Origin of the sequence: Streptomyces albipurpureus, assembly GCF_023701525.1 — a bacterium.
Taxonomy (GTDB): Bacteria; Actinomycetota; Actinomycetes; order Streptomycetales; family Streptomycetaceae; genus Streptomyces; species Streptomyces albipurpureus.
On sequence record NZ_JAMQAW010000007.1, the window covers coordinates 374,524 to 427,054 of the forward strand.

General features: G+C 67.6%; 40 protein-coding genes. 12 read left to right on the top strand and 28 right to left on the bottom strand.

Features of this window, described 5'->3' with window-relative positions:
• Window positions 1–236: hypothetical protein (locus NBG84_RS08775; protein ID WP_250918725.1), on the top strand; the 236-nt coding region annotated here is incomplete at its 5' end.
• Between the two features lie 405 nt (window positions 237–641).
• Here the strand turns inward: NBG84_RS08775 and NBG84_RS08780 are convergent.
• From NBG84_RS08780 to NBG84_RS08805, 6 genes are all read right to left on the bottom strand, one after another.
• Window positions 642–1,457 (bottom strand): S1 family peptidase, encoded by an 816-nt coding sequence (locus tag NBG84_RS08780; protein ID WP_250918726.1) that lies wholly within the window; start codon window positions 1,455–1,457, stop codon window positions 642–644.
• A gap of 194 nt (window positions 1,458–1,651) precedes the next feature.
• Complete coding sequence (locus NBG84_RS08785) at window positions 1,652–3,208, bottom strand: RNA polymerase sigma factor (protein ID WP_250918727.1); 1,557 nt, start codon at window positions 3,206–3,208, stop codon at window positions 1,652–1,654.
• A gap of 423 nt (window positions 3,209–3,631) precedes the next feature.
• Complete coding sequence (locus NBG84_RS08790; protein WP_250918728.1) at window positions 3,632–4,519, bottom strand: FadR/GntR family transcriptional regulator; 888 nt, start codon at window positions 4,517–4,519, stop codon at window positions 3,632–3,634.
• Between the two features lie 159 nt (window positions 4,520–4,678).
• Window positions 4,679–7,003, bottom strand: coding sequence for an ATP-binding cassette domain-containing protein (locus NBG84_RS08795; protein WP_250918729.1), 2,325 nt, complete (start codon window positions 7,001–7,003; stop codon window positions 4,679–4,681).
• Between the two features lie 631 nt (window positions 7,004–7,634).
• On the bottom strand, window positions 7,635–8,399 hold the full coding sequence (locus NBG84_RS08800; RefSeq protein WP_250918730.1) for an NUDIX hydrolase: 765 nt from the start codon (window positions 8,397–8,399) through the stop codon (window positions 7,635–7,637).
• A gap of 184 nt (window positions 8,400–8,583) precedes the next feature.
• Window positions 8,584–10,134, bottom strand: coding sequence for a DUF4192 domain-containing protein (locus tag NBG84_RS08805; RefSeq protein WP_250918731.1), 1,551 nt, complete (start codon window positions 10,132–10,134; stop codon window positions 8,584–8,586).
• 111 nt (window positions 10,135–10,245) lie between these two features.
• On the opposite strand from NBG84_RS08805, the gene NBG84_RS08810 reads away from it, so the two are divergent.
• Both NBG84_RS08810 and NBG84_RS08815 read left to right on the top strand, forming a co-directional pair.
• Complete coding sequence (locus NBG84_RS08810; protein WP_425608591.1) at window positions 10,246–12,462, top strand: RecQ family ATP-dependent DNA helicase; 2,217 nt, start codon at window positions 10,246–10,248, stop codon at window positions 12,460–12,462.
• Window positions 12,463–12,693: 231 nt separating this feature from the next.
• Window positions 12,694–13,323, top strand: a complete 630-nt coding sequence (locus NBG84_RS08815) for a hypothetical protein (RefSeq protein WP_250918732.1) — start codon at window positions 12,694–12,696, stop codon at window positions 13,321–13,323.
• 408 nt (window positions 13,324–13,731) lie between these two features.
• Here NBG84_RS08815 and NBG84_RS08820 read toward each other — a convergent pair whose 3' ends face one another.
• The 6 genes from NBG84_RS08820 to NBG84_RS08845 form a co-directional block, all read right to left on the bottom strand.
• Complete coding sequence (locus tag NBG84_RS08820; RefSeq protein ID WP_250918733.1) at window positions 13,732–14,334, bottom strand: hypothetical protein; 603 nt, start codon at window positions 14,332–14,334, stop codon at window positions 13,732–13,734.
• Between the two features lie 82 nt (window positions 14,335–14,416).
• Window positions 14,417–15,118 (bottom strand): ribonuclease HII, encoded by a 702-nt coding sequence (locus NBG84_RS08825; protein ID WP_250918734.1) that lies wholly within the window; start codon window positions 15,116–15,118, stop codon window positions 14,417–14,419.
• 593 nt (window positions 15,119–15,711) lie between these two features.
• Window positions 15,712–17,367 (bottom strand): DUF4153 domain-containing protein, encoded by a 1,656-nt coding sequence (locus tag NBG84_RS08830; protein ID WP_250918735.1) that lies wholly within the window; start codon window positions 17,365–17,367, stop codon window positions 15,712–15,714.
• Between the two features lie 337 nt (window positions 17,368–17,704).
• Window positions 17,705–18,613, bottom strand: a complete 909-nt coding sequence (locus tag NBG84_RS08835; RefSeq protein WP_250918736.1) for an ADP-ribosylglycohydrolase family protein — start codon at window positions 18,611–18,613, stop codon at window positions 17,705–17,707.
• 12 nt (window positions 18,614–18,625) lie between these two features.
• Entirely contained in the window at window positions 18,626–19,285 is a 660-nt protein-coding gene (locus tag NBG84_RS08840; protein ID WP_250918737.1) for a histidine phosphatase family protein, read from the bottom strand.
• 263 nt (window positions 19,286–19,548) lie between these two features.
• Window positions 19,549–20,154, bottom strand: coding sequence for a DUF4937 domain-containing protein (locus NBG84_RS08845; RefSeq protein WP_250918738.1), 606 nt, complete (start codon window positions 20,152–20,154; stop codon window positions 19,549–19,551).
• Window positions 20,155–20,353: 199 nt separating this feature from the next.
• Between NBG84_RS08845 and NBG84_RS08850 the strand changes: the two genes are divergently transcribed.
• Window positions 20,354–20,905: a TerD family protein gene (locus NBG84_RS08850; RefSeq protein ID WP_285366531.1), complete on the top strand. Its 552-nt coding sequence runs from the start codon at window positions 20,354–20,356 to the stop codon at window positions 20,903–20,905.
• A gap of 221 nt (window positions 20,906–21,126) precedes the next feature.
• Here NBG84_RS08850 and NBG84_RS08855 read toward each other — a convergent pair whose 3' ends face one another.
• Window positions 21,127–24,009, bottom strand: coding sequence for a vitamin B12-dependent ribonucleotide reductase (locus NBG84_RS08855; protein ID WP_250918740.1), 2,883 nt, complete (start codon window positions 24,007–24,009; stop codon window positions 21,127–21,129).
• Window positions 24,010–24,187: 178 nt separating this feature from the next.
• Complete coding sequence (gene nrdR, locus NBG84_RS08860) at window positions 24,188–24,700, bottom strand: transcriptional regulator NrdR (protein WP_250918741.1); 513 nt, start codon at window positions 24,698–24,700, stop codon at window positions 24,188–24,190.
• A gap of 665 nt (window positions 24,701–25,365) precedes the next feature.
• Between nrdR and lexA the strand changes: the two genes are divergently transcribed.
• Complete coding sequence (lexA, locus tag NBG84_RS08865; protein ID WP_250918742.1) at window positions 25,366–26,163, top strand: transcriptional repressor LexA; 798 nt, start codon at window positions 25,366–25,368, stop codon at window positions 26,161–26,163.
• A gap of 140 nt (window positions 26,164–26,303) precedes the next feature.
• On the opposite strand, the gene NBG84_RS08870 is transcribed toward lexA, so the two are convergent.
• From NBG84_RS08870 to NBG84_RS08880, 3 genes are all read right to left on the bottom strand, one after another.
• On the bottom strand, window positions 26,304–28,280 hold the full coding sequence (locus tag NBG84_RS08870) for an ATP-dependent DNA helicase (protein WP_250918743.1): 1,977 nt from the start codon (window positions 28,278–28,280) through the stop codon (window positions 26,304–26,306).
• 209 nt (window positions 28,281–28,489) lie between these two features.
• Complete coding sequence (locus NBG84_RS08875; protein ID WP_250918744.1) at window positions 28,490–29,221, bottom strand: GNAT family N-acetyltransferase; 732 nt, start codon at window positions 29,219–29,221, stop codon at window positions 28,490–28,492.
• A 184-nt stretch (window positions 29,222–29,405) separates the two neighbouring features.
• Window positions 29,406–31,106 (bottom strand): IucA/IucC family protein, encoded by a 1,701-nt coding sequence (locus NBG84_RS08880; protein WP_425608592.1) that lies wholly within the window; start codon window positions 31,104–31,106, stop codon window positions 29,406–29,408.
• 1,117 nt (window positions 31,107–32,223) lie between these two features.
• On the opposite strand from NBG84_RS08880, the gene NBG84_RS08885 reads away from it, so the two are divergent.
• Window positions 32,224–33,399: a trypsin-like serine peptidase gene (locus tag NBG84_RS08885; protein WP_250918745.1), complete on the top strand. Its 1,176-nt coding sequence runs from the start codon at window positions 32,224–32,226 to the stop codon at window positions 33,397–33,399.
• A gap of 103 nt (window positions 33,400–33,502) precedes the next feature.
• Here the strand turns inward: NBG84_RS08885 and hflX are convergent, their stop codons facing one another.
• From hflX to miaA, 6 genes are all read right to left on the bottom strand, one after another.
• Window positions 33,503–35,008, bottom strand: coding sequence for a GTPase HflX (gene hflX / locus NBG84_RS08890; RefSeq protein ID WP_250918746.1), 1,506 nt, complete (start codon window positions 35,006–35,008; stop codon window positions 33,503–33,505).
• A gap of 313 nt (window positions 35,009–35,321) precedes the next feature.
• Window positions 35,322–36,824, bottom strand: coding sequence for a M1 family metallopeptidase (locus NBG84_RS08895; RefSeq protein ID WP_250918747.1), 1,503 nt, complete (start codon window positions 36,822–36,824; stop codon window positions 35,322–35,324).
• Window positions 36,825–36,890: 66 nt separating this feature from the next.
• Window positions 36,891–39,071, bottom strand: coding sequence for a RelA/SpoT family protein (locus NBG84_RS08900; protein WP_250918748.1), 2,181 nt, complete (start codon window positions 39,069–39,071; stop codon window positions 36,891–36,893).
• Between the two features lie 143 nt (window positions 39,072–39,214).
• Window positions 39,215–40,120, bottom strand: coding sequence for a diaminopimelate epimerase (gene dapF / locus NBG84_RS08905; RefSeq protein WP_250918749.1), 906 nt, complete (start codon window positions 40,118–40,120; stop codon window positions 39,215–39,217).
• 118 nt (window positions 40,121–40,238) lie between these two features.
• Window positions 40,239–40,679 (bottom strand): hypothetical protein, encoded by a 441-nt coding sequence (locus tag NBG84_RS08910; RefSeq protein ID WP_250918750.1) that lies wholly within the window; start codon window positions 40,677–40,679, stop codon window positions 40,239–40,241.
• 106 nt (window positions 40,680–40,785) lie between these two features.
• Window positions 40,786–41,724, bottom strand: coding sequence for a tRNA (adenosine(37)-N6)-dimethylallyltransferase MiaA (gene miaA / locus NBG84_RS08915; protein ID WP_250918751.1), 939 nt, complete (start codon window positions 41,722–41,724; stop codon window positions 40,786–40,788).
• A 184-nt stretch (window positions 41,725–41,908) separates the two neighbouring features.
• Here miaA and NBG84_RS08920 point away from each other — a divergent pair, with 184 nt between their 5' ends.
• The gene (locus tag NBG84_RS08920; RefSeq protein WP_250918752.1) at window positions 41,909–42,199 is read left to right on the top strand and encodes a hypothetical protein; all 291 of its coding nucleotides are present in this window, start codon (window positions 41,909–41,911) and stop codon (window positions 42,197–42,199) included.
• Between the two features lie 22 nt (window positions 42,200–42,221).
• A complete protein-coding gene (locus tag NBG84_RS08925; protein WP_250918753.1) occupies window positions 42,222–42,470 on the top strand; it encodes an antitoxin in 249 nt (82 codons plus the stop codon).
• A gap of 212 nt (window positions 42,471–42,682) precedes the next feature.
• Here NBG84_RS08925 and NBG84_RS08930 read toward each other — a convergent pair whose 3' ends face one another.
• Window positions 42,683–43,390, bottom strand: coding sequence for a class III extradiol dioxygenase subunit B-like domain-containing protein (locus NBG84_RS08930; protein WP_250918754.1), 708 nt, complete (start codon window positions 43,388–43,390; stop codon window positions 42,683–42,685).
• Between the two features lie 125 nt (window positions 43,391–43,515).
• Entirely contained in the window at window positions 43,516–45,036 is a 1,521-nt protein-coding gene (gene miaB, locus NBG84_RS08935) for a tRNA (N6-isopentenyl adenosine(37)-C2)-methylthiotransferase MiaB (protein ID WP_250918755.1), read from the bottom strand.
• A 273-nt stretch (window positions 45,037–45,309) separates the two neighbouring features.
• Between miaB and NBG84_RS08940 the strand changes: the two genes are divergently transcribed.
• Window positions 45,310–46,044: an SDR family oxidoreductase gene (locus NBG84_RS08940; protein WP_250918756.1), complete on the top strand. Its 735-nt coding sequence runs from the start codon at window positions 45,310–45,312 to the stop codon at window positions 46,042–46,044.
• Window positions 46,045–46,290: 246 nt separating this feature from the next.
• On the opposite strand, the gene NBG84_RS08945 is transcribed toward NBG84_RS08940, so the two are convergent.
• Window positions 46,291–47,301 (bottom strand): LysR family transcriptional regulator, encoded by a 1,011-nt coding sequence (locus NBG84_RS08945; protein WP_250918757.1) that lies wholly within the window; start codon window positions 47,299–47,301, stop codon window positions 46,291–46,293.
• Window positions 47,302–47,451: 150 nt separating this feature from the next.
• Here NBG84_RS08945 and NBG84_RS08950 point away from each other — a divergent pair, with 150 nt between their 5' ends.
• A complete protein-coding gene (locus NBG84_RS08950) occupies window positions 47,452–48,447 on the top strand; it encodes a TAXI family TRAP transporter solute-binding subunit (protein WP_250918758.1) in 996 nt (331 codons plus the stop codon).
• Here NBG84_RS08950 and NBG84_RS08955 read toward each other — a convergent pair.
• Both NBG84_RS08955 and NBG84_RS08960 read right to left on the bottom strand, forming a co-directional pair.
• Window positions 48,444–49,844, bottom strand: a complete 1,401-nt coding sequence (locus NBG84_RS08955; RefSeq protein WP_250918759.1) for a sensor histidine kinase — start codon at window positions 49,842–49,844, stop codon at window positions 48,444–48,446. The two genes, NBG84_RS08950 and NBG84_RS08955, sit on opposite strands and share 4 nt — an antisense overlap.
• Before the next feature lie 14 nt (window positions 49,845–49,858).
• Entirely contained in the window at window positions 49,859–50,560 is a 702-nt protein-coding gene (locus NBG84_RS08960) for a response regulator transcription factor (protein WP_250918760.1), read from the bottom strand.
• 328 nt (window positions 50,561–50,888) lie between these two features.
• Between NBG84_RS08960 and NBG84_RS08965 the strand changes: the two genes are divergently transcribed.
• Window positions 50,889–51,638: an amino acid ABC transporter ATP-binding protein gene (locus NBG84_RS08965; protein WP_425608597.1), complete on the top strand. Its 750-nt coding sequence runs from the start codon at window positions 50,889–50,891 to the stop codon at window positions 51,636–51,638.
• Between the two features lie 56 nt (window positions 51,639–51,694).
• Window positions 51,695–52,519, top strand: a complete 825-nt coding sequence (locus tag NBG84_RS08970; RefSeq protein WP_250918761.1) for a glutamate ABC transporter substrate-binding protein — start codon at window positions 51,695–51,697, stop codon at window positions 52,517–52,519.
• Window positions 52,520–52,531 lie beyond the last annotated feature (12 nt).

Here is a 52,531-nt window from a genome sequence, read left to right on the forward strand (position 1 = left end):
TCATCTCAGGGGTGACCGCCCGCTCTCGTACGGTCACCGCGCTCCGGGTTCATCCAGCCACCACGCGTACCCCCGGCCCCAGGGCGCTACCGCCCCTGCACAGCTGTGCTTCCGACGGCGGAGCCGAGGGCCACCAGACCCCGCAGGAACACCCCGATACCCGCCCCGACACCCTCGTAGCCGACGAGCTGGCACGGAGGGCTCGCTGGCGGGGTCGTATCCGGTGCCAAGGCTGATCTTCAGCCAGCGCGGTCGGAGCGCGGCGTAGGGGCCGTCTGAGGCCGTTCAGGGGCCGCGACGCACCCGGCGAGCGGGCCGGAGTCCCGGGCTTCCACACTCCGGCGCCCGCCTCATGCGAGGCTCCTTCGATGCGCGCCGGTAGCCCTTGCGCCGATCGCCCGGCCAGATGCCCGCGATGACCGGAGGGCCGGCATCGGACCGCCAGGCTCTTCCCCCACGATTCGCCCGAGCGCACCGACCCCGCGGTGGCGGGATCGTCGGGTACGGGGCCGCTCGGGGGCAGCCTGCCGCCAGGGGCACCCCTGCCACGGGAGATCCAGGCGAGGGAGTTCCGGGCGAGGGAATCTGGTGCGCCGACACGCTCCGACCGCGATCACCTCGGCTGCCCGGGTAGTCGGGCGCTAGGGCACCACCACCGCGGAGACCCGGGTGTAGACCCCCGGACTGTCCGCCCGACCGCAGCCGCTGCCCCAGGAAACCAGTCCGATGAGCCTCCCCTCGGCCACCAGCGGACCTCCGCTGTCCCCCTGGCATGCGTCGTGTCCGCCCCGGAGATCTCCGGCACAGACCATCGTCTCCGCGGTGTAGCGACCACCCAGGCCACCGGGATAGGCCCTTTCGCATGTCTCGTCCGGGAGGACGGTCACCTGGGCGGCACGCAGCGATGTGGCGTAGCTACCGTCACCCTCCGTGTCCCCCCAGCCATAGACAGCAGCACTCACCCCAGGCTCGTACGCAGGATCACCAACCCCTGCCACCTCGATCACATGGGACGCGGGCAGAGCCTCGGCAAGGGTGAGTACAGCAAGATCAGAATTGCTGGTGAACGAGTCATAGTCCGGCGAGATCCAACTCTCCGTAACCGGAATCTCCCGACCGTCCCTACTCGTCAGCTCTGTCCGCCCGACGATGACCCGGAGATCGGCCATCTCATTGGCTCCGTCACCGAACGCCGTCCGGCTCAGACAGTGGGCTGCGGTCATCACCTTCGTGGGTTCGACGACCACCCCGCCGCAGAACTGGCCCGCGCGGGTTCCCCCGAATCGGTCACGACTGGAGAGCGCCACCACCCAGGGGTTGTCAGCAACCCGTACCGGGAACCCACCCACGACGACACTGTCAGCGATGGCCGGCACAGGTGACGCCAGCGGGGCCACCGCCCCGGTGGTCATCAGAGCCAGCGCCCCGGTCAGGGCTCGTACGAGGGGACGGCGCATTGGGTCTCCTGACTTTGCGTGAATGGGAGTCAACCCAGAGTCATTCAACACGGTGGCCCACGCACACGCGGTACCTCGTTCACGGCGCTCCGACGCAACGGAAGCGGGCTGCCGCCCCAACGACGAAGGGCCCGATTCCCTGGTGGGAATCGGGCCCTTCGTACGACCGGGTTCGCTGGCGACCCTTCGAAGGCCTAGTCGAGGTAGTCGCGCAGAACCTGCGAACGCGACGGGTGACGCAGCTTCGACATCGTCTTGGACTCGATCTGACGGATCCGCTCACGCGTCACTCCGTAGACCTTGCCGATCTCGTCGAGGGTCTTCGGCTGACCGTCGGTGAGACCGAAACGCATCGAGACAACACCCGCCTCCCGCTCGGAGAGGGTGTCGAGCACCGAGTGGAGCTGCTCCTGGAGAAGCGTGAAGCTGACGGCATCAGCAGGTACGACCGCCTCGGAGTCCTCGATGAGGTCACCGAACTCGCTGTCACCGTCCTCACCCAGCGGGGTGTGCAGGGAGATCGGCTCACGACCGTACTTCTGGACCTCGATGACCTTCTCGGGGGTCATGTCGAGTTCCTTGGCCAGCTCCTCCGGGGTGGGCTCACGGCCCAGGTCCTGGAGCATCTGGCGCTGCACACGCGCGAGCTTGTTGATGACCTCGACCATGTGCACCGGAATACGGATGGTGCGGGCCTGGTCGGCCATGGCGCGGGTGATCGCCTGCCGAATCCACCAGGTGGCGTACGTGGAGAACTTGTAGCCCTTGGTGTAGTCGAACTTCTCCACGGCTCGGATCAGACCGAGGTTGCCCTCCTGGATGAGGTCCAGGAACAACATGCCGCGGCCGGTGTAACGCTTGGCGAGCGAGACGACCAGTCGGAGGTTGGCCTCCAGCAGGTGGTTCTTGGCCCGGCGCCCGTCCTCGGCGATGATCTCCAGCTCGCGCTTGAGCTTCGGCGCCAGCTTGTCGGAGTTCGCCAACTTGTCCTCGGCGAAGAGTCCGGCCTCAATGCGCTTGGCCAGCTCGACCTCCTGCTCAGCATTGAGCAGGGGGACCTTTCCGATCTGCTTGAGGTAGTCCTTGACCGGGTCGGCGGTGGCTCCGGCAACGGCGACCTGCTGTGCGGGCGCGTCATCCTCGTCCTCATCGGACAGGACAAAGCCCTTGCTCTCGCCCTCGGCCTCTTCCTCGTCGCCCTTGCCGGGCTGAACCTCATCGGTGAGCTCGTCGCCATCGCCGGGCTCATCCGAGTCCCGCTTGGCGGCGGTCTTCTTGGCCGTCGTCTTCTTGGCGGCGGTCTTCTTGGCGGTGGCTTTCTTGGCCGTCGCCTTCTTGGCGGCGGCCCTCTTGGCGGGCGCGGCCCCCGTGACCTCATCGCCGGCCTGGACGTCGACGGAGTCGGTCGTCGACGTCGCGGTGGCAGCGACGGTCTTTGTCGTGGTCGTCTTGGCCGCGACGGTCTTGGTGGCAGTGCGCTTTGCCGGGCTCTTCGCAGCGACGCTCTTGCGGGCGCGCCTGGGCGACTCCGCGGCATTCACCATCAGCGTCACACCCTCTTCCTCGAGGATCTGGTTGAGGCTGCGCAGAACATTCTTCCACTGAGTTTGCGGAATCTGGTCGGCCTCGAAGGCGCGACGCACGTCATCGCCGGCGATCTGCCCATCAGCCTTTCCCCGCTCGATGAGCGCCATCACAGACTCGGACTCGGCGATCTCCGGCGGGAGCGTACGGGATGTGCTGGCCGACACGAACAACCTCTCGGAACGATGGAAACGGCTTCCGGCCCCGCCCATGAACGGGCCGGAGCCGACGACCACCAAGGCGCGGATTGCCGGTGGCGCGGGCGGTTGAGCCTCAGAACTGCGCGGAACTACACAGCGCCGTGAACGACGGCTGTATTCCTTCCTCGGCTATCACCTCTTAGGTCATCGCCCTGTTTCGAGGAGTGTTACGCCCAATCCGCGTGGCCCGAGTCACACCCCATTCGCGACAAAGCGACCAGAGTGGTTGTTGAGCGTACATTTATACCGCCGGACCCCCGTGGAATCCGGCGGCGCTCTGTGTGTACGCCGCCGCACGCCCAGCCAGTACTCGCCTCCGCGGGGCCGATCGGTGTACACCTGCCCAAAGCTCGCCGATATACGCCTCCGGACCCGTCCGCGCGGCCGGGCTCAGTGCTCGCGAGGCGCGGGCACGACGCGCTCCACCTCCGGGTGGACGGTCAGCAGCTGCCGCATCGCGGATTCCGCGGCGTGCGCGTCACCGGCGGCCAGGGCCTCGACGATCCGGGCGTGATGGGCCAGGGAGGCCTCATTGGGTCGGTCACAACCAGTGACCGGACCTCCGGAGACCTGGAGGGCAGCGGAGACGATCCCGGAGAGGTGCTCCAGCATCCGGTTGCCAGCGAGCTGAATGAGCAGCGAGTGGAACTCCGCATCGGCACGGGAGAAGGTAATCCCGTCACCCTGCGCAAGGGCGTGGCCCATGATCTCGACCATGTCTCCGAGCCGCTGCTGAATGTCCTCACGGCTGTGGCCGGCCGCGAGACGGGCGGCGAGGGGCTCGATGGTCCAGCGCAGCTCGGACAGCTCACGGCGCTGGTCATCGCGCTGCGGCCCGAAGGCGCGCCATTCGATGATGTCGGCGTCCAGGAGATTCCAATCGGCGACGGGGCGGACCCGGGTGCCGACATTGGGTCGGGCGCTGACGAGGCCCTTGGCCTCAAGGACGCGTAGCGACTCCCGTACGACGGTGCGGGAGACCTCGAATCGCTGACCGATCTCCTCGGGGACGAGCGGTCGATCGGCCCCGAGGTCCCCGGAGACGATCATCTGGCCGAGCTGCTGGACGAGTTGGCCGTGCAGGCCACGGCCCCGGTTGCCCGTCGTGCGGCGACCGACCCGACCCAACTCGGTGTCGGGCCCGTCCCAGGAGGGCGGGGTGGCGCGGTCGGACACGGGGGATTCCGCGTAGGGGTATCGGTCGAGTTCGCCCGGACCTGCGAGGCCGGTGTCGGCGGGGCGGGCGGCGGTCATCATGGTGTGCGCAAGGGTACTCACGCATCCTTTGTCGGCCCCGCTTCCACGGCCCTTGAGGTCTTTGGTGAAAAGCACACGAAAGGGTGATCGGCGCTTCCCCCACAATTGACGCCTTATCGGAGATAAACGGGCGTTCTTAAGGGAGTTACCGGCAGATCGCTTCACCTCGATCGTTGACGATCACCAACGAGCGCTCCGACGAAGGTCAGTGAACAGATATGCGCAGATCAGAACAGACAACGACAACACCATTGCCATTCCCACCGGTTGGGCCAGCATCCGAACCCCGGCCAGCAGCCAGACTTCGGTCTGCTGGGGCAGCCAGACCCACGTCAGTTCGCGCACTCTGCGGGGAAGCCCGGCGACCGAGCGCACCGACGGGACGATCAGGGCCTGCTGAACGAGCGGGGCGACAACGACCGGTACGGACAGCACTGCGGCCACGCCCGCGGCAGTGACGCGAAAGACCCCCGCTGCCAACAACCCGGCCCACGCGCACCCGAGGGACAGGGCGCACCAATGAGTCAACAGTGTGGCCGGATTCCCCGGGAGTGCGATCGCTGCACTTCCGTAGACAAGGCGCAGGGCTTGGGCATCCGCCACCGCGACAAGGAGGGCGATGGACACCGCCGCGACTCCGGTGACCAGGAGTTTCGCGAGCAGTAGGCCAAACCGACGGGGCACCGTGCCACACGCTGCCGCGAGCGCCGGGTAGCGAGACTCCTCCCCGAAGGAGAGGGCTCCGATCAGGCCGGCACTGAGGGCCGCCGGTGGCAGGGGAAGGAACTCGGGCCAGGCCGCGATCGCCACCGGCGCGGTGATCGCGCTGGAACGGGCGAGCAGCAGACACAGAGCCAAGGAGAGCAGCAGGGCCCCGGCGAGGATGAAGGCGGTGGTGCGGATGCCGAGCAGCCGCAGGAGTTCGTAACGCACGGGTCGTAGCGGACCGGCCAGGGCGCGCGGACGCGATTCCCGGCTTGGCGCCCGATGCGTGTGAGCTGGCGCCTGTGGGCGAGGGACGGGCCGCGGGGCTCCGAGAGGTGGAGCATCGGCGGTGTCCTCACCAGGGAGGCTTCGGCTGTTGGTGGGCTTGATGGCGGGGCACTGGGCGTGGGGAGCAGCGGTCGGAGGGTGGCGGGCCTCGATTCCGGGGGTTGGCCGATCCAGGGGCTCGACGGGCGTGCGCCGGGCGGGATGGGCGCCGGCAGATGTGGAGGAGATCTCCTCAGGTGCGCCGGCAAGCTCGCACGGGATGGGCCGGGGTGCGGCAGGCACACCTTGCGAACCCGCGGGTTCTGCGGGGAGGGCCAGGGCGGACCCGGGTGCGGTGGGAGCCTTCGAAGAGTCCGCGGGTTCGGCGGGTACGGGTGTCGGTTCTTCGGCATCGGACGTGGGGTGCGGGGTCGGGTGAGCCTCGGCAGGGGGCAGCCGGGCGGGCCGGGCCTCAGGGCCCGGGCACTGCTCGTGGCCGCGGGCCGACTCGGGGGAACGATCGGGTACGGCCGGGTTGTCCGCCTCGATCACCTGCCCCGGTTCGGCGCCGGTGTCCGGAGCGGAAGGGGATCGGTCCGGCGGCAAGTGGGGCCGCCGCGCAGGCTGCGGGGGAGCGTCCTGGCCGGGCTCCCTCGCCCACGCTCCAACGCCGACCTCGTCGGCGAGCCGATGGACTGGGAGTCGGTACCGGTAGGCGATCTCCCCGAGCTCCGCGCAACTGCTTCCGTAGACGGAGAGGGCGCTGCCCCCCTCCACCACCACTTCCACCGAACGCCTGGCAGCACGTGACTCGCGGTGGATGAGGGAGGCGAGTCGAGCCGCGTGCGGAGTACGCACCGCTACGCGTGGGCGCAGCCGGGTTCGCGAGAAGGCGGCGACCTCCTGGTCGGCAACCAGCCGGCCGGCGTCGAGGGTGACGATACGATCCGCGATCCGAGCTGCCTCTTTGGGGTCGCTGACGGTGTAGAGGACCGTCCCTCCACTCGCGGCATGGGCCCGCATGAGCCGGTGCATCCATAGGCGGTCTCCGGCCGCTAGCCCCTTGTTCGGTTCGTCGAGGAGGAGGGTCTGTGGGCCGCCCAGCATGGCGACGGCGACCCCCAGCCTGCGGTCGGCGGCGAGCGGCAACGAGTCAAGCCGTTGGCTTCGAAGGCCGGTGAGGCCAACGGCTTCGAGGAGATGGTCTGCGCGAGCCAGCGGAACGCCCGCGGCGGCACTGAGCATCCGAAGCTGTCCGCGTACCGTCCGGGCCGGATGCCCGGGGACATCGCCCAGAAGGGCACCCACTTCCCGGGTGGGATGGACGATTCGGTGCAGGGGATTGCCGCGGAAGTACGTGACGCCCCGGCCGGGCTCAAGCTCCAGCATCAACCGCAGGGTCGTGGACTTGCCCGACCCAACGGGCCCCAGCAGGGCCGTGATCTGCCCGGCCCGGGCCTCAAAGCTGAGGTCTTGGACGATGGGCGGGAGGTCTCTTCTGGGACAGCTGGTGAGTCCGATGGCCTGGAGCATCGCTTCTCTCGCGGATCGGCGGAAGGGAGACCGCTCGGCGGCGGGGCAGGTACCGCAGCAAGATAACGCGACATTTGTGACTTTCTACGCAAGCCCCCTTCTGGGGGTTTCCACCTCCATGACGCCGTCCATCGCTGGAGGCACGCCAACTGCCGGACATCGCCGCATTGCGCCTCTCGTGCCCTGCGAACGGGGGTCGAGCCCAGGAACCCGCTTCCAGGCCCACGCGCCGCGACAACCGCCTTCAGTCACCGCCTAGGCCTACCCGCCAGGCTCTGCGCCGGCCAAGCCCGCATCGGATGCGGCCCACTCCACAGCAGACAGGGATGCCGACAGCCGTAGGGGACCTTCGCCTCCCCGCGCGAGCGACCCGATGGGCGATCCACCTGGAAACGCACGGCGCCCACTCCCTGCCCGGCGCCGAAGGCGACGCTCACTCATCCTTCGTCCAGCCGTCGGACCATCACCCAATCGCCCGAGGTTCCCCGCCGCCCCGCCACCCCGCAGCACCGGCCACGCCCGAGACCGCTGGTTGCTGGTTGCTGGTTGCTGGTTGCTGGTTGCTGGTTGCTGGTTGCCAGGCTCGCGCTCGGGCCTCGACGCTTGCCAGCCCCAGGAGTTCTTCGTCGGTTCAGACCTCTGGGCGCAACATCGGCGGGTTGAGCACGGTCGCCCCACCTGCCCGAAAGAGCTGTGCCGGACGGCCACCCTGTCGGGTGGTCGTGCCACCGGAGGGCACCAGGAAGCCCGGTGTGCCGGTCACCTTGCGATGGAAGTTCCTGGGGTCGAGCGCCACACCCCACACCGCCTCGTACACCCTGCGCAGCTCGCCAACCGTGAACTCTGGCGGGCAGAAGGCGGTGGCCAGCGAGGAGTACTCGATCTTGGACCGCGCCCGCTCCACTCCATCCCCCAGGATGCGCGCGTGGTCGAAGGCCAGCGGGGTGGACTGTTCCCCTTCCCGCCCGAACCCGCCTTCCTGACTCAGCAGGTCCTCGACGGTCGCCCATCGGGCGCTGTTGGCGTCACCACCCGCTCGTGGTGCCGGAAGGTCAGGGGCCAACACCAGATGGGCGACGCTCACGACCCTCATTCGAGGGTCGCGCCGCGGATCCCCATAGGTGGCGAGCTGCTCCAGATGTGCGCCAGGGGTGGAAGCCGGGGAGTCGGGATCATGGGCGCACAGCCCCGTCTCCTCCGCGAGCTCGCGGGCCGCGGCGGCGGCCAGGTCCTCGTCACCCCGCACGAAGCCACCGGGTAGGGCCCAGCGTCCCTGGAACGGCTGCTCACCACGGCGCACCACCAATGCGCAGAGCGCATGCCGCCGCACGGTAAGTACGACCAGGTCGACCGTGACTGCAAAGGGAGGAAAAGCCGACGGGTCGTAGGGAGACATGCCGTGATCATAGTCGTCTGCCTGACGATAAACACTGCTTTCCCCGTCCGGGGGCGCTTCTTTACCTCACCTTCGCCTACGGTCCCTGGCTCTTCCGCGATGGCCGTCCGCTTCTTTCTGAGGGCCGCCGTCCACCGGCCTCGGTGCCAAGCCGCCCAGGGCCTCTTCTCCAACGTAGTGATCTTCATCCTTCCTGCTCGACTCCCTGTCGGTCGCTGGGATCGCTGCGACGGCCGCGGTTACCGACGCCTTTGCCGGGACGTGCCCCGGCAGGACGGCGGGGCTTCGAAGGAGCTGGCGGCCGGTTCTGCCGCATCCGGCGCGGGCGCTCTCGAAGGGCCTCTCCATCGGGCATGCCCGCGCGGGGGCAGTCCTCCAAGGCGTTGGAGCCTTGAGCGACCTCAGGAGACTGCCCGTCCCGAGGTGGCATGGCCTCCTGACGCGGTCCGCCCTGCGTCTGGATCATGGCCGCCTCGGCGGTCGAAGTGGGTGGAACGACCACCCTGGCCGCGGTCACCACGGCTGCCGTGTCGATCTCCGGTGTCTGCGCGGACCGGCCGGTCTGCTCGATCCATTGCTGCCGCCCGGCGTCCCGCTCAGCTGCGACCTCTGTGGTGCGTTGTCCCGCCTGGAGGCACGTACGGACTGTTTCCAGATCCAGGCCTTCGTTGCACGCCTGCTGGAACAGCCGGGCGAGAACGTACGCGGGGTCCCGGCGCAGAGCGAGATCAAAGGCAACCCTGGCCGCCGGTTTGTCGCCAAGGGACCAGGCGATCCACCCGGCGAGGGTCAGTGGCGGGGCGGCGTACTCACCGTAGGGCCCGACACACCGGCGTGACAGCGCTCGCCACAGCCGCAGCGCGGGTTCGGCGTCCGAACCATCCGCCCATGCCGCGACGTGATCCCTGGTCTCCCGATCCTGGAGACCGTGGATAAGGGCTGCTGCCTCATCCACCGTCAACAGCGCGTCATCCGCGGCATCCGATTCGCCACCGTCGGAGGCACGAGGGGATCGAGCGATGCGGCCCATCATTTCGCGAGCCAGGGCAATGGTCTCGTCCGCGATGGCGCACCGCGCACCCCCTCCCAGAAGTCGGATCACCATGGCTTCGCCGGCACTGTCCAACGCGCCGAGCTGCCCGGGAGCCACACCCACCAGGGGTGGTTCCAACCGCACCTCCATCTCACGCTGCGATCCACGCACCTGGACGCCCGCGTAGGTGGCCGCGGCCGCCATGACCGAGGTGCCCGGGGCGACCAGCGCGTTCCCCTCCAGTGGGCAGCAGCGCGCATCGGGGCAGCAGTAGGACCAGAACCGCCTGTCGGAAATGCACAGCGCCTCGTACACCGGGACATCACGAGAGCCGCAGGCGGTACGCAGCAGCTGCGACAGCGGCCTCAGCCGCTCCATCGCCGCGCGGGCGCTTTCGTCCCTGGCCGGGTCCTGGCAGAGGAACAGAACGATGCCGTCCGGTCGGCATCCCCGGCGCTCGCTCCCTTCGATCAGGCACTCCGCCAGCTGTTCGGCCACCGACGGCCATTCCAGCGGGGAGCGGGGAATGCCCGATTGGACCCGGGCACCGAAGCGCCCCCGGCTGCCATGGAGCGCGACAACGACGATCGAGTCACTGGGGTGGTAGCCCAGGACATAGGGCAGGGCATCGGCCAGCTCACCAGCGCTACGGAGGGTGACCTGCTGCTCTTCGGGTCCGGTGGATTCATGATGCTTGTTCATGACCCTGACGATCCCGTGACGGCTCCGGGTCCGCGACCCCTGTGGATAACTTTATCCACAGGGCGGCACCCGCGTTCGCGCATTGTCGGTGCCGTCATGTTGCATGGAGCCATGACCAACGCAGACCGCACGGATGGCATGAGTTCCACGGGCCTGGCCGAGCTCACCGACCCCACAGGTCTGAGGGTGGAGGCCAACGCCGTGCTCGCGCGCCTCGTCTCGGACGACACGGGCAGAGCCCAGCTCCGCGATGACCAGTGGCGCGCGATCGAGGCCCTCGTCGCCGGCAAGCGACGGGCCCTGGTCGTCCAGCGGACCGGCTGGGGCAAGTCCGCGGTCTACTTTGTCGCCACCTCGCTGTTGCGCAGGCGGGGAAGCGGTCCCACCGTGATCGTCTCTCCGCTTCTCGCCCTCATGCGCAACCAGGTGGAAGCCGCCGCCAAGGCCAAGATCCACGCGCGGACGATCAATTCGTCCAACAGCGAGGAGTGGTCCTCCATCCAGGCGGAGATCGCAGCGGGTGAAGTGGATGTGCTGCTGGTCAGTCCGGAGCGGCTGAACAACCCTGACTTCCGCGACGAGGTGCTCCCCCAGCTGGCCGCCGCCACTGGTCTGCTGGTCGTAGACGAGGCGCACTGCATCTCCGACTGGGGCCATGACTTCCGCCCCGACTACCGACGTCTTCGCACCATGCTGGCGGAACTGCCCGCCGGAGTGCCCGTGCTGGCGACCACCGCGACAGCCAACGCCCGAGTGACCGCCGACGTCGCCGAGCAGCTGGGTACGGGCGGTGAGTCGGACGCACTGGTCCTGCGGGGCCCGCTGGATCGGGAGAGCCTTAGCCTGGGCGTCCTCCAACTACCCGACGCCGCCAGCCGTCTCGCCTGGCTGGCCGACCACCTCGGTGAGCTGCCTGGCTCGGGGATCATCTACACCCTCACGGTCGCGGCGGCCGAAGAAGTCACGACGAGCCTGCGACGGGCCGGGTACACCGTCGCGTCCTACACCGGCCGCACGGAGAACGCAGATCGGCAGCAGGCCGAGGAAGATCTCCTCGCCAACCGTGTCAAGGCACTGGTGGCCACATCCGCCCTGGGCATGGGATTCGACAAGCCCGACTTGGGATTCGTCGTCCACCTGGGCTCCCCCTCCTCCCCCATCGCCTACTACCAGCAGGTGGGACGGGCCGGCCGTGGCGTGGAGCACGCCGAGGTGCTGCTGCTGCCCGGCAAGGAGGACGAGGCGATCTGGCAGTACTTCGCCTCGGTCGCCTTTCCCCCCGAGGAGTTGGTGCGTCGCACTCTCGATGTGTTGGCCCAGGCGAATCGCCCACTCTCCCTGCCCGCACTCGAACCCCTGGTCGAGCTGCGTCGCACCCGGCTGGAGACCATGCTCAAGGTCCTCGATGTGGACGGGGCAGTGCGCCGGGTCAAGGGAGGTTGGACCGCCACCGGCCAGCCATGGGCATACGACGCCGAACGATTTGCTCGCGTCGCCCAACAGCGTGGCGCCGAACAGCAGGCGATGCGGGACTACGCACGGTCCACAGGGTGCCGGATGGAGTTCCTCCGGCGGCAATTGGACGACGAGACCGCCGCGCCCTGCGGGCGCTGCGACAACTGTGCGGGCAGCAGGTTCAGTGACAAGGTCTCGGACGCGGCACTCGACACGGCACGTGGGGAGCTCAACAGGCCGGGTGTCGAGGTGGAGCCCCGAAAAATGTGGCCGACGGGTCTCGCCGCCGTGGGGATCGGGCTCAAGGGCCGTATCCCCGCGTCCGAGCAGTCTGCCTCGGGCAGAGCACTGGGCCGGCTCTCCGACATCGGTTGGGGCAATAGGCTGCGCCCCCTCCTGGCACCCCAAACACCCGACGGCCCCATCCCGGACGATGTGGCGCAAGCCGTGGTGACCGTGCTCTCCGACTGGGCAAAGGGACCCGGCGGCTGGGCCTCCGGTGGATCGGACGCCCCAGCCAGGCCTGTCGGGGTAGTGACCGTCGCGTCCCGCAGCCGACCGGAGTTGGTCGGGTCCCTCGGCGCCCGGATTGCCGAGATCGGCCGCATGCCGCTGCTGGGCTCAGTGACGTACACCCCCGAGGGGACCGGGGCCAGGCCCTCACGAACCAACAGCGCGCAGCGCGTTCGGACGTTGCACGACGCCTTCACCGTATCGCCCGAACTGGCGGAAGCTCTCGTCTCGGCTGACGGCCCGGTTCTTCTCGTAGATGATATTTCTGAAACAGGTTGGACCTTGGCTGTAACAGCCCGGCTCCTGCGCAGGGCGGGGGCGACGGAGGTGTTTCCGCTGGTCCTCGCGGTTCAAGCGTGATGAGATGAGGACACGGGAGGGGTCACAGGCAGCATTTGTGGGAAGGGATATGAGAGGCATACCCGCCGATTCCCGCCTCTGACGCCAAATTGCTCGTTGCCGCATGCGTGCGTGCCAGGGAAGAATTGGGGTGCTCCCCGCACGTCCTGTTCGCGGTCTCACAGGGCTGTGTCGCGGCGCGCCCTCACCCAACCCTGCCCGCACTGTGGGCGCGTATGCGAAGGGAGGACTGTGACCTTCGGATTCGCTTCGTCCGCAGCCACCTCAATCACCGCCAGAGCCAACTCCGCCAGCCGCCTCGCCAGGATGCTCCAGCCTGGCGAGTGGGCAGAGGCGGGTATCCCGCTTCTGCGCAACCCCAGAGAAGTGGTCAGCGGGCTCCACGCCCGTCACCAGCCGATACCGACAACCGCGGTCGTTGCTGTGCTCGATCCCGAGGAACGCCTCACCGCGAGCGCGTCGTTCACCCGCCGCGCCGCTCTGGCGGACGGCTGGGACTTCCGCAATGCGCTTCTGGCCAACCTTCGCCGGGTGATCCCGCACGATCTGCGTCGCCGTACACCGGTGCGCACCGCCGTACTGCTCTACTGCCGCGAGGGTGACGAGCGGTGGACGGAGGAGGACGGCGCCTGGATGTGGGGGCTCCGCGATGCGTGCACCTTGCACGGGCTGCGCTGTGGCGCCTACATCACCCTCACCCGAGGCGGCTGGCAGGTGCTGGGAGAGGGCCGTGGCGGTCGCCGCCCCAACTCCACCTCTTCCCCCGGTGACCTTGCCGAGGTCAGCGCCGCGACCGAGCCGGTGGAGCTGCGTACCGCCAGCGGCGCGTCCGAGGTACTGCGCCGCACAGCAGCACGCTGAGGTCCCCGGGCAGTCCGCCCGGGGAACCCCTCAACGCCTCGGACCTGATCGACGGTTCGTACCGGCGCCGCCCCGGCCCGGGGCTCTCCCACCCAGGTTCCCCCAAGCCCGCGGGGAACACCGAGCCACGGAGGAATCGCCCCCACGCACCGCAGGTAGGGGCGCGAGTCGCTCGGCGAGTGGTCGCCAAGCGAACCCGTTCGCCGGTCCCGCGCTGGTGGCAGCGCGCCTCGATCGGTCGCGCCTCAAGCGTGGGGATCGCCGGCTGACGGGCCCTGCCCACAGCGGAGACTCCGTGCGCGCAGGCATGGCAGTGCACCCGCAGCGCCCTCCCCCGGCACCCCAGCAGTTGGCGGCGAACCCGGAGAGAAACCCGGAGAGACCGGAGAGAGCCGTGCTGCCCTCTGCTCAGACAGCCGCGCCGAGCACGGTGTTGATCCGCTGGGGATCACCGCAGACGATCAGCAACGCGCCTGCCTTGGCCCGCGCAGCAGCCAGGGTTCGGGCGGTGTCGTGCTCAGTGCCGCCGTTGACGGCCACGATGACCACCGGCCTGGTCAACACACGGTCGGCCACCGCGGCGTCCGCGTAGAAGACGTCGTCGGCGGCCTCGTACTGGGCCCAGTAGGCGGTTTCACCGAAGGACAGTTCGTGCGCGGCCCACGGGTGCGGTTCACCCACGGTCAGCACCAGAACCTCACCCGGCGCGCGGCCTGTGTCGAGTAGGAGGTCCACCGTCTCGTCGGCGGCATCGAGTGCGCCGTCGACGGGAGCGGGAATCAGTTGGATCTGCGGCTGGGTACGGATCCCCGCCACGGAAGCCGGCGGCTGCCCGGGAGAGGGGTTCGTGCGTTGCGGCGGCGCTGGACTGGGTGCTGCGGGACGCGGCGAGGCCATCGAACGCGGACCGGGTACGGGACGAGGGGTCGGCGCAGGACGGCTGGGGGCCGAAGTGGCGCGGGGACCCTGGGCGCTCTCGTGAATCTGAGGCTCCTCGGGAATGAGAGGCATGGGTGGATGTCTATCAAATGGAGGTTCGAGTCGCATAGGCGCATGGGCGTCTAAGTGCGATTTCCCTACTGGCAGGGCGGGTTCAGAAGTCGAAGCCGAGTTGGCCCTCGCTCTCCAGGTCTGCCGCCGCGACGGGGATGCGAACCTTCTTGAGGTGCCGCCACCTGGGCAGCGCGTCAAGGTAGGCCCAGGAGAGACGGTGGTACGGCGTGGGGCCGAACTCCTGGAGAGCAGCCTTGTGCACGGGTGAGGGGTAGCCCGCGTTCGCAGCGAAGGCGAAGTCCATGAACTCCTTGGGCAGTTCGGCCATCATCGCGTCGCGGCGCACCTTGGCGATCACGGAAGCAGCGGCTACCGCAATGCACGACTGGTCGCCCTTGATCACGGTGCGGACCTGCCATGGATCACCGAGGTAGTCGTGCTTGCCATCGAGAATGACGGCATCGGGGCGTACCGGGAGCGAGTCCAGGGCCCGGCAGGCCGCCAACCGCAGGGCCGCGGTCATCCCCAGTTCATCGATCTCTTCGGGGGACGCGTGCCCTAGCGCATGGGCGGTGACCCAGGTCTCCAGTTCAGCGGCGATCTCGTTGCGGCGCTTGGGACTGAGCAGCTTGGAATCGGTAAGCCCGGCGGGCGGGCGGCGCAGTCCGGTGATCGCGGCGCACACCGTGACGGGGCCTGCCCACGCCCCGCGTCCGACCTCATCGACACCAGCAATGATCTTGGCGTCGGTGGTGGCTCGGATCGAGCGCTCGACTGTGTGTGTGGGTGGTTCGTACGGCATGGCGCCAGCCAGGTTACGCCGCCCCACCCCGGCGTCGGCAACCGGGATTCCCTTATGGCTCCCGCAGGAGGCTTCCCGCGATGCGCGGAGGGCACTGGTCCTGCGTCGACCGCCCGCTGACCGAGGCCTCTCCCCCCATCGCGCCTGAGACGCGGTGTCCCCTGTCGGCTACGCCCTGACGCGCCACTGCACCCGGCCAGGACGCCACAGGCAGAGCGAGACAGGTTGCGATTGCTTTCGCATACCCAATGGCAAGGATCACCCTCCGTCCATCCCTGCAAGGAGACGGAAGCCCCCATGTCACGCCATGCGATGTCGACCCATAAATCACTTCATCAGGCCACAAACTTGGCAGACTGCGTCAGCAGGTGGCCAAGCGCGGTCTCGCGGATGCCGTGAGACCCAGGGAACCCCTTTGATCGTTGTTGTCATCGCAGCTGCGAAGACAACGATCGCTCCACCACGCCAGTCCCCATCAGACGGCGCCCCGGAATCAGCGAGGTGTGAAGCCAGCTTCGCTGAGCCACTCACGACACTCACGACCAGCAAGGCCGGACTCGGGTAGGGAAGGCACCCTCCCGTCCGAGGGCGAGTCAGCTGCCGGGCCCGATCTCACCGTCGGTCTTCGTCGCCTCTCCGTCGTACGCATCGCGATCCCGTTCGTACGACCGGTCTCCAGGGCAGGGATATGGGCGGATGATCTTCCGTTCCGCGAGGATCTCCCGCGCCCGGGACTGGCCCCAACTGGTGGCGTACCAGGGGTTGTCCTCCCCTGCGAGATCTTCCGCGATGCCCTTCAGCGCGCAGGAGCGCAAGGGCTCGGGCAATCTGTCCAGAGCCGGTGCGGCGTCCGCCGACAGCTCATGGAAGTAGGAGACATCGATCTTTCCGGTGCTCTCATAGCGTTGTACGTTCCGCTCCGCCACCATGGCGTCCGGTGACATCAACCCGAAAGCGAGGACCGCCGCCGCAGCGCTGGCGGCGACCGCCCTCGGCAGCCACTGAGCGCCGAAGGCCCCGGCCGCCATGATCAACACGATCACCAGCCCGAGCCACAACTCCATCGCCGCCACCGAGATCCGCAGCCGGGTGAGTCCGTAGGCGTCGACGTAGAGGTCCATCCGACGCAGCGCGGCCGCCACGACGACCAGGGTGAGCAGGCACAGGGTTCCGAGGACGCCTCGGATCAGAGTCCGGTCACGGGGGCCGGTGCGCGGTGCCCAGCGCAGCGCTAGCGCGATCACCAGCAGGGTGAGCAGGGTAGCCCCCAGCAGCTGCCAGAATCCCTGTCTCGCGTACTCCGCGTAGGTCAGTCCCGTCTTCTCCAGGACCTGGTCATATCCGCCCAACAGCACGGCGAGCTGAACCGCGATAAACATCGAGAAGAGCAGGTTGAGGACGATGAGCGGCAGCGCCCACTCCCAGCGGGCGCGAGCCTTGCCAGGGCGTACGGCGAGAAGGTCCCAGCGCATGGGGGCGGCGGCCGTGTGTGCGGCAGCGAGGGCCCCGACGATCCCGAAGAGGAAGAGGAGCAAGCGCCAGGGTCCGTCCGCCACTGACACATCGGGGGTCAGCGCTGCCAGAAGATCCGCGAACGCCGCATCCGCGCCCGCGAAGAGAGCGCCGAAGACGATCAGTAGTACGGCAGCGGCCGCGAAGGTCCGCATCGCCGTGCCCCATCGAGCCCGAGAGTGGCTCATCCGGTCTCGTACTCCCCGCCAAGCCCAGCCAACGCCCAGGACGAGCGAATTCAGGAGTCCCAGGGAACCCAGGAGAATCCCTGGCCAGGTGCGGCTTCCATGGAGGGCGAGAGAGCCTGCGGCGAGCGCGGCGGCGACGGCGAGGAACGTGGACCAGCCAGCGTCCCGTAGCGCGGGCACGACCAGGAGCGCTAGTCCGCCCGCAGCCCAGACCCAGGTCCAGGGGCGGAGTCTGCGGCCGGCCTGACGTGCGGCGAAGTATGCCGCGATGGAGGTGGCCAGCGCCACGATGAGCAGATTGACCCCCAACCCCTCGCCCAGCAGCAGCGCACTGAGCACTCCGGTGGCGAGTGACGCCCAGAGGGTCGCCGCGTGGACTGCCGCCGGAGGCCGAGGACGTACTCGTGCGGCCCAGGAAGCAGGTTCCCCCCGTGGAGCCGGTGTCGCCCACGGGTCGGTCGAAGCTCGCGAGCGTTCCGCCTCCGCGGCCTGCTTCGCACCCGGTTCCGGCTCGGATGCGGTGGGCTCTGCGGATCGTTCATCGGACACGTATCCCCCTCCCCCTGCGAGCCGCACGGCTCGCTGGAGCAGGGCGTGTGGCTCGGAAGACTTCTCAGCACACGCCGTACAGAGATCGGTTGCGATGATCGACTTGGCGCACGTGACGGAGGGTTAACCACAGGCCAAGACTGCTCGGGTCGGCCGTGGGACGACTGCGTCAGGACCGTGACGCGGTGATGACACTCGACGCGTCAGGAACATCAGCGAAACCGGGCAGACCACGGGAAAGGCCCCTCTGGCCTGCTGCCCCTTCCCGCCACCCTCGTCTCTCCGCCCTCTCCGCCCTCTCCTCACGGAGCCGGGGTCTGGCCCTAGCCCACCATGCTCAAAGCGGGCCATCCGGCAGCCAACCCGGCAGGCCCTCGGTCCGTTCCAACCAGGTCCCGGGGGGCTGCCCGGCCCGGCTGGCGGCAACCACCCCGCAGGCAATGGCACAGGTGGTGTCCACATCACCGCCCACCCCGGCGGTCGTCCAGAACGCGTTCTCGAAATCACCCAGGGAGCGCGCCGCGGACCACAGGGCGAACGGCACCGTGTCATGAGCGCTGGTGCGCCGACCACTTCCGAGTACGGCGGCAACCGTTCCGGCGTCGTCGTAGTCGAGCATGTCCCGCGCTCGACGCAGACCCGCCCCCACGGCACTTCGCGGTACGAGCGCGACGACGCCGTCGAGCAGTTCGGTGGGGGTGGGTGGGCCGCCCGGAGCAGCGGCGAGGGAAGCAGCCGCTGCTACCGCCATGGCTCCGACGACGGCCTCACGGTGCTGGTGAGTGGTGTACGAGGAAATCTCCGCCTGATGTGTCGCCTGTTCGGGGTCGTCCGCGTACCAGGCACCGAGCGGGGCGATCCGCATGGCTGATCCGTTGCCCCACGATCCCTGCCCCTGGAAGAGGTCCGCGGCGAGTTCACGCCAATCGCCCCCCTCCCTCACCAGGCGGAGCATGCGATTGACCGCTGGGCCATAGCCGCGGTCGAAGTCATGGTGGCTCGCGAAGGACAGGGCGAGCACGTCTTGGTCGATCCTGCCGTGTCCGGCGAGGACCGCCAGCACCGAGCAGGCCATCTCGGTGTCATCGGTCCACTGCCAGCTGCCTGGCGGGAGCTCACGCCGTTTCAGTAGCGGGTAGTGCGAGGGTACGAAGAACTGGGAGCCCAGGGCGTCCCCCACGGACAGTCCACGCAGGCTTTCCAGAGCGCGTTCGAAGCGCCCGGCGGGAGAAGGGTCAGCGATCATCTTCCTGCCACTCTATCCACCCGCTCCATACGGTTCGGGGGTGCGCCAGCGCTCAAAGGGCCGGTCAAGGGCGTAACGCCCGTCCTCGCCCAGTTGAAGCACTCGTATCTCCCCGTTGCGGGGATTGGAAAGGGATTCAAAGTCCGCGACTGTCCAGTGGAACCAACGCATGCAGAAGAGCCGCATGGTCAGCCCATGCGTGACCAGCAGGACATTCGGCGGATGATCAGGCGATTCAAAGCTGCGGTAGAGGCTTTCGAGGAAGGCACCCACCCGGTCATACACATCCGCTCCCGACTCCCCCTGGGCAAAGCGGTAGAAGAAGTGCCCATAAGCGTCCCGGTATTCCTTCTGGAGCCGGACATCCTCGATGTCCTGCCAGTTTCCCCAGTCCTGCTCACGCAGCCGGGGCTCTTCCCGTACCCGAACCAGTGCCGGATCCAGACCAAAGGCCCGAAAGGTCTCGTGGGTGCGTCGATAGGGGGAGACATAGGCACTGACGCGTTCGCCTTCGAACAGGTCACGCAGCCGCGCGCCCGCCGCCTCGGCCTGGGCCCTTCCGGCGCTGGTCAGACGCAGCGCATGGTCGGGCTCGCGTTCGTACACGGTGTCATCGGCATTCCCCTCCGACTCACCGTGCCGGACGAGGACGATACGTCGCGGTCTAGCCATACATCGACCCTAGATCGCGCGGGGCCAGAGCGGGCGGTCGAGCTGGCTAATCCGGTTGACGGAGCAGGTGAGGTGGGGCACACCCAGGCCCAGAGGTTCCCCATGGGCGGCAAAATGCCCGCTCTATACCGATTTCAGATCCGCTCGGTCGATGATCGCAACGATCCGGCAAGCCCCCGTCGGCGCTCCAGCACGACCCCCTGACGGGTCGAAGACCGCCCACTCCACCCAATGAACCGGTGCCATTACGGCCACGAGAACGATCAGACCGTCCAGGATGGCTCCAGCACCACCACGTCCCCCGCGAGCGCCTCGATATCCGCTTCCGCCTGGGCCCTCAGCAGCAGGCGCTCCACCCGCTCTCGGCGGTACTTGCCGTGTTCCGCCGCGGACTGCCACATCGACATCACCAGAAACTCATTCCCCGGCGCCTCGCCGAAGACCCCCCGCACCATTCCCGGCGATCCGGCCATCGCCGGGTTCCACACCTTCTCCTGCATGAGCGCGTAGTGCTCAACCCGCTCCGCGCGGACCTTGCAGTGCGCGACCCGCACCACATCGGCGTCGGTGAAGCGCGGCTCAAAGCCAGTTTTCACATCAAAGCGGTATTCAAACAGTTTGACCTGCGAATCCCCGTATGTCCCTGACTGTCCGGACGCCAATCGATCATGCGAACGCGCCATAAACGAGTCATAGAACGCACGGGTCTCCCAGAACGCGAATATATGGACGGTGTGGGGCCGAACTCTGCTCCACCCACCGCCCTGCCCCCGAAAACCCGGCTCACCGAGCAGCCCCGCCCACTTCCGCTGTCCCCGTTCGAACCCACGACGGTCCACCACGGTGCAGCGAATCCACTTGACCAGCACCGCGCCATCGTACGGCCCCGGACGTGGCCGGGGTCACTGTCCTACCGAGCGCGCTTCCGACGATTACCAGCCATCGACCCTCACCTAGGGGTCGATCCCTGTCCCCGTTCAGGAACTTGTGCTCCCGGAACGGTCCTAGACCAGACAAATCCTCGCCGGGACCGGTAGGAAGCAGATACCGTCAACAGAAGGAGAACCGCTGGAAGTTACGGGGAAGGGATATCCGTTGAGCAGCCTGAGCAAGGGCGTCCGTAAGGTCGAGGTGAGTCTTCGATGGGACCCGAGCCCCCTGGGAGAGGCAGCCCACGACCTCGACATCGTCGCCGCGACCTATTCGGCGAGCGCACCACACGGTGACCCCGCGTATGTGGTGCATTTCGACAGCCGGTCGCCCGACGGGACGATCACGCTGACCAGAGACAGCAAGACGGGTCAGGGCTTCGGCGCGGACGAGGTCCTCACGCTGGAGTTCGACCGACTCGCGGCAACGTACGGACGGGTCGTCGTGGGCGTTGCCATCCAGCAGCGCGACCGCCGACGGACCTTCGGCGATGTGACGAACACGGTGGTCAGGATCGCCGAGGGGCCCACGGAGCTCTGGAAGAGCACGTTGCCCGAGCTCTCTGACGCCACGGCCGCCGTGGTCGCGGAGTTCGTCCGGGGCGAGTCGGGTACCTGGCAATTCCACGAGGTCGTCCGCGGATTCGACGCGGATCCGCAGTCGTTCATCGGGCTCATGGGCCGCGACTGAGCCAGCGCAACCGCGCTGACCGACGGGTGGTGGAGTGCCACGGTCCGCTCTGGCTCTCCTGCGCGGTCCCGCACTGTCGGCCTGCGCGGTCCCGCACTGTCGGTCTCACGGCCGAAGGGGACGCCGGCCGCAAGGCCGACGCCCCCTCAGCAAGGACCGTCCCGTTGGTCATTCCACCCCCGCACCCGCCGGGGTGGAATGATCAACGCGGATGGGACTCCTTAGCTACAGCCGCTGGTCGAGCCGCAGCCCTCGCAGATGTAGCAGGAACCGGCCCGCTGCATCTTCGTACCGCATGAGAAGCAGAGCGGAGCGTCGGCGCTGATGCCCAGCTGCATCTCCACCAGTTCGGCGGAAGTGTGCGCCTGCTGAGGCGCCGGAACAGCCGCCTGGGGAGTGGAGACCACGTTCAGATCCTGCCGAAGCGGGGCTGACTGGGCCAGTCCCTCGACATCGACCTCGTCGTCCGACGGCTCATAGGAACCGGTTTCCAGGTGGCGCTGCCGCTCCTCGACCGAGTGGATGCCGAGTGCCGAGCGCGTCTCGAAGGGCAGGAAGTCCAGGGCCAGGCGACGGAAGATGTAGTCGACGATCGACTGCGCCAACCGCACATCCGGATCGTCCGTCATCCCCGCCGGCTCAAAGCGCATGTTGGTGAACTTCGAGACATAGGTTTCGAGCGGTACGCCGTACTGGAGGCCGACCGAGACGGCGATGGAGAAGGCGTCCATCATGCCCGCGAGGGTCGAGCCCTGCTTGGACATCTTCAGGAAGACCTCGCCGAGACCGTCGTCCGGGTAGGAGTTGGCGGTCATATAGCCCTCGGCGCCACCGACCGTGAACGAGGTGGTGATACCGGGACGCCCCTTGGGAAGGCGCTTGCGTACCGGACGGTACTCGACGACCTTCTCCACCGCGGACCGGATGGTGTCCTCGGTCTTCTCGGTGATCTCGGTCTTCGCCTGCTCCTTGGACTTGGCGGAGAGGGGCTGACCGACCTTGCAGTTGTCGCGGTAGATCGCGAGCGCCTTGACGCCCAGCTTCCACGCCTCGAAGTAGATCTCCTCGACCTCTTCGACGGTGGCCGATTCCGGCATGTTCACCGTCTTGGAGAGCGCACCCGAGATCCATGGCTGGATCGCGGCCATCATGCGCACATGCCCCATCGCGGAGATCGAACGCTCGCCCATGGCGCAGTCGAAGACGCTGTAGTGCTCGGTCTTCAGCCCGGGGGCGCCGACGACAACGCCGTTCTCGGCGATGTGGGCGACGACCGCCTCGATCTGCTCCGGCTGGTAGCCAAGACGCCGCAGCGCCTGCGGCACAGTGCCGTTGACGATCTGCATCGAGCCGCCGCCGACGAGCTTCTTGAACTTGACCAGGGCGAGGTCGGGCTCCAGGCCGGTGGTGTCACAGGACATCGCCAGACCGATGGTGCCGGTCGGGGCGATGACGGACGCCTGCGCATTGCGGAAACCGTTCCGCTCGCCCAGGCGAATCACGTCCTGCCAGGCCTCCGTGGCCGCGGCCCAGATCGGCGCGTCCAGGTCGTCGACCCGAACGGCCTTGGTGTTGGCATCGGAGTGCTGCTGCATGACCCGCTTGTGCGGGTCCGCGTTACGGGCGTACCCGTCGTACGGACCGACCACGGACGCCAGCTCGGCAGAGCGTCGGTAGGAGGTGCTGGTCATCAGGGAGGTGATGGCCCCGGCGAGGGCACGACCGCCGTCGCTGTCGTAAGCGTGGCCGGTCGCCATGAGAAGGGCACCGAGATTGGCGTAGCCGATGCCCAGCTGGCGGAAGGCACGGGTGTTCTCGCCGATCTTCTGCGTCGGGAAGTCGGCAAAGCAGATCGAGATGTCCATCGCGGTGATGACCAACTCAACGACCTTGGCGAAGCGCTCGACCTCAAAGGACTGGTGGCCCTCGCCGTCGTCCTTGAGGAACTTCATCAGGTTCAGCGAGGCGAGGTTGCAGGACGTGTTGTCCAGGTGCATGTACTCGCTGCACGGGTTCGAGCCGTTGATACGACCGGACTCGGGGCAGGTGTGCCAGTTGTTGATCGTGTCGTCGTACTGGATGCCCGGGTCGGCGCAGGCCCACGCGGCCTCCGCCATCTTGCGGAAGAGGGACTTGGCGTCGACCTCCTCGATCACATCGCCGGTCATACGGGCCCGCAGACCGAACTTGCCCCCGGACTCGACGGCCTTCATGAACTCGTCGTTCACCCGGACCGAGTTGTTGGCGTTCTGGTACTGGACGGACGTGATGTCGTCGCCGCCCAGATCCATGTCGAAGCCCGCGTCCCTCAGGGCGCGGATCTTCTCTTCTTCCTTGACCTTGGTCTCGATGAAGCTCTCGATGTCGGGGTGGTCGACGTCGAGGATGACCATCTTGGCGGCGCGACGGGTCGCTCCGCCGGACTTGATCGTTCCCGCGGAGGCGTCAGCACCCCGCATGAAGGAGACCGGGCCCGAGGCGTTGCCGCCCGAGGAGAGCAGTTCCTTGGAAGAACGGATACGGGACAGGTTGAGGCCGGCGCCCGAACCGCCCTTGAAGATCATCCCCTCTTCCTTGTACCAGTCGAGAATGGACTCCATGGAGTCATCGACGGCCAGGATGAAGCACGCGGACACCTGCTGCGGCTGAGGCGTACCCACGTTGAACCACACCGGCGAGTTAAAGCTGAAGATCTGGTGCAGGAGCGCGTAAGCCAGCTCATGCTCGAAGATCTCCGCGTCGGCGGGCGAGGCGAAGTACTTGTAGTCCTCGCCCGCCTTTCGATACGTCTTCACGATCCGGTCGATCAGCTGCCTGAGGCTGGTCTCGCGCTGCGGGGTGTCGACTGCCCCACGGAAATACTTACTGGTGACGATGTTGACCGCGTTCACCGACCAGAAGTCGGGAAACTCGACGCCACGCTGCTCAAAGTTCACCGAGCCGTCGCGCCAATTGGTCATGACGACGTCACGACGCTCCCAGGCCACCTCGTCGTACGGGTGTACGCCCGGGGTGGTGTGGATGCGATCGATACGGAGGCCCTTGGTCACCTTGGCTCCCTTGGCACGGGAACCTCGTGCCGGACCGCTCGCCGTCTCTGTCATGCCGCCTCCCATATACGGGCAAAAACGCCCTGAAGTGCCCAGATCTTCCCGTGGGCACGGTCTGTGTCTGATGTCTCGGGCGCAGCACAGCGCCCGAGACAGATCTTGTTGCCGCCCTGTTTCCGGCCGCTCTTTCCGGCCACTAGGCGCGGCCGAGCCGCTCGGGGCTCGACGTCGCTCAGTCGGTGGCGGCGGCGGACACCGGGACCGCGAGGGTCTCGCCGGCTCCGCCTTCGTCTGCTGGCGGCCGTTGTACGCGCAGTTCCGCGATGGCCGCCTCGAAGTCTTCAAGGGTGTCGAACGCCCGATAGACGGACGCAAAGCGCAGGTAGGCGACGAGGTCGAGCTCCTGCAAGGGGCCGAGTATGGCCAGTCCCACATCGTGGGTGGTCAGCTCGGCGCTGCCAGTGGCGCGCACCGCTTCCTCGACCCGTTGGCCGAGCTGAGCGAGAGCGTCCTCGGTGACCGGCCGCCCCTGGCATGCCTTACGCACCCCAGAGATGACCTTGATACGGCTGAAGGGCTCGGTCACACCGCTGCGCTTGATCACCATCAGCGAGGCTGATTCCACCGTGGTGAATCGCCGAGCGCAGTCGGGACACTGCCGACGACGCCGGATCGATGTCCCGTCGTCGGTGGTACGACTGTCGACGACACGGCTGTCGGGGTGCCTGCAGAAGGGGCAGTGCATAGTTTCCCAACCCTCCTTCATGGCACGACTGACGAGCTCCGACAGACCTGTCGAAGCCCTCCGAAGCAGCCTCAAGCATAGGCGATGGCCGCAGTCTTGAAAGACCAGGGACCACAACTTCTGGGCTGCGTACACAATCCAACCACTAGATCTGGGGTTTGGCTGCGTTTCGCCCCCCAGCGCGTGTCGCATAACCGACCGCGGTCGCAGACGGCGTACGGGTGGTGACACCACGCCATCGGAGGGGTACCCGATCCATGCGCCCACCGGACCTGAGGGACCGGGAACGAGAGTACGGGACACGCTTGGCCACCAGGATTTCGGGTCCGATTCCCCGGATTCCGCAGGGGGCGATGCCAGACTGTCCCCCACACCCCCGGGGGCGCGGGAGGGAGGCTAACGTGGATACCGAGCAATTCGCGTTCGACCCGAAATCGCTTCGCAATGGCGGTACGACAAGTCTGTGGCTGGCTTGACCCATTCGGCGTCAAAGACGAAGACGCGAGTGCTCTTCTTGACCATCCAAGGCCTGTCGTTCGCACATACACCCAACCTCATGTCCATGTAAGCGAATCTACGATTTTTCACTCGAACGTGTGTTTGGCGCAACCTTTCGAAAGCAACTACCGTTGTCCAGCTAGGGAGACCATTCGAGAGGGGCCGACGTGACCACTACCGCAGACGCAGCCACCATTACTACTGCCCAAGACCGCTCCCAGAACCGATTTGAGCCGGTGCACACAATGAATGATGCAGCCACGCCCCCCGATGGGGCCGAGCCTTCGCGGCCCGCACGTTCGCTGCCCGGCCGACCTCCCGGTATCAGGGCGGACAGTTCCGGACTCACGGATCGGCAGCGGCGTGTCATCGAGGTGATCCGCGACTCCGTACAACGCCGTGGCTACCCACCGTCGATGCGTGAGATCGGCCAGGCCGTGGGGCTGTCAAGTACTTCTTCTGTCGCTCATCAACTGATGGCGCTGGAGCGAAAGGGGTTCCTCCGCAGGGATCCTCATCGCCCTCGGGCCTATGAGGTGCGGGGCTCAGACCAGCCCAGCGCACAGCCCACGGACACCACGGGAAAGCCCGCCGCTTCTTATGTCCCGCTGGTGGGACGCATCGCGGCCGGTGGACCGATTCTCGCTGAGGAGTCGGTCGAGGATGTGTTTCCCCTCCCCCGACAGTTGGTCGGGGATGGCGAGCTCTTCGTATTGAAGGTTGTCGGCGACTCCATGATCGAGGCCGCTATCTGTGACGGCGACTGGGTCACCGTGCGCCGTCAGCCCGTGGCGGAGAACGGTGACATCGTCGCGGCGATGCTGGACGGCGAGGCCACCGTCAAGCGGTTCAAGCGGGAGAGCGGGCATGTCTGGCTGCTCCCTCACAATGCCGCCTACCAGCCGATCCCCGGTGATGACGCCACCATCCTCGGCAAGGTAGTGGCGGTGCTCCGGCGGGTGTGAGTCATCCGCCGCCCCTGACCGGGCCTCGGGGCCCACTGCGCCTGGTCCCGAGGCCCGCTCCATGTCGGTAGGTCTCAGTGATCGGCGGTGGTTACGCGGATTCCGCGTAACCACCGCCGATCTCCTGTGTTCCGTCCGTTCTAGCCCTGTGTTCCGTCCGCTTTGGCCTTGGCATCGATAGCCGCCAGGGAGCGGCGCACCTGATTACGGTCCGTGGTGTACCAGAAGTCGGGCAGTGACGCCCGGAGGAAGCTCCCGTAACGGGCATTGGCCAGACGCGGGTCCAGCACTGCCACCACACCGCGATCGCCTGTGGCACGCACCAGGCGGCCGGCGCCCTGGGCCATCAGCAATGCGGCGTGGGTAGCGGCGACCGCCATAAAGCCATTGCCACCGGCTTCCTCCACGGCCTTCTGGCGGGCGCTCATCAGCGGATCATCAGGCCGTGGGAAGGGAATCCGGTCCATGACCACAAGCTGACAGCTCGGGCCAGGGACGTCGACTCCCTGCCAGAGGGATAGCGTGCCAAAAAGACAGGTCTCGGGATCCGCCGCAAAGGCCTTGATCAACTCGCCCAGGGTTTCCTCACCCTGGAGCAGAATCGGATTGTCGAGTCTGCCACGCAGCTCCTCGGCAGCCGCCTGGGCCGCCCGCATGGACGAGAACAGCCCGAGCGTGCGTCCACCGGCCGCTTCCACGAGCTCGGCCAACTCATCCATCATGTCGCCGCGTGAACCCTCGCGACCTGGCGTCGCCAATTGACGTGCGACATAGAGAATGCCCTGCTTGGGATAGTCGAAGGGCGAACCGACGTCGAGGCCCTTCCACTGGGGAATGTCATCCCCTTCCGTCCCCTCGGGAGACAGGCCGAGGGAGGCGCCGACGCCGTTGAAGTCGCCACCGAGTTTGAGGGTCGCGGAGGTGAGAACCACCGACCGATCGGTGAACAGCTTTTCGCGGAGCAACCCCGACACGTTCATCGGTGCGACCCTCAAGGACGCACCGAAACGGTCATGACGTTCGTACCAGACAACGTCATATTCAGATGCCTGTGTGACCCGCTCGGCGACGTCGTGCACATTCTCTACCGAGGCCAGCGCCTGCTTGCGTACGGCGTCCTCATCTTGGACCGACTTATCCCGGGTGGACCCCAGGCCGGAGATGACCGTGCGCGCCGCATCGCGCAGCGCGACCAGGGCATAGCCGAGGTCCTCGGGGATCTCTTCCAACCGTCCGGGGAGGGCGAGCTCCATGACCCGCTCAAACGTCTCCGCCGCGGTCTGGAGGGAATCCGCCGCCTTCTCATTGACCAGTTTCGCCGCCCGTCGCACCGCGCGGTTGACCTGGCCGGGGGTGAGTTCGCCGGTCGCGGCGCCGGTGACCCGGGAGACCAGCTCATGGGCCTCATCGATCACGAGGACCTCATGCGGAGGGAGTACGGGGGCGCCCTCAATGGCGTCGATCGCCAAGAGGGCGTGGTTGGTCACGACCACGTCGGCGAGCTTGGCCCGCTCTCTGGCCATCTCCGCAAAACACTCGGCTCCATAGGCACACTTGGTGGCGCCCAGGCACTCCCTGGATGTGACGGCCACCTGCGACCAGGCACGGTCGGAGACGCCCGGCGTCAGCGCGTCGCGATCTCCGGTCTCCGTCTCGTCAGCCCAGTCCCGGAGACGGAGCAGGTCCTGACCGAGCTTGCTGCTCGGTGCAGCGGCCTCAAAGGGGTCAAAGAGTCCCTCCTCCTCGTCCTGTGGCACACCCTCGTGCAGACGGTGGAGGCAGAGGTAGTTGGACCGCCCCTTGAGCATGGCGAATTCTGGCCGACGGCGCAGCAGCGGGTGCAGTGCGTCCACGGTTCGCGGCAGGTCACGCTCGACGAGCTGACGCTGGAGGGCCAGCGTCGCCGTAGCGATGATGACCCGCTCCCCGTGAGCGACCGAGGGGACCAGATAGCCCAGGGACTTGCCGGTGCCCGTGCCCGCTTGGACGAGCAGGTGGGAACCGTCATCGACGGCCTGGGCGACGGCCTCGGCCATGGCGACCTGGCCGGGCCGCTCCACACCGCCGACCGCAGTCACAGCAGCATGGAGTAGTTCAGGGAGGGATGGCTTCGTCATAGGCCGACCACCCTAAGGCTCAGGACTGACATTGCGATCCGATCCCGCCAGGTCGGGCTGGCGCGGGTGGTCCGGCAAGCCCCCGCGACGGCTCTCCACCGGCCCGGGGAACCTGACGCGGTCGGGATCGGGTTCGGCCAGCGCGCACGGGATGTGTCGCCCACGGGAACCGATGCGGCTTGAGCGGTGTATGTAGGACAGCGAGTGACTCACAGCTGGTTGCGATGCCGGCGATCGCGGATCAGCAGAGCAGCTCGTTTGTCGGGGAGGTCGACCTCCAGGGAGTAGCGGAAGCCGCCGCTGAGGAAGGCGGCCAGGGAAGGGGTGTTCCGTATGTCGGGCTCGGCGATGACACGTAGGCAGCGAGGGCGGTTGTCCAGGACAAGGTCGGCGACGGCTCTGATGAGGGTGGAGCCGAGACCTCGCCCTCGGTCGGGTGCGCTACCGATCAGCAGGTGGATACCCGTGTCGTGGGCGCGTGCGGGATAGTGACGAGCGAGGGGGTCGAGATCGGCACGGTAGATCTCGAAGTAGCTCATGGGGACCCCGTCGAGCACACCGATGCAGGGAGCACTGCGCCCATCGCCCTCTAACTGGGCTCGCAGATGAGCGGTGGTAACCGAGTCCGGCCCTGCCAGATTCCAATATGCGGACACGGCGGGGTCGTCCATCCAGCGACTGATGTACCTGAGATCACGCTCGGTAGCCACGGGTACCAGCTGGAGAACGCCCGCCGATGTGGTGATCGGGCCCCAACCAGCGGGGTCGTCCAAGGGGTGCGAGGAAGCGGAGCGCGGGGCGAAGGCAGGGGCTCGGGGGCCTTCGTTCCCACGGAAGTGCATCGCGAGCGCACGGCTGGGGCTGCCCTCGGAGGCCGACTCGTCCCTCGGGAGGAGGTGATTCGCGGTCGGAGAGAGGAGCCGCGTGGGAGGAACGGTCATGGCGCGGGCTGAGGGGGCGGTGCCGACGCCAGGAACCGCGTTGCCCTCTGTGTCCAGGGCAGTCCTGGAAGTAGTCGCGGAGTGACGCACGGAGCAGCGATCACCGGTCGTGTCCGGGGATCGTCTCGGCGCTGGCGGACTGCGGCACAGAGCGGGACATCGAAATGAGGTAACACCGGGGACCTCAGAGGTGGAGGGGGTTGGCAACGGTGACATAGACGGACTGGGTGTCCACCGGCCCGACGAGTTCGTCCAGCCCATGGAACCGAGTCAGCAGATTGGCCTTGGAGCGCAGCGTCGGCGCTTCCAGCAGGCGAGCGGGGAGCGGGGATCCGAGTTCTCGGGTTGACAGGAGGAACTGGCGGAAGGCGGCGATCAGTACGCGCTCATCGGCAAGACGCTGTGACCCGAACGCTCCGATCAGCCCGAGGACGTTGTTGATGCCGAGGTAGTAGGCGAACCGCTCGTCGACCACCTCATCGGGGACAAAGGTGTCGCTGAGCTGGCCAATCATAGGAAGACGGCGCTCCAGCTCCGTGCGACGGGATTCCCGGAAGTAGTAGCCCTGGTTGTCGCGGTAGCGGCCACCGATGGGCCAGCCCTCGGCATCCAAGATCACCAGCGTGTTCTGTTGATGCGCCTCCAGGGCGATGCCCGCGGTGCCGTCGAACCAGAGAACAGGGCGTACGACATGGTGGAGATAGCGCAGGAACCACTCGGCGGCGACAGCACCGGTGGGTCGACCGGTACGGGTCACCAGTCGAGCCATCACATCGGTGAGGCGAGAGCGCATCGCTGAGCTGCCGGGCCAGGGACGTGGTGCCACAAGACCTGCGATACAGACCACATCGTCCCGGAGCCCGAAGGGATTGTGGCGCAACAGGACGTCGAGGCCGGGTACGGGCTCGCCTCGGGAGGAATCGGTACCGGCCGTATCCACCGCCAGCCATGCGGGGTCGCGCACGATGTCAAAGCCGGGGTGTGCTGCTTGCCACTGCCCGGCGAGGCCAGTGCGCAGCAGTCGATGGACCTCGACTCCTCGGTGGAGTTCTTTGCGTAGGTTCTCTCGGCGGGAGTTGGTGATGTCGACACCGAGTGACAGTTTGAGCATCGCCGGGGAACCCGGGCGGTGGACGGTCCGCACCGAGGAGGTCGGGTGCCACGGCTCGCCATGGGCTCCCAGGTCATGGAGCAGACCCGAATCGAGGAGAGAGGTGACAGCGGGGCGGTGCCGCAGCTCGCGCGCCTGCCATGGGTGCAGGGGAAGGGGAACCGTTTGGTCGGGAAAGCGAAGGTCGCCACAGAGCCGAGTCATCAGTTGCTCGGCGGGAAGGGCGCGGCCCTGTTCTGTCCAGGCGGACTCACTGGCCAGGATGGATCTGTCGACGGCGAGCCAGTGCAGGGGGAAGGAGCCGTACCTCTCGGGTGAGTAGAGGGACGCTTCGGTCTCGGAGAACCCCTCACGGCTCTTGGGCGTGGGGTGCAGCGGATGTCCTAGGACCAAGGACTGCTCCGCGGTGAGAAAGAGGTCTGCTCCGGCTGCGGGCTCGGGGTGGGCACGGCGTTCGGTGATGAAGTCGGCCGTGCGACGGACGGAGTCGGCGACTCGGCCGACCAGTTCCGCGCTGACGCGATTCACTTCGCGAGCGAGGAGAGCCGCAAGCGTCACCGCGTCGACGGGCGGGGCGCCATCCGGAACGCTCTCCAGAGTGGGCGAGGCAAAGCGATGCCATCCGGCCGGGGACCAGTAGCGGACGGGGACGAGCAGTGTGGCGCCACTGGCGGGCAGATGGACGCGAAGGGTTGGTCCATCGGGCTGACCAATGCTGTGCTCCCTCACCCAACAGCGCAGGAGGTTGTCCACGGCGGCTCCATCCGCGGCCATGCGGGGATCCGGGTGGTCAAGGGGATCGGCGGAACGCGCCGCTGCAGTGGGGCCTGTGGCCCGTTGCTTGGCCCCGGGGCTCTGTGGGGCGGAGGCGAGAGCCGTCGGTGGAGAGGGGACCGGAACCTGTGGAGAGGGGGCGGGGGCCTGTCGCGTCTTTGACGAGTTGGCGGGGGCCACCTGGGGAGAGCGCTGTTCTCCACGGCCGTCGGTGTGCTGGCGTGGAACCGTCGGTGTCCCGGCCTTGGGCTCGCCCTGCGTCGAAGGTTTCACCTGGGTGGGAAGGGCGGAGCTGGCAGAGGATGCGCAGGAGGTGTCTGAAGCGGAAGAGTTCACGGGAGGCTTCCTTGAAGTCCGTTCGAGTCAGCAGGAGTGCCAGAATCTGCTGGGTCTCATGTGCGTCAGGTGGGTGACGGCGCGCTATCGAGACGTCAGCGAAGCGGCCGGCAACGCCCATCGCGCTGTTTGTCGGCGAGGGGCACGGCGTGGAGATCGGTAGGTGACCAGAGGTCCGCTGGTGGTTGGGTCTCTTGGCGCTGGCTGGAGCAGCGGGCTGGCGGGGTGGGCCGTCAGCGCTCAAGGTGGCGGAGCAGCGGACGCTCACCGGGACCGTGGCCACGGCATATCGGGGAACCGGGGGCGCTGCGGCCGAGGGTGCTTGCCCGAAGCGACTCCGCTGTGCGCGGCGCTGGTGGGACAGCAGGTTCGGTCACGGCCACGTGTGTTGGTCCTCCGGCGGTCCTGATGTGGTCCTCCGCGTGCTCTGGGACGGTACGGTCCCCCTGCCGCCCGCCTCGCGTTGCCCCAAGTGGTGCTGTGCCTCCCCTGGGGACAAACGACGGGGGAGGTCCGGAAGCACGGGCCGCGGGGAAGATCCTTGGCCCCGCGGAACCGCGGGCGACCCCCGTGCCGTCCCCAGAGTCACCGGCATGGTGGGGTGGCCGGATACCGGAGAGGGCACAGCCTTGTAAGGTTCGCGGCGGTTCCGGACAGTCTCCGATCCACCGGTTCGCCAGTGGATCGCGGTTCGCCGGGGCAGTAGCGATTCCACGATGTGAGATACACAGTTTCCACGGTTCAGAAGCACAGAGCACCGAAGTCCCAGGGGGATCACCACATGCGACCCATTCGTCCGACGCTGGCTGCGGCCTCCTTTGCCGTCGTCCTCGCACTGACCGCGACCGCCTGCGGTTCCAGTGAGGACAATGCGGGCGACAAGCCGACCACCGCCACAAGTGAGTCCACGGACGGCAAGATCACCATCCCCGATGAGCTGAAGGACCGGCTCAAGGCTCGGGGGATCGACATCGACAAGTGGCGCAACGGCGAGTGGAAGAACTGGGACAAGGACAAGTGGCTCCGCGAGGCCCAGGACTACGTCAACCCGATCATCGAAGGCCTGTGGGACCCGGACAGGATGCGGGAGGCTGAGAAGCCCCCGGAGCAGCCGATCGACCAGGACATATCCGGGGACGAGGGAGTCACCGACCCCACGCCGGACCCCGTGAACGCGCTGGCGGTGACAGCTCCGTACCGGACGAGCGCCCCCCAGGCCGGAAAGGTGTTCTTCGACGGCCCCGACGGCTCGATGGTCTGCTCCGCGACCGTGGTGAAGGATCCGGCCCACCCCGGTAAGTCCAACATGGTGTGGACCGCGGGCCACTGTGTTCACGCCGGCAAGAAGGGCGGCTGGTACCGCAACATCGCCTTTGTCCCCTCCTACAACGACAGCGCCAAGTCGTCTGCCGCCTTGGAGAACACCCCCAAGGAAGAAGTCGCTCCGCATGGAGTGTGGTGGGGTGACTGGGCACAGACCTCCGACCAGTGGATCAACCAGGGGGCCAAGACCGGTGGCCAGGGCGCGCCCTTTGACTTCGCGGTGATCCACGTCACCCCGGAGAAGGGGGGAACGGGCAAGTCGTTGGAGGAGACGGTCGGCTCCGCGCTTCCGGTGGACTTCCAAGCCCCGGCCGTGCCGGAGATCGATTCCATGACCGCGACCGGCTACCCCGCAGCACCGCCCTTCGACGGCGAGAAGATGTTCCAGTGCCCGGACAAGCCGGGTCGCCTTTCGGTCAAGACGAACGAGCCGACGATGTACCGCATTGGCTGCACCATGACGGGCGGCTCGTCCGGTGGAGGTTGGGTGGCGAACGGCAAGGACGGCAAGCCGGTGCTGGTGTCCAACACATCAATCGGCCCGGTGTCGGCCGGCTGGCTCGCGGGACCGCGGTTGGGCACCGAGGCCAAGGCCGTCTATGACGCGGTGAGCAAGAAGTTCGACGGGCGGTAGCCCATCGCTGGACTCCTCCGCGGTCAAACGGTGGAAGGCCTGCCCCTCGCGAGGGGCAGGCCTTCCACCGTTGCTAGGAAATGCGTATGGATTCCAGGGGATGTCAGTGCGGGACCGGCACATACGGTGCAAGCGCCGCAGCCAGTTCCTCGTGAACACGGGCCTTCAACAGCGTGCCTTCGGGGGTGTGCTCCTCGGTGAGCACCTCGCCATCGGCATGGACCCGTGAGACCAGCCCGCCCTGTGTGTAGGGCACCAGGGCTTCGATCTCGACCTGAGGTCGGGGCAGTTCGGCGTCGATGAGGGTCAGCAGTTCATCGATGCCCTCACCCGTTCGCGCCGACACCGCGATCGCGTGGCGCTCTATGCGCAGCAGTCGCTGGAGGACCACCGGGTCGGCCGCGTCCGCCTTGTTGATCACGACGACCTCGCGCACATTCACCGCGCCCACATCGCGGATCACCTCGCGCACCGCGGCCAACTGCTCCTCCGGCGCTGGGTGCGATCCATCAACCACATGCAGGATGAGATCGGAGTTGCCGACCTCCTCCATGGTGGAGCGGAACGCCTCCACCAGATGGTGCGGAAGATGCCGTACAAAGCCGACGGTGTCGGCCAGGGTGTAGACCCGGCCGCCGGGCGTCTCGGCCCGCCGGACGGTGGGGTCGAGCGTGGCGAACAGTGAGTTCTCCACCAGGACTCCGGCACCGGTCAGACGGTTGAGCAGAGAGGACTTGCCGGCGTTGGTGTAGCCGGCGATCGCGACCGACGGCACCCTGTTGCGCCGCCGCTCCTGCCGTTTGATCTCCCGGCCGGTCTTCATCTCCGCGATTTCCCGGCGCATCTTCGCCATCTTCTCGCGAATCCGTCGCCGGTCCGTCTCGATCTTGGTCTCACCAGGGCCACGGGTCGCCATACCGCCACCGCCGCCGCCACCCATCTGCCGGGAGAGCGACTGACCCCAGCCACGCAGCCTCGGCAGCATGTACTGCATCTGTGCCAGGGCGACTTGTGCCTTGCCCTCACGGGACTTGGCATGCTGGGCGAAGATGTCCAGGATCAGGGCCGTACGGTCGACCACCTTCACCTTGACGACATCTTCCAGGTGGATCAATTGCCCGGGGCTGAGCTCTCCGTCGCAGACCACCGTGTCCGCACCGGTCTCCAGCACGATGTCTCTCAGCTCCTGGGCCTTGCCCGAGCCGATGTAGGTAGCGGAATCGGGCTTGTCGCGGCGCTGGAAGACACCGTCGAGAACCACCGCGCCCGCGGTCTCCGCCAGTGCGGCGAGCTCTGCGAGGGAGTTCTCCGCGTCCTGCATGGTCCCCGAGGTCCATACACCGACCAGCACCACTCGCTCCAGGCGCAGCTGCCGGTACTCGACCTCGGTGACGTCCTCAAGCTCTGTGGAGAGGCCCGCCACCCGCCGTAGTGCGGCTCGGTCGGAGCGTTCGAGCTGATCGCCGTCCCGCTCCCCGTCGATCTTGTGGCTCCAGGCGACGTCCTCTTCCATCAGGGCATCGGCCCGAAGGCCCTCGGTGCGCGTCTCGGCGAAGCTCTGCTGGTCGAAGCTCTGCTCGTCCTGGGAAGGGGATGAAGAGGAGGTCATTGGGTCCTTACGTCGATGGGGTGGGCGGAGGTGCCTTCGTCCCAGCTGCCCTTGTACCGGGAAAGCAGGGCCGATAAACCGGGTACCTCACTACCGTGACAACGTGTGACGGGCCTGGATGATTCCCGTGCCTGACCCAGGTGTGGGAACCGCTGCCGGCGCCGTCGACCTGTCGATGGTCGCACGGTCCGGCGGGGGCCGTCATCCGGTTTCCGCCGTCGCTCAGAGTGCCCGTGGACCTCTCTCAGCGGGAGCAGGCCCCCTTGCGGCCGCGGTCGGTCGACTCAGCGAGTTGCGGCCGCGGTCGGTCGACTCAGCGAGCCGGGGGCTTCGCCGGCACCGCTGCCTTGGCCGGGACACTCGTCCGCCAGTCAGCGTGGCCGGGCATCGCGGGCGTACGTTCCGCGTAGAGCCACCCCTGGAAGAAGGCCGTCAGGTCACGGTCCGCGATCCTGCCGGCGAGCCGGGCGAAGTCCTGTGTGGTCGCGGTCCCATCGCGGTAGTCACTCACCCAAGCCCGTTCAAGACGGTCGAAGGCATCGTTGCCGATCGTCTGCCGCAGGGCGTAGAGGACCAGCGCGCTGCCGTCGTACACCACCGGTCGGAAGAGGCTGATCTTCTGCCCCGGGGATGGGGGCTTGGGTGCGGCGGGCGGGCCGCCTTCGGCGCGCCACTGGTCAGAGCGCCGGTAGGCCTCCCGCATGCGTGCTTCCAGGGGGTGGCCGGCCTTCTCTTCGGAGTAGAGGGCCTCGTACCAGGTGGCATGGCCCTCGTTCAGCCACAGGTCGGCCCAGGTACGAGGCGAGACGCTGTCACCGAACCACTGGTGCGCCAGCTCATGGACCATGATCGAATCGACGTACCACTCGGGGAACAGACCGTTCACGAAGAGACGGCGCTCGAAGAGCGAGAGTGTCTGTGTCTCCAGTTCGTAGCCGGTCTCGGCGTCGGCGATCAACACTCCGTACGTTTCGAAGGGATAGCGGCCGACCTTCCCTTCCATCCATTTCAGCTGGTCCGGTGTCTTCTTCAGCCAGCGCTCCAGTGCGGTGCGGTCCTTGGCGGGCACCACATCCCGCAGTGGTAGTCCGCCGGGCCCCTCACGGGTGGGGACGGCCGAGGTGCCGATCGAGACCTGGGCCAGTTCGGTGGCCATGGGATGCCGGGTGCGATACCCCCAGGTGGTGGTCGAGCCGTGCTTCTTCTTGGACTCGCGCACACCGTTGGCAACCGCCGTCAGCTCACTGGGGGCGGTGATCCGGAAGGTGAAGAGCGCCTTGTCCGCGGGATGGTCATTGGACGGGAAGACCCGATGGGCCGCATCTGCCTGGTTCGCCATCGCCAGCCCGTCGCTGGTGCGTACCCAGCCTCCCGCGCTGCCCTCGCCGCGGGGGTCGCTGGTGTGCTCCACCGTGATACGCAGTCGAGATCCCGCCTCCAGCGGAAGCAGGGGCTCGACGACGAGGTCCTCCCCGGCGGTTGCGAACTCGGCGGGAAGTCCATTGACCTGGACCGCGCTCACGGTTCCATGGGAGAAGTCGAGATTGACGCGCTCAAGCCGTTCCGTGGCCCAGGCGTCGATCTTGGTGACCGCGTCCAGCGGAGTGGTGTTGCCGCCGTGGTAGGTGAACGCGATGTCGTACTCGGCGACGTCATAGCCCGGGTTCCCCAGGTGCGGAAAGAGCGGGTCGCCGATGCCGAGCGGGGTCGGTTCGGGCGGCGGCAGCACAGCGGCGACCAGGCATGCCGCCGCCGCTGTCAGCAGCGCGGCGCGCAGTCGACGCCGGGGGGCCGTGGGTCGGGAAGTGGGCAACATGCACTACGGCTACCAGTGCCCCGTGCCCAGCGTCGGCGCGGCGCGCTTGATGCCACTCAAACGGAGTCAGCCGGTGGGTGCCGGACGCTGGCTGCGGCTGACGTCGTACACCCCGGGCACATCTCGCATGGCCCGCATCAGCGCGGGTAGACCGGCGGCGTCGGGGAGTTGCAGGGTGTAGGTGTGGCGTACGCGCTGTTGGCTGGGGGGTTCGACGGTCGCCGAGACGACGGCCGCGCCTTCGGTGGCGATGGCCTCGGTGAGATCGGCGAGCAGCCTAGGACGGCCGAAGGACTCGGCGACGAGGGTGACCCTGCAGGCAGCGGCCTCGCCCCAGCGCACCGAGACAGATCGGCGCTCAAGTGACTTCATCCGAGAGACGGCCGCGCACTGCTCACGGTGGACCGTCACCACTCCGCCCCGTACGGCGAAGCCCGTGACGGCGTCGGGCGGTACGGGCGTACAGCAGCCGGCGAGTCGTACGGTCGTGTCGGGAAGGTCGACGACGGCATTGGCTGCGGCTGCGTGGCCGAGCGCGGGGGTGCTGGGCGTGGGTCTACGGGGGGCCGCGGCCTGGGGCGTTGCCCCTTCGGGATGTGCCGCGAGCCAGGTGGTGATGGCGATACGGGCCGCGGGCGTACGGGCGTGGTCGAGCCATTGGGGCGAGGGCCCGGACCCTGCGTCCTGGACGCCGGGGACGCTCGGGGTGCCGTCGGCGGTCGCCGGGGCGGGGGTCGGCTGGGTGTCGTGGGCGAACAGCAGATGCACGGTGTCGCCGTCGCTCAGTACGGTACTGAGCGTCGCCAGACGGCCGTTGACCCTGGCTCCGATACAGGCGTGAGCCCGCTCGCCGTACTGCGCGTACGCAGCGTCGACACAGCTCGCGCCCATGGGCAGCCCCAGCATCTGACCGTCGGCGCGGAAGACGGTGATCTCCCGGTCCTGGGCCAGGTCGGCACGGAGGGACGACCAGAAGGCATCGGAGTCCGGGGTGGACTCCTGCCACTCCAGGAGTCGTGAGAGCCAGCCCGGCCGGGTGGGATCGGCGCGCTCCTCGTCATCCGGCTCCATCGTGCCGTCGGGGCGGTCCGGGCCGTCGGTGCCCTCGGTGGAGGCGTACGGGTTGCCCAGGGCGATGACCCCGGCCTCGGCGACCTTGTGCATCTGGTGCGTGCGGATGAGTACTTCGGCGACCGCTCCGTCGGTGCCGGCGACGGCGGTGTGGAGCGACTGGTACAGGTTGAACTTGGGGGCGGCGATGAAGTCCTTGAACTCGGAGATCACCGGGGTGAAACAGGTGTGCAGTTCGCCGAGTACGGCGTAGCAGTCGGCGTCCTCGCCGACCAGCACCAGGAGTCGGCCGAAGTCGGTGCCACGGAGTTCGCCGCGTTTGAGGCTCACTCGGTGGACGGAGACGAAGTGGCGCGGCCTGATGACGACTTCGCTGGTGATGCCGGCTTCCCGCAGCACCGAACGGAAGCTCTGGGCCATCGCGTCGAGCGCCGCCTCAGCGGTGTCGCTCTCCGCGATCAGGCTGCGGGTCCGTTCGCACTCCTCGGGATGGAGGATGGCGAAGACGAGATCCTCCAGCTCTGTCTTGAGAGCCTGCACGCCGAGCCGTTCGGCCAGGGGGATGAGGAAGTCCTTGGTGACATTGGCGATCCGCGCCTGCTTCTCGGGGCGCATCACCCCGAGGGTGCGCATGTTGTGCAGGCGATCGGCGAGCTTGATCGACATCACCCGGACGTCGTTGCCGGTGGCCACCAGCATCTTGCGGAAGGTCTCGGGCTCGGCCGCGGCCCCGTAGTCGACCTTCTCCAGCTTGGTGACACCGTCGACGAGATAGGCGACTTCGGCGCCGAACTCCGCCTTCACCTGGTCCAGCGTCACATCGGTGTCCTCCACGGTGTCGTGCAGGAGGGAAGCCGTCAAGGTCGTCGTCTCCGCGCCCAGTTCGGCGAGGATCAGGGTGACAGCGAGCGGGTGGGTGATGTAGGCCTCGCCGCTTTTGCGGAACTGCCCTCGATGGGACGATTCTGCGAGGACGTACGCACGGTGCAGGATCGTCAGATCGGCGTCCGGATGGTGGGCGCGATGGGCGTCGGCCACATGCCCGATGGCATCAGGCAGCCGGTCACGGGTGGCGGGTCCAAGGAGCGCAGCGCGACCCAGCCTTCGCAAGTCGATCCTGGGACGGCCGCGCCTGCGGCTGTGGGCACCAGGGTTGGCGGCCTCTGCTGCACTCATGGGGGCACCTCCGGGCGGCAATCGACCGGCGGTGGGAAGAGCAGGAGTGCCCTCCGGGCCGGTGCTTGATGCTACCGAGCCCACCACGTGGAGCAGTCCGGCTCTCGCCCAGCGTGAACCGGATCACCCATTCGAGCGAAGCTCTATCGCTTGTTAGTTTCGGAGCGTGTGAGCAGGGCGGGTTCGATATGACCCTCTGCAACAATGACCGCCGGGCCCGTCATGTCGACTTCTCCGTCCGGGTGTTCCGTCATCACCAGTCGCCCGCCGGGGAGATCCACGGTGTAGGTGACGGGGACTCCGGTGACCGCGGGGTCGACACCGTCCCTCCGCGCGGCGGCGACGGCCACCGCGCAGGCGCCCGTCCCGCAGGATCGGGTCTCACCGGAACCGCGCTCATGGACCCGTAGGGCGAGATGGCGCTCGCCCCGGTCGACGACGAACTCGATGTTCACGCCCTCCGGGTAGACGGCCGAGGGGGTGAAGGGCGGCTCGGTCGACAGATCGCCCGCATGGTCCAGGTCTTCGACGAAGGCGACGGCGTGGGGATTGCCCATGTTGACGTTGCGGGTGGGCCAGGCTCGCTCCCCCACGGTGACGGTGACCGTTTCCTCGGGCAGAACCGCACGGCCCATATGGACGGTGATGTCGCCTTCCCCTGCCGGAGTCCCCTTGACGAGGTGCACCTTCTTCACCCCACCGCGAGTGGCGACCGCGAGATCTCCGACCCCGATATGGCCGGCCCGCTGGAGGTACCGGGCAAAGACACGGACACCGTTGCCGCACATCTCGGCGATGGAGCCATCGGCGTTCCGGTAGTCCATGAACCACTCGGCCTCGCCGGCCATGGCGCGTGCCTCGGGGTGCGCCGAGGACCGGACGATATGCAGCAGTCCGTCGGCCCCGATACCGGCACGGCGGTCGCAGAGCCGGGCGACAGCGGCGGCGGGCAGCTCAAGGAGATTGTCCGGGTCGGGGACGAGGACGAAGTCATTCTCGGTGCCGTGCCCCTTGAGGAAGGCGATCGGCGCAGGCGGTGGGGTGCTCACCCATCCATCGTACGAGGAGCCGGGAGCGGTTCCGGCCAAGATGATCAAGAAGGTTTGGGGATCACGCGCCGGTGGGGCCGGTGATCTCCATCGGTCGGTGGCTGGGGACCGGGTCCGCTCAGCGCAGCCGGGCGACGCGCATGACGGCGAGGGCGACCAGCGCCGCCCCCACTCCGACGTAGAGCGCGAGCACCCGCCAGTCGGGGCGCTCTCCGGAGCCGCGGGCCGGCAGCCCGGGCCATGTGTGGCCCACCCGGCGGGCGGCCATCACGCCCCAGCCGGCGGCGCAGCAGCTGATGAGCAGCCCCAGCATGGCGACGACCGGACCGCCTTCGCCCGTACCGAAGGCGAGCGGGAAGGCGAACATCAAGGAGCCCACCGCCGCTAGGGCGACGATGGGGGCGAGCTGCCAGATGCGGAGGCGGCGCGCCGGGCGCAGTTCGACTTCGACCTCGTCGGCGAGCTGGCCCTCGTCCTCGGGGCCGTCAGGGGTGAGCCGGGACGCGTTATCCGCCGCGTCCCGTTGCTGCTGGTCTGTGTCGTGAGGGCTGGCCTCCATCGCCACGCGCCCTCCCAACTCGGACTCCACAGTCGATCGATGCTCGATGATGGCACGGTCCGGGGCGCCGAAATGACGGGCAGGGCGTCCCGATGCCATCACGTGATCAGGCTGTGACCGCTCGTTCGATCAACGCCAGCGCCTGCCGCGGAAGTTCCCCACGGTGCTCGACGGCTCCGCTCAACCAGTGCACTCGGGGATCGCGCCTGAACCATGAATCCTGACGGCGCGCGAAGCGCTTGGTGGCACGAACGGTCTGTTCACGTGCCTGTTCCTCGCTGTAGTCGCCGGCGAGCGAGGCGAGGATCTGCTGGTAGCCGAGCGCGCGCGAGGCCGTGAGCCCCTCACGCAACCCCTGTGCTTCCAGAGCTCGGACCTCGTCGACGAAACCCTCCTCCCACATCCGGTCCACCCGGCGCGTGATGCGCTCATCCAGCTCGGGACGGGCGACGTCGACACCGATTTGGACGGTGTCGTAGACGCTGTCGTGAGTGGGGAGATTGGCGGTGAAGGGCTTGCCCGTGATCTCGATCACTTCGAGCGCGCGAACGATACGACGGCCGTTGCTCGGGAGGATCGCCTGGCCCGCTTCGGGGTCGGCGGCGGCGAGTCGCGCGTGCAGGGGCCCCGGGCCGTGCAGGGCCAGCTCCTGCTCCAGTCGGGCCCGGACCGCGGGATCGGTGCCCGGGAATTCGAGCGTGTCGATGGCGCCGCGCACATAGAGCCCTGAACCGCCCACCAGGATCGGAGCGCGCCCCGCCGCCAGCAGTCGGTCGATCTCGGTCCTGGCCAGCCTCTGGTAGTCGGCGACGTTCGCGGTCTCGGTGACGTCCCAGATGTCCAGCAGGTGGTGCGGTACGCCGTCACGTTCCTTGAGCGTCAGCTTGGCGGTGCCGATATCCATCCCACGGTAGAGCTGCATGGAGTCGACGTTGACGACTTCACCGCCGAGCTGGTGGGCCAGAAAGACCCCCAGATCGGACTTTCCGGCCGCTGTGGGCCCGACAACGGCAATGACCCTCGGTACGGGAGCTGCGCTTCTCACCGCCCCAGTCTCGCAAACACCGCGAGGTGTCCCCGAACGAGCGAGGTGACGGCACGGCCGGGGCTTCGTTTCCTGTTGCGAGGTGACGAACGCCGGTTTCCCGACCGGTGCCCCCGGGGTCGAAGCAACAGGGCGCTCCGGACGGCGCGGAACTTCACTCACACGAGTAGTCTATGGAGTCAATATGGGCGTTTTTGCACGGTTCCTTCGTAAGTCCAAGGATGTTGGTGCCCCCGAGGGTTCCGGCGTTGATGAGTCGGCCGCGGGTAGCCTGACAAAGGAGCCCGAGGCCGACAGCGGCACTGGTGCCGAGGCGTCTACGGATGCGGCGGCTCAGGAGTCGAAGGTCACAGAGCCCGACGCCGATGTGGCGGAGGAAGCAAAGGCCCCGGTCACCGAGGGCGTGGAAATTCCCCGACAGCAGTCGGCCGGGGAGGCCGCGGACAGCGAGGCCGGCGAGGGCGCCCGTAAGTGAACCCCCAGACGAAAGGTGCCCCATGGGCCTCTTGGACAATTTGAAGGCCAAGCTCGCCCCGGCCAAGGACAAGGTCACTGACCTGGCTCAGCAGCACGGGGACAAGATCGAGCACGGTCTGGACAAGGCCGCGAAGGCGGTCGACTCCCGGACCAAGGGCAAGTACAGCGGCACGATCCAGTCCGGGACCGGAAAGGCCAAAGAGGCCCTGGACCGCATCGCGCACAAGGACGATGGCGGGACTCCCCCGCCGAAGCCCCCCACTTCCTGACAGCGTTTGACTGTCCGACGGCCGCGGAGCACTACGCTCCGCGGCCGTCCGCGCTCTGTCCGCCGCAGTCGCCGCGCTGGGGGATCTACGCCGGGAGAGTCGACGGGCACAAACGGAGAGCCGAGCCCGCCCTCGACTGCTGCGGCCGGGTCGGCCCGGGGTCCCGTGGCGGCGAATCCCGCTCGGCGGGGTAGGAATCGCAGGTCGGGCGATCAGGACCAGGTCGCGACGAAGTACCCGACACCGTAGGGCGCGGCGTCATAGAGCAGTCGACCATCCAACCCCGCGCCCTCGGCGGCTCCTGCGAGCACCTGCCAGGGCGCACGCCCCGCCGCCTTGAGCTCATGCGCCAGTGAGGCGTCCAGCGTCCGGAGAGCCGCCAGGTCGGCGGAGCCCAGAGCACGAGCGGCAAGAGCGTCGAAGCCCTCGGCCCGCTCGTCGAGATATCCCGGCGCCTTGAGGGAGCGGCAGGCACTGCCGTCGGACATGACCAGCAGGGCGATCCGGGGAGCTTCCGCAGCGATCTCCCGGCCGGTCTCCCGACAGCGTGCGCTGTCGAGCGCCTCGTCGACACCCAGGCCTGCCACGGGTGAGGCCGCCCAGCGGGCGCGGTCCAGCAGCCACGCGCCGACCGTCAGCGAGGTGGGGAGTGGCCGCGCTTGGGGTTCGCCCGTGCCCAGGCGCACGGAGATGGCCGCTCCGAAGCCGCTGAAGGAACCGATCGCACCGGCGTGATGCGGGCCGCGCTCCCCTTCGCCGGCGGGCCCCACGACGACCAGTCGGTCGGGTCGGGCAGCCGCGAGTACGCCGATGGCATCGGCGCAAGCGGTACGCGCCGCGGCGAGTTCAGGGGCGGCTCCCACCGCGACTTCGGGTACGAGCAGGGGCGGGCAGGGGCACACGGCGGCGGCGACAAGCATGATCGGAAGCCTAGTGCGGGGCTGCGCTCCGGTTGCAGGGCCCTGGGCCGCACCGGAACGCGTCCCGGGTCACGCCAGCCGAACCGCGCGCCGTTCAGCGTTCCACGAGGCCCGGAAGCCGACCGTCAGCCGGGGCTGCACCCGGGGGCGACGGCGGCCGGAAGGGGCTCAGGGACGCCGATCTGCGGCAGCCCCAGCATCACCCCGGCCGGCTTGGCGACCGGTGCGTCCTGGCGCTTCTGCCAGGCGTCGCCGGCGCGGGTGCGGCGTACGGCCGCCACCGGGCCTTCGGCCAGCAGGTGGTGCGGCGCGGCATAGGTGATGTCGACGGTGACGACGTCGCCCGGACGCACTTCGGTGTCCGGCTTGGTGAAGTGGACCAGCCGGTTGTCCGGCGCCCGGCCGGAGAGCCGGTGGGTCGCGCCGTCCTTGCGCCCTTCACCTTCGGCGACCATGACGTCCAGTGTCCGGCCGACCTGCTTCTTGTTCTCGTCCCAGGAGATTTCCTCCTGGAGGGCCACCAGCCGCTCATAGCGTTCCTGGACGACCTTCTTGGGGATCTGACCGTCCATGGTGGCGGCGGGGGTGCCGGGGCGCTTGGAGTACTGGAAGGTGAAGGCGTTGGCGAAGCGAGCTTCACGGACGGTGTGCATGGTCTGCTCGAAGTCCTCCTCGGTCTCCCCGGGGAAGCCCACGATGATGTCGGTGGAGATGGCCGCGTGGGGAAGGGCGGCCCGGACCTTGCCGATGATCCCGAGGAAACGCTCCTGCCGGTAGGAGCGGCGCATGGCCTTGAGGATCGCGTCGGAGCCGGACTGGAGCGGCATATGGAGCTGCGGCATCACATTCGGGGTCTCGGCCATCGCGGCGATCACATCGTCGGTGAAGTCGCGGGGGTGCGGCGAGGTGAACCGGACGCGCTCAAGTCCCTCGATCCGCCCGCAGGCGCGGAGCAGCTTGCTGAAGGCCTCGCGGTCGCCGATGTCGGAGCCGTACGCGTTGACGTTCTGCCCGAGCAGGGTGATCTCGCAGACGCCTTCGGAGACGAGCGCCTCGATCTCGGCCAGGATGTCCCCGGGGCGGCGGTCCTTCTCCTTGCCCCGGAGGGCGGGCACGATACAGAAGGTGCAGGTGTTGTTGCAGCCGACCGAGATGGAGACCCACGCGGCGTACGCGGACTCACGGCGGGTGGGCAGCGTGGAGGGGAACGCCTCCAGCGACTCGGCGATCTCGACCTGTGCTTCTTCCAGGACGCGGGCGCGCTCCAACAGGACCGGCAGCTTGCCGATGTTGTGCGTACCGAAGACGACGTCGACCCAGGGCGCCCTGGTGACGATGGTGTCCCGGTCCTTCTGGGCCAGGCAGCCGCCGACGGCGATCTGCATTCCCGGGCGCTTGGTCTTCATCGGGGCGAGCCGGCCGAGGTTGCCGTAGAGCTTGTTGTCCGCGTTCTCCCGGACGGCGCAGGTGTTGAAGACGACGACATCGGCGTCGCCGTCGGCGCCTGCGGGGGCCCGGACGTAGCCGGCGCCCTCCAGGAGGCCGGACAGGCGTTCGGAGTCATGGACATTCATCTGACATCCATAGGTGCGGATCTCATAACTGCGTTGAACGTCCACTGCCTGGCTCCGGTTGCTGCTGGTCATGCGACAAGGGTAGGCGGTGGTTCGGACAGTTCTGGCCCGGGAGCCGATCGGCAGGGTCCTCCCGCGGCGATGGCGAGGGATCGAAGGGCGGCTCTGGGTGGTGGTCCCGGGGTCACTCTATGCGCGGGACGCATACCCATACCCCTTCATATGCGCTGGCCGCATATCGAGGTCAGGGGCAAAACTGGAGACAAGGGAACGACGGCCGCCGGGGCTCTGGAGCCCTGTTGGCCGGGTCGTCGAGCACGCGCAAACAGTGGAAGAGGAGACGGCATGAACAATCCCCGGGTCGCCATCGTGACGGGTGGTTCGCGTGGTATCGGTCGTGAGGTCGTCGCCCGGCTCGCCGCCGAGGGCCACCGTGTGGTCGTCAGCTATGCGGGCAATCACCTCGCCGCCGAAGAGGCCGTCGCCGACGTCGTACGGGCGGGTGGCCAGGCGGTCGCCATCGCCGGCGATGTCGCCGACGAGAAGGCGATGGCCGCCGTCTTCGATCTCGCCGATTCGGTCTACGGCGGGGTGGATGTCGTGGTCCACGCAGCGGGTCGGATGACGCTCTCACCGCTGGTGGAGCTGGATCTGGCGGAGCTGGACTCCCTCTACCGCACCAATGTCCGGGGGGCCTTCGTCGTCGCACGGCTCGCCGCCCTGCGGGTGCGCACCGGCGGCGCGATCATTACCTTCTCCACCTCGGTCATCGCTCTCCGACGGCCCGGATACAGCGCCTACGCGGCCGGCAAGGCCGCGGTCGAGACACTGACCCAGATCCTCGCCCAGGAGATGCGCGGTCGGGACATCACGGTGAACGCCGTCGCACCTGGCCCCACCGCGACCGAACTCTTCCTCGACGGCAAGGACGAGCAGACGATCGCGGCACTCACCGCTCAGCCACCACTGGAACGTCTGGGCACCCCCGGTGATATCGCGGGGGCTGTCGCCTTCCTCGCCGGGCCGTCGGGACGGTGGGTCAACGGCCAGGTGGTGCGGGTCAACGGCGGCATCGTCTAGGAGCCGGAGGGCGGCCCACGGAGGAGATGTCCGAGGGGCAACCGCACTCAGCGCGGGGCCGCGGACGACTGGACCGTCCCGTGGGGGATGGATACGCCCCCTTCAGTGCGATGACACCCATGGAACAAGCGCTTGCCATCCCCTCAAAAGCACAGCCCTGTCCCAACTGACGCAGTAGAGGGCATACGCCTCACTGCCCTTTTGGCACTCATCTGTCACCCGCGGGGTATGTACGCCCCAGCGCTCTCAGGGATGTACGCCAGGCAGTTCGGCTGCCGCGCTCCGCACGATGTCACGCAACCACCGGTGCCCGGGGTCCGCGTCCATGCGCGGATGCCAGGCGATGCCGTACGGAAAGGGTGGCAACTCCCCGGGCGCCTCGACGACGCGGTAGGCAGGGTCCCGCGCGTAGGCAGCCGTCGCCTGCCTCGGCAAGGTGGCGATCAACTCCGTACCGGGCAGGGCGGTGGCGGCGGCGGAGAAGAACGGGACCCGCAGTCCGACGGAACGCCGACGGCCCAGTTCTGCCAGTCGGCGGTCCACCATCGTCTGCTCGTCGCCGAGGACCGCAACGACCACATGCCGGTAGTCCAGGAAGTCCGCCAGCGCCAGTCGCCCGCCCGCGGCCCGCTGTTCCCCGACCGCTTCCGGGTCGGCCAGCGAGGCGCCTACCCCGGCAGCGCCGGCTTCCACGGCCAGGGCAGGTCCGCCACCACGGACGAGCGGGTGGTCAGCGGCCATCAGGCAGACGAACTCCTCCTCGAAGAGGGTCTCCCAGTGCAGCGACTTGGGCGCGGTGACTCCGGAGATCGCCAGATCCGCACGGCCCTGTTCGACATCGGGGAAGGTGTGGTCGCCGAAGGGCGTGACGTTCAGGGTCAGCTGGGGAGCCGTCTGGCACACCTGCCGAAAGATCCTGGGCCCCAGGACGGCGGTCGCATGGTCAGTGCATTGGACACGGAAGTTGCCGATGGCGGTCGCCGGATCAAAGGGATTGCCGCGGAGGAGAGACTCCAGACGCGGCAGGATGTCGGCGAGTTCGCTCTGGATCTGGCGCCCGCGTGGCGTTGGCTCGTAGCCGCTCCCCGCCCGTACGAGGAGCTCGTCGCCGAATGTGTCGCGAAGCCGTTGAAGCGTGCGGCTCATCGCGGACTGGCTGAGGTGGAAGCGAGCGGCGGCACGGGAGACATGCCGCTCTTCCAGCAGGACCGCGAGCGCCTCCAGCAGGTTCAGGTCCGCGTTCCTGATATGTGTCACTCGCATACTTTAGCCAGCGCACACGCGTGGAACGCATAGGCAGCGGCGCCCCGCGGTGGGGACAGCCGTGACTGAAGAGCAAGCTCCGCTTGCGCTGCACCTCATCCTCGGCCTGGTCACCGCTGGAGGTGACCTGACAGGATCGCGAGCATGTTCCAGGCCATGTCCCGCATCAACACTCGCGCCCTCCAGGCCGCGACGGCGGCTTTGGTGCTGCTCGGATTGATGCTCTGGTGGCTGCTACCGCTCGGCGAATCCAGCCCCCAGGGCTCGATCACCTTCAGCACCGGCCTACAGAACGGCGTGTACCAGCGGTACGGCGTCCTGCTGAAGGAAGCCCTCGACCGCGATCTGCCCCAGGTGGACATAGAGCTGCAGCTCAGCGAGGGGTCCCAGCAGAACCTCCAGCGCGTCGCGGCGGGGGATGCCGACTTCACCATCGCCACCGCTGACGCGGTCGCCAAGTACATCCGGGACGGTAGGCCCGGCTTTGAGCGCCTCCGCGGCTGCGCCCGGCTGTACGACGACTACGTACAGCTCGTGGTGCCCAAATTCTCGGAGTTCAACGAGATCGAGGACCTGCGGGGCAAGAAGGTGGGCATCGGCCCCGACGGGTCGGGAGTGCGGCTGATCGCCGACCGTTTGCTCGCCGCCTCGGACATCGACCCGGCCAAGGACATCACACCGGTGCACGCGGGGATAGACACTGTCCCGAACCTACTGAAACAGGGCAAACTGGATGCCTTCTTCTGGTCCGGCGGACTGCCCACCCGCGCCGTTCAGAATCTGTCCGAGCAGTTCCCGATCAGGCTGCTGCCCCTCCACGCGGGACTGGTCGACCGAGTGCACTCGGTCAGCGACGCGACGAGCTACTACCGACTCGCGGTCATGCCACCGGATGCCTATCTGGCGGCGCAGGCAGGGGTCCAGGTCTCCACGATGGCGGTCCCCAACCTTCTGGTCACGACGGACCGCATCGATCCGGAACTGGTCGAAGGCTTCACCCGTACCGTGATCAAGAGTCGGGACCGCATCGGCAATACGGTCCACCCCGCCCAGTTGGTGGACCTTCGAACCGCCATCTACACCGATCCGCTCCCCCTCCACGAGGGCGCGACCCGCTACTACGGCTCGGTGAAGCCCTAGGAGGTCGAGAGCGCGGGAGGAGTACTCGGGAGGCTGACCGTCACCCGCAGCCCCTGCGGCTCGTGGTGGGCGTAGGCAATCCTGCCGCCACCGGCGGAGAGCAGCGCCCGGGAGATGGAGAGCCCTAGCCCCGAACCCTTGACGTTCTGATGGTGACCGCTGCGCCAGAAGCGGTCACCGATCCGGGACAGCTCCTCGTCGGTCAGACCGGGGCCGCCGTCGGTGACCACGATCATGGATACATCCCCTTGGGAGGAGACCGCGACGGACACCTCCGCTCCGCTCGGGCTGAACTTCAGCGCGTTGTCGATCACCGCGTCCAGGGCGCTGGAGAGCGCGATGGGATCGGCCCAGGCGGTGACGGGGGACGGCTGGCCCACGAGCCGTACCCCCTTCTCGTCGGCCAGCGGGCGCCAGGAGGCGACCCGCTCCTGTGCCAGTTCACCGACATCGATGAGTTCGAGAGCCGCGGAGGTGTGTTCGGCCAGTGCGAGGTCCAGCAGATCGTCGAGAACCTGGGTGAGCCGTCTGCCCTCGGTGCGCACCGAGGCGATCTCCTCGTTGCCGTCCGGGAGTTCCAGTGCGAGCAGTTCGATGCGTAGGAGGAGCGCGGCCAGTGGATTGCGCAGCTGATGGGAGGCGTCCGCCACAAAAGCACGCTGCTGCTCCAGCACCTCCTCGACGTTGTCGGCCATCTCGTTGAAGGAGCGTGCGAGTCGCCGAAGCTCGGGTGGCCCGCTGGCGGCGGCGACACGGGAGTTGAGTCGCCCGGTGGCGATGTCGTGGGTGGCCGCGTCCAGGACCCGTACGGGACGCAGCACCCAACCGGTGAGGCGGAAGGCGGCGCCGACCGCCAGCAGCATGGCCGCGCTCTCACCGGCCGCTATCAGTAGCCAGCCCCTCAGGACACGGGAGCGGAGTTGGCCGGTGGGCGAGTCGGTGTAGACGACGGCGACCACATCGCCGTCGAGCACCACAGGTGAGGCGACGAGCAGTCTGCCGTTGTCCTGCCAGGGCCAGACCTGTGGCGGGTCCTGGCTGCGTCGACCCGAGAGGGCGTCACGGAACGCCTTCTGCCCCTCCCCGGTCAACGGTATGGCCATGCCCTCGGGGGCGTGCGCCATCGACTTCCCGCTGCGGTAGAAGACACCGACGTCGATGTCGTAGGTGCTGTAGTAGCGGCTGAGCTGGTCCCGGAGTTCGGTCAGTCGCTCATCGGTGTCGGAGGACTTGGTCACAAACTGAGCAAGGGCGGCAAACCGTACGGTGTCATCGATCCGGTCGACCACCACTCGCTGCTGCTGAGCCGCCGCCAGGCTCACGGCGAGCGGAAAGCCGAGCGCGAGGAGCACCCCGGCCATGAGGACGATGAGGAGTGGAAGGAGTCGGGTGCGCACAGCGAGTCAGGGTGTCACGCGGTCGGTGCGACGAGCCGGTAGCCGACCCCGCGGACCGTTTCGATCAGCGCGGGCATCCGCAGCTTGGAGCGCAGGGACGCCACATGCACCTCAAGGGTGCGGCCGGTCCCTTCCCAACTGGTGCGCCAGACCTCGCTGATGATCTGCTCACGCCGGAAGACGACTCCTGGTCGCTGGGCGAGCAGGGCCAGCAAATCGAACTCCTTGCGGGTCAGCTGGACCTCCGTACCGGCGACGCTGACACGACGGGTGGGCAGCTCGATGGTGACCGGGCCAAGGCGCAGGGCGTCCTCAGCAGCGGCTCCGGGCTCATCAGCGCTGGAGTGGCGCCTGGCGACCGCATGGATGCGGGCGAGTAGCTCGCCCGTGTCGTACGGCTTGACGACATAGTCGTCGGCGCCGAGGTTGAGTCCGTGAATGCGAGAACGCACATCGGAACGAGCCGTCACCATGATCACCGGCGTGGAGGTGAGTTTGCGGAGCTTTCCGCACACCTGGTAGCCGTCCTGGTCGGGTAGCCCCAGGTCCAGCAGGACCACACCGAAGGGCGGCTTACCGGGGTGGGTGGCGGGCAGCACGGCCCGGAGCGCCTCTTCTCCGTTGCGGGCGTGCACCACATCGAAACCGTGCCGGGTGAGCACCGCGGACAGCGCGGCGGCGACATGGTTGTCGTCTTCGACGAGCAACAGCCTCATGGCCCCCCTTCAGTCTTACGGTCGGTGGTCCTTCGTCCCGCGGCGCCGAATCACGGGCCGAGGCCGTCTGCGGCGTACCACGGCATCAAGTCCGATGGCCGGTGGAGCAGTCAAGGGCCTTTCCCGTGCACAGAGATTTCCGTTATCCACCCGGTACGCCGACCCTCTCAGCGTTCACCCATAGTGTCTACCTGAAGCCAGATCGTTATCCTCAATTTCCGCTCAGATGTAATGACGCTGGTCGCACCGCATCACTACTGTCCTCCCAACCGAGGAGGACGGAGCTAGAGCCGTGAGCGGAGTATCAGTCACCAAGGGGGCCGAGGACATCGTCCCGGCAGCGGGTGACCTGGTCGTGCTGAGCCAAGTCAACAAGCACTTCGGCGCGCTGCATGTGCTCCAGGACATCGACCTGACCATCGCGAGGGGCGAGGTCGTGGTCGTCATCGGACCTTCCGGGTCCGGTAAGTCCACGTTGTGCCGCACCATCAACCGTCTGGAAACCATTGACTCCGGTTCGATCTCCATCGACGGCAAGCCACTGCCCCAGGAGGGCAGGGAGCTGGCACGGCTGCGATCCGATGTCGGCATGGTCTTCCAGTCGTTCAACCTCTTCGCGCACAAGACCGTGCTGGAGAATGTGACGCTGGGTCAGATCAAGGTTCGGCGGACGGACAAGAAGGCAGCCGAGGAGAAGGCCCGCACCCTGCTGGACCGGGTCGGAGTGGCTTCCCAGGCCGACAAGTACCCCGCGCAGCTCTCCGGCGGTCAGCAGCAGCGGGTCGCGATCGCACGGGCGCTGGCGATGGACCCGAAGGTCATCCTCTTCGACGAGCCGACCTCGGCGCTTGACCCCGAGATGATCAACGAAGTCCTCGAAGTCATGCAGCAGTTGGCACGGGATGGCATGACGATGGTCGTCGTCACCCATGAGATGGGCTTCGCCCGCTCCGCGGCCAACCGCGTGGTCTTCATGGCCGACGGAAAGATCGTCGAGGAGGCCGCCCCCGAAGCGTTCTTCAACAATCCGCGCAGTGACCGGGCCAAGGACTTTCTGTCGAAGATCCTGCACCACTGACGTCGTAGCGACATATCACCGACGACCGATGAAACATGACGTAAGGGATGTTCACCATGAAGCTCCGCAAGTCATCGGCGGCCATCGCCACCGGGCTCGTTCTCTCCCTCGCTCTCACCGCGTGCGGTGGTGACAGCGACGACAAGGGCGGCGGCAAGATCGCCATCGGTATCAAGTTCGATCAGCCCGGGGTGGGGTTGAAGACTCCCGATGGCAAGTACGTCGGTTTCGATGTGGATGTGGCCACCTATGTCGCCAAGGAACTGGGCTACGACGCCAAGGACATCGAGTGGAAGCAGACCCCCAGCGCCCAGCGCGAAACGATGATCGCCAACGGTGATGTCAAGTTCATCGCCGCCAGCTACTCGATCAACGACGAGCGCAAGCAGAAGGTTTCCTTCGCCGGTCCGTACTTCCTCGCCCACCAGGATCTCCTGGTCCGCGCGGACGACACCTCCATCACCGAACCAAGCAGCCTCAACAGCAAGAAGCTCTGTTCAGTGGTCGGCTCCACCTCGGCGCAGAACGTCAAGGAGAAGCTGGCACCCAAGGCGAACCTCCAGGAGCAGGGCGGCTACTCCGAGTGTCTGACGGGCCTGGAGAACAAGGCCGTTGACGCGCTGACCACCGATGACTCCATCCTGGCCGGCTTCGCGGCCCAGAAGCAGCACCAGGGCAAGTTCAAGCTGGTGGGTCTCAGGTTGAGCGATGAGCGCTATGGCATCGGTCTGAAGAAGGGCGACACCAAGCTTCAGGGAGACATCAACAAGGCCCTGGAGAAGATGAAGTCGGACGGCTCCTGGGAGAAGTTCGTCAAGGCCAACTTCGGCCCGGCGAACTACAAGAACGAGCCCGCGCCCGAGATCACCGAGAAGGGCTGAGCCAGCGCTGAC

Bases quoted from the DNA above. Each gene is read 5' to 3' on its own strand.
- NBG84_RS08880 (WP_425608592.1), bottom strand. From the start codon at position 31,106: ATGGCCGCGGATGGAGCCGCCGTGGACAACCTCCTGCGCTGTTGGGTG.
- NBG84_RS08840 (WP_250918737.1), bottom strand. From the start codon at position 19,285: ATGGCTAGACCGCGACGTATCGTCCTCGTCCGGCACGGTGAGTCGGAG.
- NBG84_RS08925 (WP_250918753.1), top strand. From the start codon at position 42,222: ATGGGCCTCTTGGACAATTTGAAGGCCAAGCTCGCCCCGGCCAAGGAC.
- NBG84_RS08855 (WP_250918740.1), bottom strand. From the start codon at position 24,009: ATGACAGAGACGGCGAGCGGTCCGGCACGAGGTTCCCGTGCCAAGGGA.
- NBG84_RS08885 (WP_250918745.1), top strand. From the start codon at position 32,224: ATGCGACCCATTCGTCCGACGCTGGCTGCGGCCTCCTTTGCCGTCGTC.
- NBG84_RS08940 (WP_250918756.1), top strand. From the start codon at position 45,310: ATGAACAATCCCCGGGTCGCCATCGTGACGGGTGGTTCGCGTGGTATC.
- NBG84_RS08920 (WP_250918752.1), top strand. From the start codon at position 41,909: ATGGGCGTTTTTGCACGGTTCCTTCGTAAGTCCAAGGATGTTGGTGCC.
- NBG84_RS08820 (WP_250918733.1), bottom strand. From the start codon at position 14,334: ATGCCTCTCATTCCCGAGGAGCCTCAGATTCACGAGAGCGCCCAGGGT.
- hflX (WP_250918746.1), bottom strand. From the start codon at position 35,008: ATGACCTCCTCTTCATCCCCTTCCCAGGACGAGCAGAGCTTCGACCAG.
- miaB (WP_250918755.1), bottom strand. From the start codon at position 45,036: ATGACCAGCAGCAACCGGAGCCAGGCAGTGGACGTTCAACGCAGTTAT.
- NBG84_RS08795 (WP_250918729.1), bottom strand. From the start codon at position 7,003: ATGCTCCAGGCCATCGGACTCACCAGCTGTCCCAGAAGAGACCTCCCG.
- nrdR (WP_250918741.1), bottom strand. From the start codon at position 24,700: ATGCACTGCCCCTTCTGCAGGCACCCCGACAGCCGTGTCGTCGACAGT.
- NBG84_RS08970 (WP_250918761.1), top strand. From the start codon at position 51,695: ATGAAGCTCCGCAAGTCATCGGCGGCCATCGCCACCGGGCTCGTTCTC.
- NBG84_RS08810 (WP_425608591.1), top strand. From the start codon at position 10,246: ATGACCAACGCAGACCGCACGGATGGCATGAGTTCCACGGGCCTGGCC.
- NBG84_RS08960 (WP_250918760.1), bottom strand. From the start codon at position 50,560: ATGAGGCTGTTGCTCGTCGAAGACGACAACCATGTCGCCGCCGCGCTG.
- NBG84_RS08910 (WP_250918750.1), bottom strand. From the start codon at position 40,679: ATGGAGGCCAGCCCTCACGACACAGACCAGCAGCAACGGGACGCGGCG.
- NBG84_RS08900 (WP_250918748.1), bottom strand. From the start codon at position 39,071: ATGAGTGCAGCAGAGGCCGCCAACCCTGGTGCCCACAGCCGCAGGCGC.
- NBG84_RS08930 (WP_250918754.1), bottom strand. From the start codon at position 43,390: ATGCTTGTCGCCGCCGCCGTGTGCCCCTGCCCGCCCCTGCTCGTACCC.
- NBG84_RS08895 (WP_250918747.1), bottom strand. From the start codon at position 36,824: ATGTTGCCCACTTCCCGACCCACGGCCCCCCGGCGTCGACTGCGCGCC.
- NBG84_RS08805 (WP_250918731.1), bottom strand. From the start codon at position 10,134: ATGAACAAGCATCATGAATCCACCGGACCCGAAGAGCAGCAGGTCACC.
- NBG84_RS08800 (WP_250918730.1), bottom strand. From the start codon at position 8,399: ATGTCTCCCTACGACCCGTCGGCTTTTCCTCCCTTTGCAGTCACGGTC.
- NBG84_RS08870 (WP_250918743.1), bottom strand. From the start codon at position 28,280: ATGACGAAGCCATCCCTCCCTGAACTACTCCATGCTGCTGTGACTGCG.
- NBG84_RS08825 (WP_250918734.1), bottom strand. From the start codon at position 15,118: ATGCCGTACGAACCACCCACACACACAGTCGAGCGCTCGATCCGAGCC.
- NBG84_RS08780 (WP_250918726.1), bottom strand. From the start codon at position 1,457: ATGCGCCGTCCCCTCGTACGAGCCCTGACCGGGGCGCTGGCTCTGATG.
- NBG84_RS08950 (WP_250918758.1), top strand. From the start codon at position 47,452: ATGTTCCAGGCCATGTCCCGCATCAACACTCGCGCCCTCCAGGCCGCG.
- NBG84_RS08875 (WP_250918744.1), bottom strand. From the start codon at position 29,221: ATGACCGTTCCTCCCACGCGGCTCCTCTCTCCGACCGCGAATCACCTC.
- NBG84_RS08835 (WP_250918736.1), bottom strand. From the start codon at position 18,613: ATGATCGCTGACCCTTCTCCCGCCGGGCGCTTCGAACGCGCTCTGGAA.